Below are 56,456 nucleotides of genomic sequence, written 5' to 3'. Positions count from 1 at the left end.
GGAATGGCGCAACCACGCCGAGCACCGGGCCGCCAAGACGTACGGGCGGGAGCACTGGTACGAGCGGTACTCCCTGCACATCGCCAAGGTCGAGCACAGCCACGGCTTCGAGCGGGGCGGCGAGTGACCGAAGGGACCTGCAACCGACCCCTGACCTGAGGGCAGAAACTGTGCGGGCGTGGCTCGGTGAACACCTCTATGGACTCGAGGCGTTGAGCGGTGACGATCTACACGAGCAGCCCAACGCAGCACGGGATCAGGAACCACGAGACGGCGTTGACGATCTCGCGCACGGTCGGCCGTGGTTTGTCCAGGGTTGCGGTGCAGGCAGTGGTCTCGATGGAAAGCCGCGGGGGTGTCGACGACCGGCAGTCGACCGACCGTCAGAACCTCGCCTGGACGAGGCCGGGATCGAGGACCCGGTCGTCTTCGAAGAGGACCCTGACACCTCCAGCCGCCTCCACCCCCTCCAGCTGCCGATGGTCAGCGAGTTGCTGACGTACGCGCGGCCGGGCGACACCGTGCACATCGACGGCGCGTTCTCCGCCATGGACCTCACCGCCCGCCACCCGCGCACCGGAGAATTGCTTGGGGAGCCCCGGCTACCACTGCATGCTCGGCATCGCCTGCCTCCGCAACCTCACCCTCGCCGGCTCACTGCCTCCCGCAGAACAATGTAGGGAAGTTCGAGCGACGTGGCGGTCAGGAGACGGTGGCGGCAGGTGGGGTCCATCGGCGGGTGCGAGGCATCGCGCTGGAGATGCCGTAGTCCTTCTTGAGCTGCTCGGGAATGGCGTAGTGCATGACGCGTCCGCGCGTGAGAGAGGACAGCTCGAAGACAGTCGTGAGGTGGCCGAGACGGTCCAGGGCCCAGGCCCCGAAGGGGGAGCGGTCCTCGATGGTCTCCAGGACGCCGAGGAGATGGGGCACGGCCTTGACGACGGTGTCCCACGGGGTGTGCGGCACGTTGAGCCAGTCGGCGCAGGTGTCCCCGATGAGGTAGCGGATGAGAGCGGAAACGATCGGGTCGAAGAAGGTGCCGGGCACGATCTCCTCGTAGAGGTCGATGAGCTGCTGGGTCAGATGCGCGCCCTCTTCGGAAGGCCCCATGTGCCGGATCATGTACAGGTCCAGGAAACGGCGGGCCTCGCCGAGGGTCTTGGGGGCCGCGTCCTGGTCGATGCCAAGCATCGCACCGACCACCTGCCACGCGTAGTAGTAGGCTTCCGCCCCTTCCTGCGACATGTGGATGCCGAGGCGGTGCAGGCTGTCCAGCACGAGCAGGGAGAAGAACATCTGCCCGCCGATCATGTCCTCCTGACAGATCGGCACTCCCAGAGCGTCGGTGTCCCAGCGGTTCTCGCGCCCCAGGTGGTGGCGGATGGAGGCGTGCAGGAGGCGGACCTTCTGGACGGCGGGGATGAAGCGGCTGCCGGCTTCAAAGGCGTCGGGCTGCATCAGGTAGACGGTGAACTGGCCCGTCTCCGCCATGCGTTTGGACGGGTACTTGAGCCCGTGGGTGGCCGACAGCAGCTTCGCCACGTGCGGCACGACGTAGCAGGCGGGCATGGAGGCGAAGGACAGCGCGGTGGAGATGTGCACGTTGTTGTCGATGAAGAACAGCCGGGCCTTCTCCATTTCCGACCAGTCCACCCAGGACGGCGGGGTGCCGGTGGCCGCAAGGTACTCGCGCGCCACGTCCGGCAGACCCTCTGGAAGGGGAGCGCCGGCGGTGGAGACGTAGCGCATCAGGGTGTTGAACGTGCCCACCTGGCCGCGTTCGAACAGTGCGGCGACGGTGGCGTCGGCGAGTTCGTCACCGACCTGCCGCAGGGCGTCCATCGATGCCTCGGTGCACGTCATGGCGGGGCTCCTTGTCTTCCACGGGATCATCCATGAGCGGCCGGAGATGGCAGCGGCCGGACATGGCAGCAGGTTGCGCCACCTCGGGTGCAAAGGGTCAGCAGAGACGGTCTGCCGCCGACTGCGCCAGCGCGGTCAGGGCAGCGCCGGCGTGCGTGGGGGCATCCAGCTTGTGAAGCGCGGCGAGCGCCTCCTCGACCCGTGCGCTGATCATTTCCTCGACGCGGTCGGGTGCCTTCAGCCGGCGCATCACTTCACGGACCGCGTTCAGAGCATCCGTGTCCAGACGGCGACGGCCCAGGAAGGCGTGCAGCCTCTCGCGGTCGTCGGCGCCGGCGAGGCGCCAGGTCTCTGCCAGCAGCGCAGTGGGGCGGTGGCCGCGTAGGTCGTCGGCATTGGCCTTGCCGGTGCGTTCCGGGTCTCCGAACAGGCCGAGCAGGTCGTCCCGCAGCTGGAACGCCTCGCCCAGCGGCAGCCCGTACGCGGAGTAGCACTCCCGCAGCCGCGCGCCGGCCCCGGCCAGCGCACCACCGATCAGCAGGGGCTGCTCGACGGTGTATTTGGCGGTCTTGTAGCGGATCACCTTCAGCGACGCCGCGGTGTCCGGACCGGCTCCGGTGCGCAGGATCTCCAGGCACTCGCCCGCGATCAGCTCGCGGGCCATCACCGACCACAGAGGACGGGCGCGGGCGAGGTACGCGGCGGGCAGGCCGCTGGTGGCGAACAACTGCCCGGCCAGTGCCATCAGCAGGTCACCCACCAGCATCGCCAGCGACCTGGCGGCGGCATCGGTGCGCGGACGACGTCGCACGGCGCCGCGCAGGGTGACGTGTGCCGTGGGTCGCCCGTGCCGCAGCGGGCTGTCGTCGATGAGGTCGTCGTGCACGACTGCGGCGGCGTGCACCAGCTCCATGGACGCCGCCGCCCGCACCAGCGCGGCGCTGTCCGGCTGTCCCACCGCGCGCCAGCCCCAGTAGCAAAACGCCGCCCGCAGCCGTTTGCCGTCCGCGGCCGCGGCCTCCAACTCCTCGGCCACCGGGGCAAGGAGCGGATCGATCGCGGCGAACAGATCGGCCTCCTGGGCGACGAAACGGCGCACCACCTCGTCGACACGGATCTTGAACGCGGCCTGCTCCCACCGGTCAGTCATCAGCAGCGGTCTTCCGAGCCAGGGCGTGCCGAGCCAGGACCTCCAGGTGGGCCGGCGGGACGGCCGCGTACCGGTCCAGCACCAGGCGCCCACGCGCCGCGAGGTCGTTCTCGGCCTGCGCTGCCAGCTCAGCAGCGTCCGAGCGACGCAGCAGCCCCCGCACCGTCCCCATGGCCGAACCCAGCGTGCTCACCGCCAGATCGGCCAGCCCGGCCACCAGCAGCACGGCCTGCTCGTCCAAGCCCCCGCGCCGTCCCACTTCTCGCGTCATGCTTTCCCCCCACCCACAGCACATCCCCGCGGCGCCGGTCACAGGCCGTCCGTTCGAGCATCGCGTCCCCCCGGGCGCGAACACGGAAGAACTCACGATCGAGTGATCACATCGATCGGCCGTACGGGCCACCGTTGCTGCAGTCCCGCCCCCATGCCAAGCAAGTACCCCACCAGGTGTCCAAGGACATGGATTCAACGCGTAGCCCCTGTCCCCAGATCTTCGCTGCCCTCTGGGCGCGGGCCGAGGGCGACCAGAAGGGAAGACTTCGCGTGCCGTCCACGGAGCGGGAAGTGGGGCTTCCGTCGTCATCCCGGACAAACCAGACCACTTGGTTCTGGCGAACGTCTCGGAAGAATGCCGCCGCCTGCGAACCACTTTGACTCATGACCAACGTGACTGACGTTCCCCGCCACTCATTTCATTAGGAACTCTAAGCGCCGACATGGTGGAGCTTTGCCGGGAGTGTATGGCCGGATTCGCTATTCGTCGCACGCATCATGGAAGTGCGGTGACCATCGCATCAGGTTCTCCGCAGGACTCGACCTGCGCCGGCCGCGACGGTGGTGGCCAGCAGCCAGCCGGTGCCGATGAGGACGATCCCCACCCACTGCATGGCCCCGGACGGCTCGTACGCCCGCTCCTGGCCGAGGTCGACCAGCGGCAGCAGGAGATCGAGGGTGTAGATGACCGGCTGGAAGCGCGGGTACGGTCCGCCGCCCACGGGATCGGGGGGCCACGTCCCGAAAAGTGCGGAACCGGCGGCCAGCAGGCACAGCAACAGCCATACGGCCCGCAGCGGGCGGTATCCGTAGCCGACCGCTGCGTCCTGCAGCAGGCTCCACAGCCGGGCGGGGGAGGCGAGGGTCGGCCGCAGGCTGCGCTGCTTGGCGACCAGGACGGTCCGGGCGTCGGCGTCCCGGCCGTGGCGTTGGTAGACGCCGGCCAGTTGCTCGTAGGGCTGGGGCTTGAAACCCTCGGGGTCCCGCATCAACCAGGGGAGGCGTTCCGCGGCGGGCAGGGTGGGACGCAGCATGTCGTACACGGTGCCGTCCACTCTGAGGGATGTCGGCCAGTGGGCAGGGCTGTCCCGGATCAGCATCACTTTGGTTCGGCTGAGGGCAACGTGTCCCCTGGGCGACTCCGCGAACTGCAGGGACAGTTGGGCCGCCGTCGTGCCCCGGCAGGCGAGGGCCTCCTCTGCTCCGGCCGCGTCCAGGATCGCTCCTTGGAAGGACAGGTAACTGCGGACGGTGGCATTACTGATGCCGATCCTGCCGTGAGCGGTAAGGCCGCGACCGAAGTGTGCCACCCCGCCCACGTCGATCCCATTGGCGCTCAGGGCGCTCAAGTCGTCCCCGGGTGCCGTCAGTTCGGCCCCGTCCAGCAGGAGCGAGCCGCCGATCCGAGCGTCGCACAGGTCGACGGTGCCGTGCGCGGAGAGGCCGTCCCGGCAGTCGAGGTCGCCGCCTATGTGTGCGCGGGCCGCGGTGAGCGCCGTACCCGCAGGGTGGTTCAGGCGGGCGCCCTTGAGGACGACGCTGCCGCGTATCGAGGTGTCCGCGAGGGTGATCGGTCCGTCGACGACGAGCCCCCGCTCGGCCTGGATATCGCCTCCGACCTGGGCGCAGCCCAGATGAAGGGCGTAGTCGCCCGCGTCCAGGCCCGGGCCCGTGAGGGTCGCGTCGAGGAGCTCCAGGGACGCCCCGATCGAGGCCCCGCAGAGGTTGACCGTTCCAGCGCAGGAGAACCCGCGCCCCATGTACAGGCCGCCGCCGACGGTGAGTTCGGACATCTGGAGATTTCCCCTGGGGGTACTGATCGTCGCTCCCCGGAGTATGAGCAGGTCCTGCACGCGGGCATTGGTCAGGTAGAAGGTGCCTGCGCATTCCAGACCGGTCGCCGACAGGGATTCGTTCACGGCGACGGACCGGGCGTCGATGGCGGCTTCCCCGGGACCGGGGCGGACCTTGGTGCCGTCGAGGGAGAGATGGGTGCCGACGGTCAGCGAGCGCAGGTCCAGTGTCCCGTTCGCCGTGCAGCGGGTGACCTTGAACTCCTGGGCGACCCGCACGCTGTGCGCCCGCAGCCCGGGGAGTCGGCACTCGTCGAGTTCGAGCGCCTCCAACTGTGCGCCGTCCAGGCGCGGCGCCCCGTCGAGCCGGCACCGCCGCAGGCGTACGGCCCCACGTACGACGCCCTCGGACAGGTCCAGCTCCCCGCGTATCCGCACGCCCCGCAGCCGGAGCCGGGCGAGGTGGCCCGAGCGCGGGGGCGGAGTGATCAGCAACAGCTGGCGCACGGCCTCTCCCCGTACCTCCGGCACACCCTCGCACCACTCGCCGCGCCGGTAGGCCTCCCACATCCGGCACTCGCCCTCGTCCCACCCCGTCGGCGGGTCGTCATCGTCCGCCACCCGAGTCCCCCTCATTGCAGTGACGCCGATCGAATACCACGTTGCTGCCCACGCGGGGGAAGAAGTATCCGGGCTCCATATGGAGGACTGGTCGGTCGCCCACCAGGAGCTGGCCCTGGCCCACCGCGGTGCCGGCGACCTGAAGCAGGCCCTGCACTCCGTCGACGTCGCGCGTACCGCCGGCACGGTCGACTCCCCGATGCAGCGGGTGAGGCTGGACACCGCCTACGGGCACCCGGCCCGACAACGCCCCCGTGGTCAGCTTCTGTTCTCTGGCTCGCGCGGGACACCCGCCGCCCGTCGTGGTGACCCGGGACGGCACGGTCGATCTCCTGGATCTGCCGCCCGGCCCGCCGTTGGGCCTGGCCGGCTTGCCGTTCGAGGCGGCTGAGGTCGAGGTGCCCGAACGAAGCCTGCTCGCCCTGTACACGGACGGCCTGATCGAAGCCCGTGACCACGACCTCGAGGCAGGCCTGGCGCAGCTGCGCCACGCACTCGGTCACCCTCCGCTTCCCTGGAGGTCGCCTGCGACACCGTGCTCCAAGCCCTGCTGCGCCCCGGTCGCCCCGGGGCGATGTGGCCCTGCTGCTGGCCCGCACCCGTAGCCTTGGGGACGGCCAGGTGGCCGCCTGGGACCTGGACGCCGACCCGGCGAGCGTGTCCCGGGCCCGTTCGAGCGTCGCCCAGCAGCTGATCGCGTGGGGACTGGAGGACATCGGCCTGACGACCCGCGCGCGCTGATCGCGGTGTCCACCGCTTCCAGCCGGTCCAAGGCCGACCAGGACCCCAGAACCCGGATGCCGCCGTCGCCTGGCTACGGCTGCCGGTACGCCACCCACTGGGTGGCCGACAAGACCCGCTACCGGCTGGCCGCCGACCCCGCCGACCCCGCCGCGCTCACCCGGTGGGGGAGGTCGGGGCGGGCGGAGTAATCCGCGTCGGCGATCGCAGTGGACTCGAGGCCAACAGCCACGACAAGCAGCTCTGCCTCTACTGCGAGACCGGAAACAAGGACAACGTCTACGGCGGGAAAACGGGCTACCGTAACAGCATTTGTAGGGGCCACTACGAGGACTCGAACCAGTACTCCAGCAGTACCACGATGATGACGTCGGTGCGCCGCTCGCCGCACCTCGCGACGGGCGGCCGCGAACAAGCACGGCATGAACGTGCCGAGCCTCGTCGGCCCGATGGCCTGTCAGGGACAAGGGCGACCCGGTGAATCTTGCCGATATGTGCAGACTGGCACCATGATGCCGGTGCAACGCCGCAGCGTTCGCACGGAGGTTTTACCGTTCCGTGGTTGCCGCTCCCACGGGTCCGTCAGATTCTTGGTCACCATGCCGTCGGGCAGCTGGTTCTGCTGGTCACGGGGGGTGCATAGGTCCCTCCGCGCTGAGCGGGGAATGGTCATGCACCTCGAGTTCCGGCACCTGCGTGTCCTGCTCACCGTCGCCGAGGCCGGCAGCATCCGCAAGGCCGCCGCACGACTGCAGCTCTCTCAGCCGGCCACGAGCGCTCAACTGAAGCGGATCGAACACGAGCTGGGCGGCCCGCTCTTCGTCCGCAGCGCCGATGGGGTGACGCCGAACGAGAACGGACAGTACGTCCTGCGCTGCGCCCGTGACCTCGTCGTCGGCTTCGACCGGCTGCGCGAGTACGCGCGCTCGGCGGCCGAGGCGGACAGACAGGCCACCGCCCCGCTGAGGGCGGGCGGAACCGCCGGCCCTCTGGTGTCCCTGCTGCTCTCCGCCCTCTTCGAACTCGTCCCGGAACGCCGGCTCACCATAGATGCCCGCCGCTCCGTGCACACCCTGCTGAAATCGCTGAGCCTGTCGAAATGCGACATCGCGGTCTTCGGTGAGTTCCCGGGCTTCCCCCTTCCGGTCGGCGACTCGGTGACGACGCGCACACTGCTCCGCGAGCCGGTCTTCGTCCTGCTTGCCGAGGACCACCCGTTGGCCCGCCAGGAGATGGTCAGCCTCCATGAGCTGGCGGGCGAGGAGTGGGTCATGCCGGAGGCCGACGAGAGCGGTGTGCACGCCTACCTTCATCTCACCTGCCAGTCAGCGGGATTCACTCCGCGCATCGCCCATGTGACGCCGGACCTGTCCGTGGCGCAGATCCTGGTCGCCGGCCGTCGTGCCGTCTGCGGCGTGTGGCCGACCGCCGATGTCTCCGCCCAGGGCACCGTGCAGCGTCCGCTCGTGGACGTCCCGTTCCACCGGCGGTTGCTGCTGGCCTGGAACACGGCATCGGTGCCACCCGAGCTCGCCGACGCGGCGTGCGAGCGTCTGCTGGCTGCCTATCTCTCGCTGGTGCGGCAGCGGCCGCAGTATCTGACCTGGTGGGAAAAGGGGGGAGAGGGATTCGCCCTCGGCGAGCGCAGGTGACCGGCCGGGCCACGGGTTCCCGTGCCCTATAGCTCCGCAGTTATATCCCAGATGAAGTCACGTCAGGGACATGCCACTTGTTGAACACTTCGCGTCAACGTCCAAGGACGTCGTCACCCCACGACGAGCGAAGGAATCACCCCCTCATGTCCCGTCCTTTTCTTGCCCTTTCCGCGATGGTCGCCGCCGGCGTGATCACCACGGGTGCGATGGCCATACCCGCGCACTCGCAGACCGATGCGGTGCAGCACAGAACCTCCGTCCGCGACACGGCGATATCCCAGGCCAAGGCGAACGTGACCCGGCACGCCGACACCTTCGGGTTCGGCGCGGGCCAGACGCTCCACGTGAAGGACGTCGTGATCGACGCCGACGGCACCCAGCACGTCCGCTTCGAACGGACCTACCGCGGCCTCCCCATCGTCGGCGGCGACTTCGTCGTCCACCAGAAGCCCGACGGCTCGCTCAAGGGATCCACCCGCGCCAAGGCCCACAAGGTGGCGCTCAAGTCCGTCGCTCCAGCCGTCGACGCCAAGGGCAGCGCGGCCAGCGCCCTGAAGCGCTCGCACGGATTGGTGCGCAACGCCAAGTCCACCCCCGAGCTGATCGTGTGGGCCGCGGACGGCACCCCCCGCCTGGCCTGGCGCACCACCGTGCAGGGCCTCGGCGACAAGGGCCAGCCGCACGGCGAGGTCTTCGTCACCGACGCCACCACCGGCGCGGCGATCGAGAACTACGACGCCGAGCGCGAGTCCACCGGCACCGGCCACTCCGAGTACACAGGTGACGTCACCCTCGACACCACCCAGCAGGCCGACGGCACCTACGCCCTGATCGACCCGGTGCGCGGCCACATCACCAAGGACGCCCACAACCTCTCGTCCTCGTCCCTGAAGAGCTCCTCCGGGACCCTGTTCACCGACGCCGACAACATCTGGGGCGACGGCAGGAAGTTCTCCACCGACCGGGCCACCGCCGCCGTCGACGCGCACGCCAACACGGCGAAGACGTTCGACTACTACAAGACGACCTTCGGCCGCAACGGCATCAAGAACGACGGCCGCGGCGCCACCGTCTTCGTCCACGTCGGCACCAACTGGGACAACGCCCAGTGGTCGGACACCTGCTTCTGCATGATGACCGGCGACGGTGACGGCACCACCGACCCCGAGCAGGTCGACCTCGACACCATGGGCCACGAGATGACCCACGGCGTCACCTCGGCCACCGCCAACCTGCGCTACAGCGGGGAGTCCGGCGGCCTGAACGAGGCCACCAGCGACATCCTCGGCACCATGGTCGAGTGGTACGCCAACAACCCGATCGACACCCCCGACTACCTCTTCAGCGACCAGTCCACCCCGCCGTGGCTGCGCCGCTTCGACAAGCCGTCCCTGGACGGCCGCTCCGCCGACTACTGGTCGAAGTCCGTCGGCCGGCTCGACGTGCACAACTCCTCGGGAGTCGGCAACCACTGGTTCTACCTCGCGAGCGAGGGCAGCGGCGCCAAGACCATCAACGGCGTCTCCTACAACAGCCCCACCTACAACGGCTCCACCGTCACCGGCATCGGCAACCAGAAGGCCTCCGCCATCTGGTACCGGGCGCTGACCGTCTACATGACCTCCACCACGGACTACAAGGGCGCCCGTACCGCGACCCTGAACGCGGCGAAGGACCTCTACGGCGCCACCAGCCCCGAGTACGCCACCGTGGCTGCGGCCTGGAGCGCGGTCAACGTCCTCTGACCCCAGGCTCCGTCAAGTTCCGTGCTTGCGTGGAGGGTTGACGATCAGGCCGGTAGGGGCGGATGACAGAGCAGGCACGGGGGTTCGTGATCATTGTGGTGTCGAAGCCAGATGATCACGAGGACGTCCCGTGCCTGCTGTTGCAGCTTCCCCCATCCCTGCCGTGGTGGAGAAGCTGGGGCCGCTGGATGCGGACCGGATCGCTGACCTGGGCCCCTACCTCGAAGCGGTTCCGGATCCGCCCTCACGCCGGGGCCGGTGGTACTCGCTGACGGCGATCTTGCTGATGTGTGCTTGCGCGGCCGTCTGCGGTGCGAAGAGCATCGATGAACTCGCCGAGTTCGGCGAGCGGGCCACGAACTCGCTGCTGGCATCCCTCGGGGTACGCCGTCACCTGCTCGGCTGGCGGCGCAGCCCCAAGCCGGTCACTCTCGGACGCGTCCTTCAGGCACTTGACGGGGACGCCCTGGACCAGGTTGTGGGCGCCTACCTGGCAGACCGGCACCGCATCACCGCGTCCGCGGACATGGCCGAGACCCGATCGCGGCAGATCATCGCCGTGGACGGCAAGGCCCTCACGGGCTCAGCCCGCCTGGCCGCGCCGCGGCGCCACCTGCTCTCGGGGGTCACCTACGACCGCGTCGCCACGATTGCCCAGGTCGAAGTCGGTGCGAAGACCAACGAAGTGCGCCACTTCAAACCCCTGCTGGCACCGCTCGACCTCGCCGACACCGTCGTCACCTTCGATGCCCTCCACTCGGTGAAGGCCAACATCACCTGGTTGGTCGAGACGAAGAAGGCCCACTACATCGCCGTCATCAAGACCAACTAGCCCACCACCTACGCCCAACTCGCCGCCCTGCCCTGGACCTCGATCAAGGTCCAACACACCGCCTCCGCCCACGGCCGCCGCGAGTCCCGCTCGATCAAAACCCGCGCTATCGCCGACAACCTCGGCGGCATCGCTTTCCCCCACGCCCACCTCGCCATCCGGGTCCACCGCCGCCGCAAGTACATCCGAGATGTCACGTTCGCTGAGGACGCCTCGACCATTCACACAGGCACTGCACCCCGCGCCATGGCCACCATCCGGAACCTCGCCATCGGCACCCTGAAGATCCTCGGAGCCGACAACATCGCCAAGGCCACCCGTGCCATTCGCCACGAACCCGTACGAGCACTCGCCATCCTGGGCATCACCAACAACCCAGACACTCACGGAACTTGATCAAGCCCTGTCGGGGCTGGGATGGCACACGGAATGCTGACGAGTCACCATTCGATGCGGACGTGGACAATATTATTGGAGCCGGGGTCGCCACTGACCGTAATCTTGTAGTGGAGGTCAACGGCGGCGGGCACGGCAAACGACAAGCCCACATCATCGGTGCCGTTCGTATCCGTTTCTTGCCTATCAGTGTAGGTTGCGCCTTGGTCATCCTCGGACCATGTGTCGACGCTGATATGTGTTACGTATGCGCTAGAGAATGAGAACGATACAGAGGTCGAGCTTTGATTGACAATCTTACCGTCAACAGGAGTGAAGCTCGACATTTGAAATGACGAAGTAGACATGATCTCCTCGCTAACTCCGGACGGGACCGCCATTTACTCCAGGCACACCGTCTCGGGAACTCCGCAGTACGGGAAGCCAGGGGATTAGGTGCTTATCGCCAACCATGATCATAGTGCTGCGAGTGCCGTGAAGGACGCATCGGCTCTGGCGAGTGGGGTGAACGCTATTCTCCTGTTTCGGGGAGCCAGTGCCCCTCTATTCAGGATCGGCGCAGTTATGACCAGTCAGAGTCGAATATGGAGAATCGGACTCCTGTGATTCCTTCTGGATTTTCACCGGTTCCGCCTGAGCAGGCCCCGCCCCCTTCCGCTGAAAGGAAATAGTGGGCGGCCGTCGGATATGGGTATGGATATCGTCTCGCTCCAAATCCCAATTGATAAGCTGCGTCTCTTGTCCCCCTGGCGCGATCGAGCCGAAAGTCCCATCAGTGAAATTTCCGGTCCCAAAGGGAGCTGCCGTAAGTCGCACTGTGCCGCCCGTGGCGATAGTACGACTTGATTTGTTGAATATCGTTGCAAGGATCGTAGCGCTGGACGCGTTCGAGTCCACTACAGCCGGGTCGATCTCTGTCATTGCGCATCTCCCATCTCGCGTTTCTCAACTGGTACAAACCCATGCCCTTGTTGGCGCGTAGCGTCCGGCCCATCGATCGCCGTCGAGACCTCAAGGCAGTCGCCCATCGGTCATCTCGCCGATCGTGCCGCGATCGGTCAACCGTGGAGAAACTGGCATCCGATCCACGCTTGGATCCGGGTGAGTCCGTTCAGCTTCAGTCCTGTGTCGAACTGCTGTTGCGGGACTGTCACCTGCCAGCTTCCGCCGACGCCTCGTCCCCAGAACGCCAGCGATGTGGGGGCGGTAAGGGGTGGGTCATCGCCGAATCCTTCCCCGGGCGGCAGCAGCGGCGTCGTCTTGGCGTCGCGGGTGCTGACCTTGGGCAGCAACCACTGGGTCGTCACGCTCTTGTCGGGCCGCCGCTGTTGATATGCGCCGTCGTGGCGTATCTCGCAGGAGACCCCATCGGCTGGTGGTCCGGCCCGTGGCCGTCGCTCCTGGTACCCGTTTCGACGCCGGGAGGGCGCGGCGCAGCTATGTTGAGTCAGGTCGACCGGCGCCCCGCCGTCGGCTGGGTCGCACCGTTCAGGAATCGACGTCCGAACGGCATGCCCCTCTCCCTTGTACTCCGTGTTTCCATCGTGGCACCGTTGCGGCAAGCCGCAACCTCAGCCGGACTGAGCGGCCGCACCAGGCCCTGCGTGCTGGGTGCCGGCCCCAGATCGCACCGCGCTGTCCGGCCGGCCGAGTTAACAAGGGCACATCGCGCGCGATGTCCCAGCGGCGAAGCACACCACCACGAAAGCAACGGCTCGGTTTTTTTGCCGAAGTTGCCGCTCCTCAGACGACCACCCGGCCAGCCAGGACGCAGGCTCCAGGCTGTGCCCCGTTCCCCCTGGCGCTCTCGGTGACGTCCGGTCCGTAGCCGTCAACTCGCACACGAATCCCTATGACTCGTGGACTCGCGTACGGGTTCCCATGTCCTGCCCCCAGGGCGGGCGACCGCCGAGGCACGGCAAGGAGTTCCGCTGTGCCAAGCCACAGACGTGGGGCGAGCCGGATGCAGCGACGGTCCAGGTCACCAACCGGTACGGCACCGCCCGCGCGATGGCCTGGGACCGCCTCCACCCCCGCCTGACCACCCGCTCTGCCTGGATCGAGCACAGCGGCGAACTCCCCGTCATCGAGGGCACGTTGATCCGCCTCCAGGTCGAACGCCTGCCCGCCGGAGGAGACCCGCTCCCGCTCTGGCTTTGGTCGTCGGCCACCGGACGGAGCGGCGAGGACGTCGATGTCCGCCGGCAGGTGTTCCTGCGCAGGTTCGACGTCGAGCGCACCTTCCGGCCCATGGAACAGACCCTCGGCTGGACCCGTCCGAAACTCCGCGCACCCGAAGCGGGGGACCGCTGGACGTGGCTGATCATCGCCGCCCACACCCAGCTCCGGCTCACCCGCGAAGCCGCAGCGGACCTCCGTCAGCGCTGGGAGGAGCCGGCCGTGCCCGCACGACTCACCCCGGCCCGAGTCCGCCGAGGGTTCCGGAACCTCCGCCCGCACCTGCACTGCCCGTCCCGTGCACCGAAACCGTCAACACCCGGACCAGGAAGACCACTTGGCTCCAAGAATCGCCGCCTCGCGACCCACTACGACGTCGGGAAAACGACCAGACGCCCTGAGAGCATCATCGAGCGCGACGGCCTCAGAGGTAAAAGACAAGCTCAGCTTGAGTTTTAACCTCTTCCTGCCGCTCGAAGACCTGTATGGGGTGCGTTGCAGTAGGTCACAGGGTGTGCGGCTGGATCGGCCAGCCGCACACAGAGGTGTGCGAACACCGGCGAAGAGAACTCCCGTAGGAGCGGTGTCCCCGACCTTCTTCGCCCGCGAGGCGGTATCTCACCCTCGTGCGATCGGATCGGATGCTGCGGCGGCGGACCGGGAATCATAGCCAGGTGTTTGATTCCACGGACCCACCGCTCTCGGTTGACGATCGCGGCAACGCGTTGGTCGCGTTCGCCCGCGGGACAGAGGCAGCGCCACCGAGTGACGCGCCACTGCCGGCGGCATTGGTCGCCCTGTGGCACGCCGACCGCGTCCTCATGGTCTTCGATCGATTCCGCCAGCGGTGGGAACTGCCGGGCGGACGTATCGAGGAAGGGGAATCTCCTCGTCAGGCGGCCGTACGCGAGTTGCTGGAGGAGAGCGGCCAGGAGCCCAACGGGCCACTGCGGTTCATCGGTTACGCGAGCTTCATACTCGCACCCGGGGAGCGAGCCGAGTACGCGGCACTGTTCGCAGGCCGCACCACCGCGATTCAGCACTTCCGCGCCAATGAGGAGATCGCCGCCATGCACTGGTGGGACCTCCAGGAAGCCTTCCCGGGACGTGTTCAACCCCTCGACGCCTATCTCGCACGCCTCGCGTGCGAGATGGACCCTGGCAATTCCCACAACACACGGCGAGGTTGAAACCCGAGCTTAGTCCTCGTCGCTGGTCTGCAGCTCGACGGGCCGGTCGGTCACGTCCGTCGTCTGAGGCGTGGCCAGCAGCTTGTTCAGCCCAAGGGTCAATTGCACGACGAACACGCTCAGCAGTACGGCCAGGACTATGCGGACCAGGCTGTAGCCGGCGTCGACGTCCGCCGCGGTCTCGTAATCGCCGGGCGTCTGGAGGTCGGAGCTGACCACGAACGAGACGTAGAACGCGGCGAAAACCGACAGGAACCACGCGCCGTAGGTCCAGACGACTCCGCGGCCGCCCGGCAGGGCCCTGAGCCATCCCAGCCCGATGTCGCTGCGTGTCATGGCGTTGGCGTGGCCGGCACGCACCCACCGCTGGTAGGTATACAGAACTGCCATGAAAGCGAAGAAGCGCAACATGTCCGTGGTGTTGATCGTCCGGAGTGCGCTGTGCACAGCCTGCCGGTCAAAGCCACGGTGAGCGGCGGCCAAGGCCCATTGATGGGCCCGCGTACGCTCGGCGAAAAACCGGGCCATTTCGGTGAAGATGGCAACGGTGGCTGCAGCCAGTACCACAAGCAGCGGGCCCGACAGCGAGACCCGCCCGGGGCTCACCTTGGACTGGATCAGCAACGCCGCCTTGTCGTTGCGCCCGCGGCGCTGAGGCGGCTTCGCCGCGTCGTTCTTCTGCTGACAGACCGGACACATTCCTTTGATCCCGTCAAAGGCAACCCCACGCTGCCGACAAATCCGGCACGTCAATAGCATCCCGCGCCCCCTCCATGCTTGATCACGGTTGAATTGAGCGCCGCATCCTATCGGAGGCCTCCACAAAGGCGTCGAGAGCTCCCACCCGGTGAAGATCGAACATGGGCGCAGATCCCGACCCACACGGCTGAGGTATCTGGGCGTGACAGGCCGAGGGCGTCCGGGAAAGTTCGCGTAGGGTCTGTCGATTTCGCGTCGCCCGTCCGACGTAGAGGCGTACCGACCAGACACACAGCCAAGGAGACCCGTCATGGCTCAGTAGGCAATCCTCATCTTCGACAGCTCTGCGGCCGGCGACTACAGCCCGGAGCAGCAGGCGGCGAGTAAGCGACACGCCGACGACCTCGTCGACTCCGGCGCCATGATCGCGGCGTATGCGCTGCACTCCGCCGACACCGCCACCTCGCTGCGCGGTGACGTGGTCACCGACGGGCCCTTCCTCGATTCCAAGGAAGTCATCGCGGGCGTCTGCATCCTCGAGGCTCCCGACCTGGACGCCGCGCTGGAGCTGGCACGTCGTAACCCCGCCGTGCAGTGGGGCCGTGGCGGTGTGGAGGTGCGCCCCGTTGCGGGCGGGATCGCGCCCATCGTCCGATGACGGCTGCGACCAACGCGAGGCAGGCGGTGGCCGACGCGCACCGGCGCGAGTGGGCCTTCGTGCTCGCCGCGACGGTACGCGTCGCCCGCGACCTGGACCTGGCCGAGGAGTGCGTGCAGGAGGCATACGCCGCGGCGGTGTCGGCCTGGGAACGCGATGGGATCCCAGGCATCCCTGCGGCGTGGCTCACCACCGCGGCCAAGCGCCGGGCGATGGACGCGGTCCGGCGGGAGCGGACGTTCCGCTCGAAGCTGCCGCTGCTGGTGGAGCCCGAGGAGGCCGTCGACGAGCTCGCCCTGGACGACGCGCACCGACCTGGCCGACCGCGCGCTGCACCTTGCCCGCACGCTGCGCGACTTGGTGCCCGATGAGCCGGAGGTGCGTGGGCTGCTGGCGCTGCTCCTGGTCACCTACGCCCGGCGCGCGGCCCGAACTGGCGGAGACGGCCGGCTGCTGCGACTTGCCGTGCAGGACCGCTCGTTGTGGGACCGCACCGCGCCGGCCGAGGGGCACGAACTGATCGTGGCCGGGCTGCGTGGCGGCCGTGCGGGGCGCTATCTGCTGCAGGCGGCGATCGCCTCGCTGTACGCCCGGGCGCCGACGTAGGGGGAGACGGACTGGCCGCAGATCGTGGCACTCTACGACAGGCTGGCGACGCTGTGGCCTTCACCGGTTGTCGCGCTGAACCGGACCGTGCCCGTGTCGATGACCCATGGACCGGCCAGCGCACTGGCGCAGGTCGAGGCGCTGGCGCAGGACGGCCGGCCGGCCCGGTACCAGTATCTGCCGGCAATCAAGGCGGACCTGCTGCAACGGCTGGGCCGTACGGACGCGGCGGCGGCCGCCTACCGGCAGCCGCTGGAACTGACCGGCAACGAAGCCGAGCGAACCTTCCTCACCGGGCGTCTCACCGATCAAGAGACCAGCACCAGGTAAGGGAGCCAGGCGACGCCGATCGCGTCGGCGTGACGTGCGGAACTGGGCGAGCGGCGCCGGTCGCGTTCCCGAGCCCGGCAGTTGGTCAACCACCCCCAGGTCGAGCAGAGCCTCCAAGGCCACGAGGAATTCGAGCGGACCGCCGAATCCACCCCGGTCATCCGGCACTTCGAACTGACAGCGGAGTTCCTGGACGTGGTCGGGGCCTGCCACGCCTTCGTGGCCGCCACGAACCGGGTGGTCCCCGGACTGCGCGGACGCGCCCTGTGCACCGACGAACAGGTGGTGCTGGCCGAGAGCATCGCCCGCGTTTGGGCGGCGCTGGGGTGGATCGAGCACGCCGCCGAAACCTGCGACGTCGACATGGGCCAGAAAATGACCCGGCTCCTGCAAGGTGAGTAGCCATGGCGCACGCCTGCAGAATCGGTCGTCCGTCATCGCCTTGAAGGCGACGCCGGGCCGGTGCACCACAGCCCGGTGGCGGCCTGCGCGGTCACGCTTTCGTCGGCCGCCAGTGGCCATGGGCTGTTCCTCTTGCGTGGTCCGGTGGGGACCGTCGGATGCCTGTCCGGCCGGGATAGGCGGGCCGGGCGCGTGGACGGGTTGCGGTCGGGTTCTGCGGTGGGCCTCGGCGGGGCTCCGGTGGGACGATGGGATGGGTGATCCTTCAGCGCGGGAGGCGAATCATGGGGCAGGCACGTGAGGTCATGGACCGGCTCACGGAGGCGGTCACCACGCACGCGGACCCGAAGACCATCGGCGAGCTCTACGCAGCGGATGCGGTCGCGTTCACCCCTGACGGCGGGGAGATCCACGGGCGCGACAACATCGCCGAGTACTGGCGTCAGATGACGGACGCGATCCCGGAGGGGTCGTACGAGTCGGTGCACTCGTACGAGATCGGGAACACGGCGATAGACGAGGGGTTCTTCAGCGGCCGGAACACCGGGCCGATCCAGCTGCCCTCGGGGGACACGCTGCCTCCGACGCAGAAGGAGGTCAGGATCCGCGGGGTGGACCTGGCCACCGTCGACGAGGCCGGGCGGATCGCGGACTACCGGCTCTACTTCGACGAGATGGAGTTCCTGGGGCAGCTGGGGCTGCTGCCCGACGAGCCCTCCTGAGGGCGCCCGATCGGCCCAGCGGCGCCCACATGATCACGGCCATGCCGGCCAGGCAGATCGGTGCGCCGGTCACGTGTCAGCGGTCGGGGTCGGTAGCCGTTGGCGACCATGCCCCACAGGATCGAGCCGGCCATGAAGATGCCGCCGCATGCGGGTGCGGTGGCCCGATGGGCGGTGTCTGCTGTGTGCTCCGCGTGGGGTACAGCGGCAGCCGGCGGTATTCCGGGAGGGGGTGCTCGTTCTTACCACTGGGAACGTGTACTACATCTGCAGAGGGCGCGTCGTACGATCTCTGCTCGGTGCAGACGATGCGGGGCGAAGAGGAGCGGTCGCGTAGGCCCTTCACGGCTAGGGCCCGCTCCCGGCCGCCGCCGACGCGAGCCTGCGGGTGATGGCGTCGGCCCCACTGCACGGTGGGAGCTCCCCGGCATGGTCGACCAGGAGCTCGCCGACCTCATCCGGCCGGGCCAGGACCCCGCACGGGGGTGCGTCCTCGTCGGCGCGTCATGCCCAGGAGTGACGGACGTCCTTCTGGCCGCCTACGGTGCGCCACACTGGAAGGCGGCGGCCGACGCCGTTGCTCAACCCGCTCTCACCGCGGCCAAGTTGCGGCAGATCACTGGTGTACTCGCCTCCCCCTGATCCCGACACCGAGCGCCGCATGCGCGCCCACCATGCCCGCGCCGCCAAGGCCCCGGACGTACGAGCCGGGCCGGGCGGGGAGTTCCGGGGTTGGGCCGGGCGCACCCTGGGTGCGCCCGGCCCGTACCTCCGCCGGCGCCCCGGCGTGGCTCGGGCTGGTGTCGGCCCCGGCGGACAAGGCGTCGGGGAAGCAGGGGGACGGCGCCCAAGACGCACAGCACGCCCTCGGAGAACTCGACGGGCACCGGCCGCACTCCTGGGGGTGCACGACGCCTTCGACGACGGCACTGCCTACCGGGCGGAGCTGTCGGCTCGTGTGTCCGCCACGAAGAGATCACCGATCTTCGCCGGTCCGTCGACGCCCTTGCCCAATGCGTCCAGGTCCTCACCTTGGACAATGAACAGATGCGATCCGAACTCGTGCGCTACGGCACTGTCACCAGTGTCCTCAGCCGCGCGGGAAGAGGTAGGCAATGATCCCGACGATCGTGCCGATCAACCCGGCTACTCCACCCAGTACGCTCCAGACGAAGAGGATGACCTCTCGCTGACTGCCGCCTGGCACACGGTGGTTTGCACTCCTTCGAGCGACGAAGCCCTGCAGTCCTTCCGGCTCGTTCAGCAAGATCGTCCGGGTTAGGTAAGTGTCAACCGGGTATGCGGCGACCAACATGAAGAGGCGAGGTTACCCACACGCTGACCGTGAAGTGTCAGCTTCCGCCATGCGGGCTTGGGACTGGCTCTTGGGGGCGGAAGGTGCGGCGGTAGGTGTCGGGCGGGACGCCGACGCTGCGGTGGAAGTGGCGGCGCAGGGTGGTGGCGGTGCCCATGCCGGTGGCTGTGGCGATGGTGTCGACGGTGGCGTTGGTGGTTTCCAGGAGTTCCTGGGCGTGGCGGATGCGCTGGGTGTGGAGCCACTGCAGTGGGGTGGTGCCGGTGAGGTGTTTGAAGTGACGGGCGAGGTGGCGTGAACTCATGCGGGCCTGGCGGGCCAGGTCCTCCACGGTGAGCGGTTGGTCCAGTCGTTCCAGTGCCCAGGGGAAGAGTCCGCCCAGGGGGTGGTTGCCGGGCTCGGGCAGGGGTGTTGCGATGAACTGGGCCTGGCCGCCGTCGCGGTGGGGTGGGATGACCAGCCGGCGGGCGATCTTGTTGGCGATGGCCGAGCCTTGGTCGAGGCGGACCAGATGCAGGCACAGGTCCATGGCGGCGGCCTTGCCCGCGGAGGTGAGGACGTCGCCGTTGTCGACGTAGAGGACGTCCGGATCCACCGTGGCCGCCGGGTGGCGCCGGGCCAGTTCCCGGGTGTGGGCCCAGTGGGTGGTGGCGCGCTTGCCGTCGAGCAGTCCGGCCGCGCCCAGGACGAAGGCGCCCGTGCACAGCGAGGCCACGCGGGCGCCGGCCTCGTGGGCGGTGCGCACAGCCTGGACCAGGTCGCCGGGCGGTTCACGGTCGGCGTCGGCCCAGCCGGGGACGATCACCGTGTCGGCGTGCGCGAGATGGTCGAGTCCGTGGTCGGGCGCCAGGCGGAAGCGGTCGATGTGCACCGGACCGCTTCCGCAGACGGCGAAGTCGTACCAGGGGTCCACGATGTGGGTCAGGTCAGCGCCGAAGATCTCGATGGCCACGGACAGTTCGTAGTGGAGCATGCCGTCGGTGACGGCCAGCGCGACGGTGGGCATGTCCGAAACTGTACGCGCCCTGTCGTTTCCGACACTCGTACGGGGCGCTGCCACGAGGACAGGATGTGGATGTCAGGCCGCGGCGGATCGACATCGCGGCGGGTGTTCCAGTGCAACGGGGGCAGTCTCATGGGGTCAGGCCAGCTGGTGGCGGTGTTCGGCGCGTACGGTCACACCGGGCGGTTCGTGGTCGCGGAGCTGACCGCGCGCGGATACGTCCCGGTGCCCTCCGGCCGCAACACCCAGGCGCTGCGGGAGCTGGCCGACGAGCTCGGTCTTGAGGCCCGGGTGGCGTCGGCCGAGGATGCGGCGTCGCTGGACCGGGCCCTGGCGGGCGCAGTGGCGGTCATCAACTGCGCGGGCCCCTTCGCGACGACCACCGGTCCCGTGATCGAGGCCGCGCTCCGTGCGAAGATCCCGTACCTGGACGTGGCCGCCGAGCTTGAGGCCAACCTCGACACCTTCGCCCACTACCAGGACCGAGCCCGGGAAGCGGGAGCGGTGATCGTCCCGGCCATGGCCTTCTTCGGCGGCCTCGGCGACCTGCTGGCCACCGCGGCGATGGGCGACTGGACCGCAGCCGACGAGGCCCACATCGCCTACGCGCTCAGCAGCTGGCACCCCACCGCCGGCACCCGCCTGTCCGGTGCCGTCTCCCGCGAGCGCCGCGGCGGCGTCCGCCTGCGCTACAGCGGCGGCCAGTGGGAGCGGCGTACCGACGCCGCGCCCGCCCTTCAGTGGACCTTCCCGGAACCGATGGGAGTCCGGGAGGTGATCGGCGAGTTCACGATGGCGGACGTCGTCACCGTTCCCCAGCACCTGTCCATCCCCGACGTGACCACCTACATGACCGTTGAGGCGGTCCGTGACGTCGCCGCCCCCCACACACCGGCCCCGACCGCCGCCGACCCGAGCGGGCGCTCGGACCAGACCTTCCTCGTCGACGCCGTCGTACGCTCCGGCGGAGTCGAACGCCGGGCCACGGCCGGCGGCCAGGACATCTACGCCGTCACCGCACCCCTCGTCGCCGAGGCCCTCGAACGCGTCCTGACCGGCCGCACCAAGACGCTCGGCGTCGCCTCCGCCGGCGAGATCTTCGACGCACCGGACTTCCTGCACGCACTCGCCCCGTACCTCGCACTCGACCTCCATCCGCAAGGCGCCTGACCGCGACGCTCCACGAAGCAAGACCGTTTCCGGATTCACGGAAGCGGACTCCCACCATGCCTTCTGAGCGCACGCACGTACGCACTCCCGGAGATGCGCCGAGTCTCCGCTTACGATCGCCGAGAACCACATTCCAACTGGCCTTACGTGGGGAATCTTTGATGACCCCCCCCACAGAGTGGAATGACGAGGTGCTCTCCGCGCGAGCGGAGGTGAACCGGTGCTGATCATGAAAAGCCAGCTCTTCGGGGTTGGACCCGCACAGCACCACGCAGACCTGCTCGCCGTTGCCGGGCCGGTAGCTGCGACTGGGGACGGTCGGCAGGGACAGCAGGTCCCGGTCGGTGCATGGCTGGGCGGCGCGCGGTGAGGGCGGCCAGCGCGGTTGCCGCGCCGTAGACCGGTACCTTGCGGTGGTCCCGGAGTGCTTGCCGGACGCGGATGATCTCGATATCCGGCACGAGCACGGAGTGGACGCGGTCTTGCCGGGCGGCGGGCAGGGCCATCTGGGAGGTGCGGCGTGCGCCGAGGGAGTCGGCGGCGATCGAGTCCACGGTGGCGTCGATGACGGAACCGGACTGGAGGGCGGCGTTGCGCGCGCGGCAGTTCTCGGGTTCGACCGCGACGGTACGGGTGCCGTGGTGTTGGGCGCCGGTGGCCACTCCGGCGAACAGGCCGCCGCCGACCGCGACCACCGCGGTGTCCGGGTCGGGGATGTGGTGGCGGATTTCCTCCAGCAGAGTGCCGGTCCCGGCGGCGATGCGCGGGTGGTCGTAGGCACGGCTGGGGGAGACGTACAGGTCAGTTGGTCCGTGCAGCGCCCTGCGGCCACACCACATCTACGGGAAGACCGGCGTCGCGCGCCTCCAGGACGGTGTCCGCGGTGCCTCCCTTGCCTGACGGCGGCTCGCCGTTCCACACGGCGACCAGACGCTCGGCGTGCTGCAGCATGGTGCGGTTGGCGTCCTCGTAGGCGGCCCGGTTCGCCGTCTCGTTGTCGAGGACGAGGACTTTGTCTGCGGCGTCGATGGGCCGGTCGAAGGTGGCGGCGTGGTCGGGCTTGACCTTGTTCTGCCGGTAGTCCTTCGAGGGGATCACCGCGACCAGGCTGCCCCCGAGGTCCAGGACGACTTCAGCGAAAATGGAGTCGCTGCCCTTCGCGATACACGAGACACCCACCAGACTTCCCTCGGCCGCGTAGGGCTTGAGAGCCTCACGTAGCGCGTTGCGCACCAGTGGCACGCTGTCTTCGGTCAGGTCCATGTGCCCGGTGACGGCGAGAGTGGTCAAGAAGGCGCTCCTTCGGACAGCAGATTGCGGATTATTGTGCGTGCTTCGGCGACAGGCTTAAAGGGTGTTGCAGAAGGCTCTGAACAGGCGGCCTAGCTGGGCTGTTGACGCATCTGGTCATGCGGCGAGGGCGGGGTTGTGCATGCGGGCGACGGCCTGGACGGCGTGATGGAGGCCGTCGCCGTGTTGCCGGCAGTCGCGCAGGATCTTGTAGTTCTTCATCCCACCGACGACGTGCTCGACGCGGGCGCGGACCCTGCGGTGCGCGGCGTTGTCCTCTTCCTCGCCCTTCAGCAGCGGCCGTCCGGGCCGTTCGCGGTGCGGGACGATCAGGCGGTGTTGATGTAGGCGACCGTCGCCGAGCACGGTGACGTTTCGCATCCGCGGTCGTGCCCCGCACCGGGCGTGCGGGGGCCACCACCGGGCGCGTGTCCGCGTCGACGATGGCCTGCACGTTCGCCGAGAACCGGTAGGTGCGTGAGGACGTGCCCACCGTGCGGTCGCCGACCGGCATGAGGGTGCCGTTGCGCGTGTGTGTGAAGTGCGCGGCGTGCACGCACACTTGGGAGGTATCGGTTTTCGGAAAGGACAGTGCATTCATGGGCTTGACCCGTCGGCTTCTCATGCTGCTCTTCGCACCCCTGCTCGCCCTGATGGTGGCGCCCGTGCTGGAGACCGGTTCGGCAGTCGCCGCACTGCAGGCGAAGACGATCTCGATCGCCCAGGCCCGCGGCCTGCCGGTCGGGACAGTGGTCACCGTGGCGGGCTCGGTGACGACTCCCTCCGGTGCCTTCGAATCCAGCTTCGGCGACAAGGGATTCGGGCTCCAGGACAGGACCGCCGGTATCTACGTCAGCCTGCACAGCGACGTGCATGCGTACCCGTATCGGCGCGCACGCATCACCGGCACGCTGCGGAACAGCTCCGGACTGCTGACCCTGGTCCCGGCAGATCCTTCCGATGTCGAGCTCGGTCACAAGGACTGGCCGGTGAGGCCGGAGCGGGTCGGCACCGCCGGGGTCGGCGAGGCCACCGAGGGGCAGCTCGTCAAGGTCGTCGGCAGGATCACTCAGGCACCCACGAGCGACCTCCCCTACGGGTACAAGCTGTCCGTCGACGACGGTTCGGGCCCCGTGCCGGTCTTCGTCAATGTGCAGACGGGCATCGACGTCTCCGGCCTGAAGCAGGGGCAGAGGGTGCGGGTGATCGGCTTCAGCAGCCAGTTCGGAACCCACTACGAAATCGATCCGCGGTCGCCGCACGACATCGCGGTGGTCGGGGCCGACTAGGTCCTGTCTGGAGTTCGGATCACGATTCGGTGGATCGTCTGCGTACCGAGGCCCGGTCTTGATAGGTCGTCAGTCACGGCCCGAGGCGATCTCACCGACGAGCAGCGGGCCCTGATCGAGCCTCATCTCCCGATCGCCGCACTCGGGCTCGACCTGCGGGACTTCAACGCGGTGATGTGGCGCTTCCGCACCGGCAGCCCTTGGCGCGACCTGTCGAACGAGTTCGGGCCCTGGCAGAGCACTTACGACCGCTTCCGCATCTGGGTGGGGCAGGGAGCCTTCCAGCAGTTGATGGAGGCGTTGATCGCCGAAGCAGCCGCGCGCGTGAGACCGACATGGGCCTGCTCAGGGTGGATTCCGCGACGTCTCGGGCCCACCAGCACGCCGCCGGGATGATCCTCGATGCGGAGCAGTTGGCAGCCCTGGAGGCGGCCCTGGAGTCTGAAAAGGGGGCGCCCCGATGGAACAGGAGCCGCGAGAGGGACAGTCCGACGCCGACGGCCGCGCTGAACGGCGCCCGGCCCGCCGACGGCACCGCGCCCGCTTGAAGGCTGCTGGACCGGGGCGCTCCCGAGGCGGGTGACCAACAATATCCATCTGGCGGACGACCGGCGCTGCCGCCCGCTGGCGTTCGTCCCCACGCCCGGACAAGCCGGCGACAGCCCGCAGTTCGTCCCGGTCCTGGAGCGAATCAAGGTCCGCGGCCCGGTCGGACGCTCGAAGAGCCGGCCGTACGCGGTGGCCGCCGGCAAGGCGTACTCCTCCCGCCGCAACCGCGGCAACCGCCGCTACCTGCGGACGGGGGATCCGCGGGGTGATCCCGGAGAAGGTGGACCGGGCCGCCAACCGCAGGAAGCGCGGCAAGCGCGGCGGCCGCCCCGTCAGCCAGGACGCGGACTTGTGCACCGAACGCAACACCGTGGAGCGGTGTGTCAACCGCCTGCGGAACTGGCGCGGCATAGCGACCCGCTTCGACAAGACCTCGCAGAGCTACGAGGCCGGGCTCCACCTGTGCGGTGCGATGCTCTGGCTCCGCAGCCATGAGCACGTTCAACCCTGAGGCCGAGAACTACATGGTGGTGGCGAGCAAGGTATAGACAACGGGCTCGCAATCCCTGGCCGGACCGCGCGGTTGCTCGCAGGAGGCTCGCGCCCTCTCATCGGCAGATCCGGTGAACGGCTCGCAGCCTCGGACGATGAATCGGTGCACCCCCGGTCAGGCTGTCAGCGGTATGTCATCAACGTTCTGACCTACCTGAACATCGCTGATTCATCCGGTAGTTACAGATACGACATGGTCGATGTCGAGGCCGCGCGGGCCCTGGATGTACCGGTCGTGGTACGGGGAGGACCACTCACCCCCGGTGAGCGCACATTTCGATCCCTGTGCCGGCGCGATCACGGCCTCGGACTTGAGCACCTCTGCACGGGTTATCTGCATTGCCGTCCAGGGACTGAGTTTCTGCACCGCCGCGAACGACGACTCCCATCACCCCACCCCCTCTTCCACCAGAGCGGCGACCGAACCTCCGCACATGCTGCGGCCTATTCAGTTGATATTTCAACAGGAGTATGAAAGTGCTATCGCGGCAAACGGCGCTGGATACGCGCTCATCGCAGTAACAGTGCACGACGGCGCGACAATCGCGCCGGACCATGACCCACCATCAACGCCCCCCTCGTCGGACACGCTCGCCAACACCAAGCGAATGCGCGAGGCTACGCGGCCCGCCGCAGGGTCCCTGGCGCTCAGCATTATGGACGGTGAGGGAAGCCGTGGATCAGCGCGGATCGCGGCCCAGTGCGCCTCCTCGCCCGCGGCGGCGAGGGTGTCGATCGGCCGGGAGACCGTCCCGCAGCCGCCTCGGACGCCTGACCGAAGCCCATGCCGCCACGGGTTGCCCGGTCGGCTCGGCGGCCCAGCGTTCTGTGGCCGCCGCCGTCGGGCATGCGGCCGAGTTTCTTGACGACCGAGCCACCTGATGGTGCGTCAGTACCATCAGGGCCCGCACCAGCGGTGACGCGTACCGCGGATGGATTCGCCTCTCGGTCAGGAGAGAACTGGTTGCAGGGCGGTAGCCCCTGGAGCCGCTCTCCGATAACGTACCGACTAGACGGTACGAATGGGCGTGCCCCACACGCCGTCGCGTGCTCGATGAACAGCAGCGCTTCATCCGCCACAGGACGGCGACCCCCCATGACGCAGAACGCGGACCGCGACAGCCTGGCCCTCGCACGCCAGACGTGGAGAACCCTTGAGCCCTACCACGGGGCCGTCTACTTCTCGCCCGAATCCACAGGCAAGTACGCCGAGTTGGGCGTGGACGCCAGGGCGGGGTACTTCGCGTCCCGCTCCGCCGCACTCGGCGCCGCTCCGGCGGATCTGGTCATTGCCACGTTCTACAACTTCAATCCCCAACTGGTGCGCCGAGCCATACCCGCGGCATGGGAGGCTGCCACGCCGCAGCAGTTCACCGCCGCCCGGCTCGCCGGGATCGACGCCACGCTCCGCCGCATCCTCGGCGCGGACATCTCCTCACCGGCACTGGCCCGCGCAGCGGACCTGGCCCGTACCGCTGCTGAAGTAGCCATGCGTCAGCCACAAGGCCGCCCGCTCTTCGCCGCGCACGCCGCACTGCCGTGGCCGAGCGCACCCCACCTCGTGCTCTGGCACGCGCAGACCCTGCTGCGGGAGTTCCGTGGCGACGGTCACGTGGCGGCACTCCTGGCTGCCGGACTGAGCGGGCTCGAGGCTCTCGTCACGCACGCTGCCACAGGCGACATCGGCGCAGAGGTGCTGCGCGACTCGCGGGCATGGACGCCTGAGCAGTGGGGGCAGGCCGTACAGAACCTGCGTGAGCGCGGATGGCTCGACGATGGACCCCACCTGACCTTGACCGAGGACGGTATGCGGCGCAGGGCGGAGATCGAGCACACCACCGACAGACTGGCGGCCCTCCCTTACATCACGCTCGGCCCTTCCGCCTGCGCCGAACTTCGTTCACTGGTGAGGCCGTTCAGCCTTGCGGTGGCCAAGGAGCTCCTGCCCTGGGCAGTCGACCGCCTTAGTGAAGACAGCACATGAGAGACAGAGCGAGCCCGGTCGACGCCGGACTCGGTGAAGGCCCGGCAGTCATTGCGGCGGCCGGCAGGGGCAGGTCAATCGCCATCACCAGGCGGCTGTTGGTGTCGATCACGACCTGCAGGTTGGTCGAGTAGCGATAGTTCTTCGTCCACGAACACCGGCAGACGATCCGGCAGGGCTCCGAAGTCCAGCCGTCGTACGGCTTCCTCTCCGACCCTGTCGTACAACTCAGGCCGCTCCTGTACGCGGCTGGACTGACGAAGAACAGATCCACTACCCCTCCGGCTGAGAGAACTCACAACCATCGGAGGTAACGACAGATCCCGCTCACGGTGCTCAGCGCCCCTACGAAGCCGCTCTTTGCTGAGAGTGTCAGGAACTACCGGGAGAAGCCGTGGGCGTGGGCGTGGGCGTGGATGAGGAGATGGGCCGTTGCGGGTGTCGTCGTGGATCTTCCGGGCCTCGTTGGAGATCTCGCGGATCTCGCTGCGGGTGCACCAGGGCATCGGATCGTTCGCCCAGATCCGTTCCTCGTCCATGGCCCCCTGGAGCCGAGGCGTGATCTCTACGGTGATGCCTTGGGCGGACAGGTGTTGGGCCGCGTCCTTGGCCCAGTAGGGCTCCGTAAGTTGTTAGGCGGCCCGGAGGACCGGACGTGGCTGAGTAGGCCCTGCCTTCAGTAGCTCGCGAGGAGTGGCCGTCCGGTTCTCTGGGGCGCCCGGGCTGCTGATTGAGATGTGCGCGCCTTGTGCGGTCGCTGTTTACGGAGCGGACAGCGGGGCGTTCCTCGAGCCAACCGGACTGGGCGGAACGAGGAGCGGGCGAGTGAGTAAGCGGTTTGGCCAAGTCTGGTGTGGGATCGACGCGGGCAAGGGCCATCACTGGGCAGCGGTGGTTGACGACACAGGGGCGACCCTGTGGTCGAAGAAGATCGACAACGATGAATCAGCAATCCTCACGGCACTGGGCGAAATCCTGGACCTGGCGAATGACGTGCGCTGGGCAGCGGATATCTCTGGCACGGCTTCGGCCTTGCTGCTGGCACTGCTCGCCGCTCACGGTCAACGCGCCGTCTACGTGCCGGGTCGTACCGTCAACCGCATGGCTGGCGCCTACCGAGGCGAAGCCAAGACCGACGCCCGCGACGCCTACGTAATTGCTGAAACGGCCCGCCACCGCCAGGACTTCGCGTTCATCGGGGTACCTGCTCAATTGGGCGCCGACCTTGCCCTACTGACCGCGCACCGGTCGCATCTGGTTGCGGACAGGGTGCGGATGATCAATCGGTTGCGTGATGTGCTCAGTGGCATCTTCCCTGCAGTGGAGCGGGCCTTCGATTACTCGGACCACAAGGGTGCTCTCATCCTGCTGACCGGATACCAGATTCCCGCCGACATCCGTCGTCGCGGCCGGGCCAGGTTGACGGCCTGGCTTGCCAAGCGGGGCGTCCGTGGAGCGGCCATGGTCGCTGCCACCGCCGTGGAGGCTGCTCAGGCTCAGTACACCTCGCTGCCCGGCGAGGATGTCGCTGCACAGATCGTCGTTGATCTGGCAGCCCAGATCCTGGCCATGGACAGCCGGCTCAAGCGCGTCGACCGGCAGATTCGGGAGACATTCCGTACACATCCGCAGGCGGAGATCATCGAGTCATTGCCTGGTATGGGCCCGATACTCGGTGCAGAGTTCGTGGTGGCCGCCGGTGACCTGTCGTCCTACGCGGACGCCGGCCACCTGTCCTCCGCGGCTGGGCTGGTACCCGTGCCGAGGGACTCGGGCCGTCGCACCGGCAATCTGCACCGCCCCAAGCGCTACAGTCGGCGCCTGCGAAGGGTGTTCTACCTTTCTGCGCAGACCAGCATCATCCGCGAAGGCCCGAACAGGGACTTCTACTTGAAGAAGCGTGGCGAAGGCTGCAAGCACGTCCAGGCTGTCATCGCACTCGCCCGCCGACGCGCCAGTGTGCTGTGGGCGCTCTTGCGTGACAACCGAACATTCACCCCTGCTCCACCGGTTACCCAGGCGTCTTGACCGGAGTTGTGATAGCCGCCCGCGGCGTGGTTTCTGCGGATTGTGGGCCATAGGTTTCTTCGAGCTGCCCCGGCGGTGATGGGTGCACGGGTCGGTCAGCCCAGGTGGGGCGGAGGTGTAGGGGCGTATTGGGGCGACATGCGGCGTGCGAGGGGTGCGCGGCTGAGGGAAGGTGTGCTCCAAGCGCCCGGGTTATGGTGCAGGAAAACGCTTGCCCTCGTACGGGGATTGGGTGTCAATAGGGCTACGAGCGTAGTTTCTCGCCGCAGCACGCGCCCTTGGCGCGGCCCGGCAGGGGCGGACGTCGAACCGTCGTGGGTGCTGGGCCTGCTGGGCCACTTCTGAGGAATCCCCTGGAGCTCCACCCATGCCGCAGGAACTCTCCTTCGCCATGCCGATCCCGGCTCTCCCTGCCAATCCCGACCGGGCCGGTGCCCGGGAGCGCAACCTGGCCTGGGTACGCAGACAGCATCTGGTCACCGGCGACAAGATGGCCTGGCGCTATGCGTTCTCCCAGGTCGCTGAGCTCTCGGCCTATATCTGCCCGGAAGCCGTCGGAGAAGACTTGGACCTTGCCTTCGACGTCATGGGCTGGTTCTTCCTCTTCGACGACCAGTTCGACGTCCCTGAGGGCACCGTTCCCGCGGCAGCGGTCACGGCGTGCGAGCAGCTCATTGACCTGCTCCACCAGCGGCCAGGAACGGTCCCCTCGCCCGGCGCCGCACCGATCGTGTTGGCCTTCGCCGACTGCTGGCGCCGGGAAACGCGCGGCATGTCCCAGCACTGGCAGCGGCGTGCCGCTGCCAACTGGGTGGCCTATCTGGAGGGCAACTTGACGGAAGAGGCCGACCGCCGGGCCGGAACCCGTCCGGATGCCGAGCAGCGCACGCACAATCATCGGCGCTCGGGAGGAGTACGTCCCTCCATCGACCTCGCTGAGCGCGTCGGCTGCTTCGAGATCCCGCCGCTCGTCTGGTACAGCACGCTCATCGAATCTCTGCGCCTGTGCACGGTGGATTCGGTCATCCTGGTCAACGACTTCTATTCACTCGAAGCCGATGAGGCTCGCGGCGATCCCAACCTGGTGACCTGCCTGATGGCAGAGCATTCCTACAGTCGCGACCAGGCCCTGGACGCAGCGCGTGATCTCCATGATCATATCGTCGACCGGTTTCTCGCCCTCAGCCGCCAAGTGCCGGAATTCTGCGCCGCGCTGGACCTGACCGATGCAGAGTCGGTCGACGTCACACGCTACGTCGAGGTCATGCGCCACTGGATCCGGGGCAACTACGACTGGAGCCGGACGAACGGGCGCTATTCCTCCTCGGCATCAGCCACACACGGACCCACCAACCTCGGCTACCTCCACCCTGAAGCTCAGACGCCGACAACTCCCTGACATCTGTCTGAGCATGAGCGTGTCTTGAGGGCATCTGATCTAGGTAGTTGGTGTTCTGGGATGTTTGTGTGACCGGTGGCGTTGGTGGGTCGTTGCACCGGGCGTGAGTGTTCGCCGTCCGTACCGCAGTGATGTGTCCGATGCCCGCTGGGCCCTGATCGAGCCGGTCTTTACCGCCTGGCGGGCGAGACGGACAGGACCAGGTACGGCGCCCCGAGTGCACGACCTGCGCGAGATCGTCAACGCGATTCCCTACGTCAACCGCACCGGCATCCCGTGGGAGTACCTGCCGCACGACTTCCCGCCGTACAAGACCGTCTACGACTACTACGCCAAGTGGGAAGCAGACGGCACGACCCAGCGGGTCCACGACCTGTTACGTGACAAGGCCCGCCGAGCCCACGGCCGCAGCTCCGAACCAACTGCTGCTGTGGTCGATGCCCAGAGCGTGAAGACCTCGGCAAACGTGGCCGAGACCAGCCAGGGCATCGACGTCGGCAAGAAGATCAAAGGACGCAAACGGCGCCTGATCACAGACACGCTCGGTCTCGTGCTGGCTGTCCTCATCACCGCCGCGAACGTGCACGACACCACCGGCGGCAAGCTCCTGCTCGACGACGTGGCCGCGAACTACCCCAGTGTCTCGAAGGTCTGGGCCGACGGCGGATACCAGAACAGCATCTTCAACCACGGCGCCCGCCTCGGTATCGACGTGGAGGTGGTGCAGCGACCTCGGACGAGGGGGTTCGAACCCCTGCCGAAGCGGTGGGTGATCGAGCGGACCTTCGGCCGGCTGATGCAGCACCGCCGCCCGGCGCGGGACTATGAAGGCCTGCCTCAGAGATCCCGAGCAATGATCGACTGGGCGATGGCTAACAAAATGTCCCGCGAACTGACGGGAGAATCCACGCCAACCTGGCGAATCGAAACGGACATGACGGCCACAACAGCCTGAACATTGATCAGACGCCCTCTAAGTCGAAGGTGGTTGCCAACTTCGACGAGTCGGCGGAAGGTTTGGCTCCTCTACGTGGCGAACCCTTTGGCTCAGAGGTGTGCCCGGCTCTGTAGCAGCAGAGCCGAACAGTTCGTCCAGTGGAAGTACGCAGTCATCGACATCGTCGGCCCGCTCGCGGCGGTACAGGAGGACACTCTCCCTCGGGCGCCGGCCCGAGTGGCCCGAATCCGAATCCGGTGTGCGGGCCGCCCGCGGCGTGCTGGTGCCGGGCCGCCCGCGGATCGGGCGTGGGGGTCAGAAGTTTGGAGATGACGTTCGTCATCCTCCTTCTGATCGTGTCAGCCAAGGTGGAGGGTGGTCAGGGCGGTGGTTCAGTCGGTGACGATCGCGTTCTGCGCGGCCGCGAGCGCGACCTGGCCCTTGCAGACCGCGGTGTGCAGCTTCGTCTCCACAGGATCCTTCTTGTTGTTGACGCCGGAGCCCGAGCGGTGGCTGGGGTCGGCGGGTTCTACCCACAGGTTGCGGTAGTCGTTCGGGTCGCCGCCGAGCTGAAGGCTGACCAGGTGATGGAATTGAGCATCACCCATGCGGCGGGTGTAGCGGTAGGAGGCTGCGTTCAGCCGCTTCTCCTTACGGGCCACGGACTCGGACGGGCGGATGCCGGAGGTGTAGCCGCCCTTGCGGCAGATCGTCGACTTCAGGTTCGCCTGCGTGACGGCTGGGGAGATCGCGCCCGGCGTGCACTTGGGGTCCTCGAGCGGCTCCCCGTGCTGGTATCGGTAGTGGCCTATGTTGGTCGGCGACGACCGGGCGGCATGTCTGCTTCGAGTCGTGGCTGGAGCGGGACCATCTTGTGCTCATGGACGTCGACACCGTGGTATGGATCGCTTCCTAGCCGTTCTGGCTGCTCTCGCACGACGGTTCGCATGAGCGTCACCATGCCCCGGACTTCGTCGTGCGCCGCGCGGACGGTCCGGCCGTGGTCGTCGACGTCCGCGCCGACGAGTGCATCGCGCCGCGCGATGGCGGAGCGTTCGAGGTGACACGCCGGGCCTGCGCCGACCCAGTGCGCCACATCGCCGGGGCGTGCTCTGGGGCGATCCAGCTGATTTCGCTCGCGGCCGAGCCCGGGCCACCGGCCCCACTGGATCAGTAGGCCACCCCACTCCGGACGGAGGTGGCAGCGCCGGGTGGTGGGACGATGAGTTCAACAGCGCGTGGAGATCCGGTAGTTGCGTAAAGGCGTCCTGTGCCGCCAGTGAGGTTCATCCCATACGCTGAGAATGGATATATGTCGGCTGGGAAGGGCGAGTGGGGTGTCGCGACCTAGGAAAATCACGATCATGGTTGCCGCCGTCGTGCTGACCGCATCGACGCCGTTCTTCTGGCTGCTGGACACCCCTGACACCGGTCAACTGGTTGCCGCCTCAGTCCAGGGCGCCACCGGTATCGCCGCCCTGGTGTGGGCGCTGATACAGCCCCCGGCCGCCCCGCGGCAGGCTGGAATCGTGGTGGCCGACACCGGAAAGGCCAAGGCTACAGGTGGAGGCCAGGCGTCCACCGGCGTGCGGCGCCCGCAAGATGCCGGGAGCGGGCCCGTTCGAGCGGAGCGAACCGGCGACGCCACCGCAGACGGGTCCGGTAGCAGCGCAAACACGGGTATCGACTACAGCTGACCGGGCCGGGACGGCCGTAGCGTGCGGGAGGATCTCTATCCAATGGTGAGATGGCCTAAACGTCACCCCGCCGCGGACGGAGACCCCTGCATCGGTCCCGAGACCGCGGCCGCAACATCAGAGCCAGGGGTAGCCGCCACAGACACTGGCGATGCCACCGCCCGCGACGGCGCCACAGCCGTATCCGGCTACGTCGGCCCCGGCCCAGGGACCGCCGGGCAGGCGCAGGTGAGCCATACAGGCGCTGCTACCGCCAGCGAGGGCGGGCTGGCCAATACCGGGTACCTGGCAATCGAGAGCTTCACCCTCGTACAGCAGGCGGCCAGCTCCCCGCCGCGGTCCGGCTACCGGTATCAGGTCGAGTTGATCGCACCGGACGTCCTGCACGGTCGCGACGCCGAGCTGTCGGAACTCGCCGATTTCTGTACCGCCCCGGAGGGACCCGCACTGGCCTGGTGGCAGGCGCCGGCCTGGTCGGGCAAGTCGGCACTGCTGGCTCGTTTCGTGCTGGATCCACCGGCAGGCGTCCGACCGGTGTCGTTCTTCGTCACGGCTCGTTTCGCCGGGCAGAGCGATCACGTCGCCTTCGTCGACGTGCTGCTGGTGCAGTTGGCGGAGATCGCCGGTCAGCCGTTGCCGCACTCGACAGCCGCCACCCGTTACGGCGATCTGCTGCGCTTGCTGCATGCGGCCGCGGAGGTCAGCCGCGAACAGGGGGAGCGTCTGATACTGGTCGTCGACGGCCTCGACGAGGATCGAGGCATCACCTTTGGCCCCGACACGCACAGCATCGCCGCACTGCTACCGCCACGTCTGCCGGCCGGGATGCGAATCATCGTGTCCGGCCGTCCCGCCCCACCGTTGCCCGCCGACGTCCCTGACGGGCATCCCCTGCGTGACCCTGGTGTGGTCCGCGAACTCCAGCCCTCGCAGTATGCGCAGGTCATCCGGCACGAGGCGCTGCGTGAGCTGAGCCGCCTGCTGGACGGCACGCCGGTCGAGCGGGATCTGCTCGGGCTCGTCACCGCGGCCGGAAGCGGGTTGAGCACCACAGACCTGGCCGAGCTCACCGGGCGATCAGTGGCGGAGATCGGTCAGCAGTTGCGGGAGGGAAGCGGGCGTTCGTTCGCCGCGCGGCTCAGCCGGTGGCACGGCGAGACTGTCTATGTGCTCGCGCACGAGGAACTCTCCGAGATTGCACTCGAACGGCTCGGCGAGCCGGGACTTGCCGCCTACCGCGACCGCCTGCACGGCTGGGCGGACAGTTACCGAGAGCGCGGATGGCCGCCAGAGACCCCCGAATACCTGCTGGGTGACTACTTCCGGCTCCTGCAGGAGACCGGCGACGATTCCAGGGCCATCGGATACGCGGCTGACATACGCCGACACGACCGCATCCTGGACATCACCGGCGGGGACATGTTCGCGCTCACCGAGACCGCTACCGCACTCGGCATGGTGGTCGGGCATGAGCGTTCCGACCTCCGTCGTCTCCTCGCACTTGCGATGGAGCGTCAGCGGCTCAACAACCGGAACGTCCACCTCCCGGTCGGCCTGCCGCGCGCATGGGCTGCTTGCGGCCGGGCGGACCGGGCGGACGTGCTGGCCGGTGCCATCACGGATCCGTACCGGCAGATGGAGGCACTCGTTGTGCTGGCCCGGGAGCTGGCTGCCAGCGGGGAGGCCGCCCGGGCCGGCGAAGTCGCCCGGCAGGCCGAGCGTGCGGCCCGGTCCGTCACAGATCTCCATCGGCGGCACGACGCGCTTGCCGAGGCGTGCCTGGCGCTGGTCTGCGCCGGTGATACGGAGCGCGCACAGGGGCTCGCCGAGCTCCTCGACCGGAATACCCGGACCGTCAGCGACGCCTATCTGCAGGTGGGAATGCTCGCGCAGTCCGCCCGCGCATGGGCTGCGGTCGGGGCGACCGTCCGAGCCCACGCCGCCGCCGTACGACTTGAGGGGATCATCGGATCCATCGCTGAGCCCGTGTACCGCGACGACGCGTACAACGAACTGGCACGAGCACGTGCGGTGGCCGGCGATGCCGAGGCCGCGGAGCAACTCGCCCGTGCGCTGGGTCACCTACCGCCACAAGAAGGTTCGCAGCGGTGGTACGCGCAGAACTCCGCGCGGCAGGCGAGCGTGCTGGTCGAGCTGGTGCGCGCACTGACGGCCGCTGGCGATATCGACCGCGCGGAGCTGATCGCGTCTTCCATCACCGCGCCGTCCATCCGTGTGGACATGCTCGGCGAGCTGGTTTCGCGGCGGATCACGGCGTGCGAGCTGGAACCTGCCCAGGGCCTCGTACAGCAGATCGAGCGGGTCGCTCATTCCTACGATGACCCGGCTCTGTACGGAGACGTGCAGGTTCACGCGCTCGGCGAGCTTATGCGGACTTCGACAGCAATCGGGTCTCTGGATCGAGCACTTGATGTCGCCGAGAGGGCCGAACGGGTCGCCCGGAGTATCAGGCAGCCGGGCAGCCGGGCGGCGGCGTTGGCCGAAGTGGCGCATGCGCTGGCCACCGCCGGTGAGGTCGCACGGGCTCAGGAACTCGCGGGCGAAGCCGAACGAATCGTCAGATCGGGCACCGACCCGTACCTGCGCACACTTCTCCACGCTGAGGTGGCACGCGGGTTGGCCAGCACCGGCGAGATCGAGCGGGCCCGCGAGCTCGCCGAGCGAACTGAACATGATGCCGGCGACATCGAGCACCCCTACTTCCGGGAGCGTGTTCTGGCCGAGCTGCTGCCGGCACTCGCCACCGTCGGCCGTCTCAAATCGGCCGAGAATCTTGTCTACTCGGTCGAGGACAGGGACAGGCGGGTACGTATCCTCGCCGAACTCGTACCAGTGCTGGTTCGCACCGGTCGCCCGGATCGGGCAGAGGCACTCGCCCGCAAAGCGGCTCTCCCGCTCGGCCTTGCCCGGTTGCGTTCCGTACTTGTACACACCATGGCCGAGACCGGCGAGATCGCTCACGCGGGCAGTCTGGCCGATGAGATGGAAAGCGCAGCCCGTGGTAACACCGACGGGCACTATGCGGCCCAGGCTCTCGTCGACGTGGCGCGCGCACGAGTCGCGCTCCGTCAGATGAACCAGGTTCGCGTAATCGCCGACGATGCCGTACGGCTCGCCAGCTCCGACCCAGTCATGCGCGCGCGGGTACTTGCCCAGCTGGCCACGACCCTGGCAGCCATCGGCGAGATCGAGCGAGCCCGTGACCTCGCGCATCAGGCCGCGGAGTCAGCTCGGGCGGATACCGGCTATCGTCGGATCCTTCTCCCGCTTGTCGCGAACACGTGGGCAGAGGTTGGCGAGATCGGGCACGCTCGTGCGATGGTCGACGAAGCGGAACGCCTGATCCGTTCGGATGTCAACCCCCACAGGAACGCGGACGGGCTTGTGGATCTCGTGCGAGCGCTGACGGCCGTTGGCGAGCGGGGCCGAGCCCGACGCGTGGCAGACCAAGCCGAGGAGGCCACCCGGTCCCGGCAGCCATGGCCGTGGGCACGACAGGAAGCCCTCCAACGTCTGGTCGCTGTCCTCGAACCTGATGACGCCCGACGCCTGCTGGCCCGTGTGCTCGCGAGCAATGTCTGGGTGGAGGACCGTGTCGTCACTCGGCTCGCCGAGATCGAACCCGGACTCGCGCTGAACGCCGCTGATCTCCTCAATCTCTAGCGCTCCAGCTGATCCTCTCCATAATGTCCTGTTCAGTACGCCTGTTTCGAGCCACGTGAGCTGACGCTGCAACAGAACGGTGGGGGTGCGTTGAGCCCGCTATGGAGCCAGATAGCGAAGCAGGGCTGCGAGCCGCCAAGTTGGAGTCACTGTGTGGCACCAGGACTCCGAACGCGGCAGATGCCTTACGAGTGGGTTGACATCGAAGTTAGTCCGTGCAGACCAGCGTCTTCCTACGGACTGACTTCGATGACAATGGACAACAACACCTGGGGCCACCGGGGCTCAAGTTAGCGGGGCGATGACCGTTCGCTCTCGCGGACCTGGTCACCTGTCGTTTGCATGCAGCTGCGCCCTGAGTGCCCTTGAGCCGCGAGGTCTCAGGTGCAGCTCGCAGTCGGGTGATTACGCCGTAATCACCCGACGCGCTCTTGGGTAGGATCGCTGGGAGCCGCGTCGTTCCGAACGCAGGTGTCCTGCCTCAACGAAGTTAGTCATCTGCATGACGGTGACCTGCGTGGACTGAGCTTGATGAGACGGATCGACTCGGTTCATTGAGACGAAAGGCCGGAGAGGCCCGTGGGGCTCAGAGGGCATCTCAGCGAGGCCTCTATCACGCGCGGCCTCACGATGGGATCAGACGGTGAGGACGAGCATGCCCTGGAGGTGACCGCCGTCGAGCAGTCGGTGCGCGTCGGCGACGCGCTCGAACGGGAACTCCTCCTGCACGTGGACCCGGAGCTTTCCCTGTTCGACGAGGTCGACGAGACCGCGCAGGGCGACCCGGTCGGGGTCGACCGCGATACTTCGGCGGTTGCCGTCACCAGGTGACCGCCAGGGCGGAGCACTCCAAGGGACCGCTCGACGGTGTCGCCGCCAATCGTGTCGAGCACGACGTCGATGTCACGGACCGCGTCGGTGAAGTCGACCGCCGTGTAGTCGATCACTTCATCGGCGCCTACTGACTTCTTCGGGTTGTTGTCGCGTCGTGGGTGAGGCTGAGTCCGGTGCCGGCAAGGCAGCCGTCGATGAGGTCGGGGCGGAGCTGAATGTGGCGAAGCCCCCGGCGGAGGGTGCGTTCGAGGTGGTCATCGTCAATGAAGGCGGTGGTGGCCAGTGGGCCGCGCCGTAACAGTGACCAGACACCCTCGACCGGGTTCAAGTCAGATGCGTAGGAGGGGAGTTGGGCGATGGTGAGCCAGTCGTGGTCGTCCGCGTAGTCGCGCATCCCGGCTGCCGGTGGGTGTTGAGATTGTCCCAGATCAAGACGATGGGGGCCTTGAGCTGGAGGTGCGCGCGCACGACCAGGTCGCGGGTAGTCGCTCCAGGCGAAGGTGTCGCGTCCCTTGCCTTTGTGCTTGCGGTGGCGGCGCGGCCGGTAGATCAGCCGGGAGGGTTCTCCTGGCCGGTAGCAGCACATGGCGGCGATCGACCAGCGGCGCCAGGAGCGGCCCCGCACCCGCACCACGGGTGTCTGCCCGCGTCGGCCCCAGGTGCGGGCGCGCGGCGGGGTCATCGAGAACCCGGCCTCGTCCTCGAAGACGATGTAGGCGCCCAGCGCCGCCGCGGTCATTCCGCCTGCGGCCACACGTTGATGGCGATATCTGAATCTCCCCACCAGATGCTCGGGGCAGCCTCAGAGTTGCTCGGCTTCCTTCCCCAGGCAGTCCGTGCAGGGTGGGCAGGCACATCGTCTCAGTGAGTCGAAGGTGCCCTTGTGGGGCTAGTGTTGCTGGGCACTCGAGTTGGCGCAGCCCACCGGACGGAGTGCATGAGAACGGGGCTTTGTCCGTCCGAAGCCAGCATCAACGGCGTACCGATCGAGAAAGTCGACTTAGAGCCGAGAGTAAGCGTCCCGACTCCGGGAAGGGAGGCGAGCGTCGGCACGGCAGCAGGGGGGTTCTGCAGTATGCGTTATTACGTCTATGTCTCGGACGCCAAGCTCGACCTGCTCCTCGGACAGATTCCTCCCAAGCGGTTGTCCCGGCTCGCGGCCGAGTTCAAGATTGACTTGAAGCTCGTCAGTATGACCGTCCAGACCGCAGCGCCGCCCGAAGCCACCAGGTATCAGCGGTTGGCCGTCGTCGAGCGCGCAATTGAACGGGACGAGGATGTATCAGGGTTGGAGGAGCCCTCTGTCTGGTTCCGCGGGAGGCTCGGGCTCCGATCCATGATCTTCGGCGGCGAGTCGACAGGGCTGCTGTTATTCACCGGTGCGTGGCAGGGCACAGTGATCGCCCTGATCGGGTCGGCACACCACCTCATCGGATCCGGGGTGGCTCCCGAGGCGGTCCCGATCGGCTACTCCGGCTCGATGCTTCCGACCCTCTTCACCCTCCTCGAACGGGACCAGGCGGAATGGGACGACCGCCACCAGGTCCAGGAAGCGAACCCTCCCCTCACTCGGCGTGCCCGTCCTTCCGACCAGGATTCACTGCGGCAGGTCATTGGCTGCGCCGATCAGATCACGGGGCCGAGCCAGGAATGTGAATTCCTCGCTCGGCGCCTCCTGGTGGGGACGACGCAGGATCCCAACGGTCGACCCGTCAGAGTCCTCATCGGCACTCCCCTCTACGTCGCGCTGTCAGGGGAGGACCGGTGAGCCCGAGCAGCAGGCCCACATCCCGTACGGTCTCCGGAGCCGGCTGTCGGAGAATCATCGTCGTGCCGCAGGCCGAGGTCGCACTGATGAGGCTCCATCAGGATATCGACGGCCTCTGCCGGACCCTCGAACGCGCCGACAGACACACCGCGCAATACGCGGTGGAATTCCTTGCCGACATCGGCGGCCCGACAGCGGCGGACGCCCTGCTGAGGTGCCTGCAGGACCCGGCCGAACACCCACTGATCGTCGAGGCCGTCGCCCGGTGCCTTGGACAGTTGGGTGAGCGCCGCGCCGTACCCGACCTCATCGCCGTCCTGCGCCGTGGCGGCTCACCCTGTAAGGCGGCGGTGCGGGCGCTCGGTGACATCGGTGATCCACGCGCAGTACAGCCACTGCTCGACATGCTGGTCCCCTACACACCCCACTGGCGGGAGGTACTGGGTGCTCTCGCCAGCATCGGAGACACCAGCGCAGTCCCGGGCCTCCTCGCAGTGCTGTGGGACCTGCTACCCAGGGCCGACAGTTCCCGAGACGATGGCCTCGGAACCGAGGCGGTGCGCACGCTCGGCCAGTTGGGCTCCCCACGGGCGGCAGCGGCACTGGACTTCCTGATCGGTACGAGCACGATGCCGTCGGAACTGCGCCGGGCCGCTGCCGAGGCCCTGCGCCAGCTCGACCTCACCAGCGCGCCAGGCTACGGCCGCCCCACCTTCGCTGAAGCCGCCTTGGGCGACCCGGACCAGCGGATCTGCGAGGCGATCGCAGAGGTCTTCTCCAGCACCCCGCACGGGTTCCGGCACCTGCGGTGGTTGGTTACAAACGCCGACCCGGCTGTGCGCCGCAGCGTCTGCCTCGGCCTCGGCGCGAAGGGCGACCCCGAAGTCGTGCCCGCCCTGCGGATCCGATTGAGCGAGGACCCTGCCCCCTCCGTGCGGCGCGCGGCGGCCTACGCGATCGCCCGGATCGGTGGCCACGAAGCCATGGCGGCGCTAATAGGAGCACTGACCGACCGCGAGATTCTTGAGGACGTGGCACACGCGCTGGCTGCTGTGCAACCGTCGCCCGCAGCTCGGCTGTTGACCCTGCTCACCGACGGAACGAACCAACAGCAGCGTGGCGCGGCCACGGCACTGGGCCTGCTCGGCGACCGGCGGGCGGCGCCCAAGCTCCTCGACCTGCTCACCAACGCCACGACCCTACCTGTGCAGATCGCCGCCGTGGACGCCCTAGGCCACCTTAGGCACCTGCCCGCCACGGCACCCCTGATCGGACTGCTCACCGCCCCAGACACCCCCGGGCGCCTCCGGGCCCGCGCGGCCTGGGCGCTCGGCCAACTGGGCACCGCCGAATCCGAACCGGCACTGAGGGAAGCACTCGGTGAACCGGTCGAGTCGATCCGGCTACGCGCGGCCGAGGCTCTCGGCAAGCTGCCAGGCTCGCCCCAAGCAGTTGAGTCGCTCACGCAAGCCGCCACCGATCGCAGCCCAGACGTCCAGGCAGCCGCACTGCAAGCCCTCAGGAACCTCGGAGCCACCGTCCGCCCTGCCCTGCGTCTTCTGCTCGCCACCGCCGAGGGCCAGCTCCGCACCGACGTGGTGTCGCTGCTCGCCCAATGCGCAGACATAGCCGACCTCGACACCCTGACGGCCATCGCCGTCGAGGACGACACGGAGGCCGCCCTGCACGCGGTCGACGGCATCGCGCGACTGTGCGACCCACGCACCGTCAACGCCCTATGCCGGATCGTTGAGCGTCCGGATCCGAAAATACTGGGTGACACGCTCATTAGGGGCCTGCGCGGAGCCGCTCTGCGCGGCCTCTCCCGCATCGACGACCCAGCGGCCGCCTGCGCCGTCCTGAAGTACTACATGTCGGACGTCGGCTACCTCTCGCACGACGCAGCTCGTGAAGCGGTCAACACTATTGCTGGCCGAACCGGCTCCGCTCGTTGTGGAAGGCGCGGGCGAGGTCACAGGCCCGGGTGATGTCCGCGCAGGCCAGGCGGACTTGGAGGAGCTGTTCCTCCTGATGATCGGTGAGCGTGGCGCGGGGCCGCATGATCCAGCCGGTGATCTTGCGCGGGCTCGGGATGTCCGCGCGGACGGGCTCGGCGTTCCCGGCTGTTGGACGACTCTCTGTATGAGCACGAAGGGGCAGGTCGGCGACAGTCACGGTGGACATAAGTGCTGATCTTGATGGGCAGTCTGATCTTGCTTCGTGCACGACGACACGGTGTGCACGAGGTGGACGTGCAGGGTGCTCATCGTCGACACCGACGTCGTGCTCGTGGAACGCCAGCTGCGGGCCGGTGAGTTGACGTGCCCGTCGTGCGGTGCCGTGCTCGCGCCGTGGGGACACGGCCAGCCGCGGGAGATTCGTGGTGATCTCGGGTCCCGCCTGTTCGTACGTCCTCGTCGCTCGCGTTGTACGGGTTGCCAGGTCACGCACGTGCTGCTGCCGGAGATGATGTGGCCGCGGCGGATGGATGCGGCCGAGGTGATCGGGGCCGGGCTGGAGATAGCGGCTCTCGGGATGGGGCATCGCCAGGTCGCCGCCCATCTGGGCTTGGCGGAGGACACCGTCCGTGGCTGGATCCGCCGGTTCCGCCGCAGGTCGGAGGACGTCCGCCGGTACTTCACCGTCGCCCCCTGCGGCCTGCGGCCGCAGGGGTTCTTTCACAGCACCACGTCATCAACAACAGTGACGCCGTCATGCTCATCCAGCGCGTCGCGCAACACCGTGAGGCGCGGGGCATGCCTACTCGCCCTTCTCGCGGCCGCGCAGAAGGCGATCGTCACCGACTGGACCACCGCCCTGACCGCCCTCCACCTCAGCTGAGCCGAGCAGGCGTTGATGGCCGCGGCCAACGACCAGGGTGTTTCTTGACCGGGCAGCGTCGGCCGTCGGCACGAAAGCCCCAGCTGGACGGGGGAGCCCAGCCGGGGCTGCTGCAGCAGCGCCCATGCGGAGTCCGTGTAGCGGACCGCGTTCTTCTCGGCCAAGCCGTCCTGCGCCGGGCTCCGTACCCGCGCCACGGCACGCGGGCATGACCGTCCAGGGGCGGGTCAGAAGTTGGAGATGACGTTGGTCAGGATGTTCGAGATGGTCTTGGGGTCGCGGGCGTTAAAGGTGCGGGCGTGGCTGAGTTCGGTGATCTCCTCCAGATACGTCCGGCAGGTCTTGCTGGCGTCGTGGCAGGAGTCGGGATCGGTCTTGGTGTCGGCGTCCTTGCCATAGGCGATGGTGAATACGCGGACCGGTTTGCTGGTGTCGGTCAGTTTCTTGCGGAGCTGGGTGAAGGCGGGCGGCGCGTCGGCGGGCTCGTTGTTGCCGTCGGTGAGCACGACCGCATGTTGACGTCTGGAGTCGCCCGTACAGCTCCTGTAGGTTCGGCCGCTTCGTTAGCAGGAGGTCCTGCTGAGACTGTGGATTCCGCGTCGCGTTAGCAAGCAATGTGCCGATCGGCTGATCTTTAGCAATCGCGTGGCCCGCCGGGAAGCATCGTCGGAGTGGAGCCCGGTCCGGCTGGGGCTGTTCAGTCGGCAGTCTCGATCCGCTCCGGGGCGATGCCCAGGACGAGCTTCTCCAGCGCGTCCTGGGCAGAGCCGAACGTAGCCAGCCAGGTCTCGACTAGGTAGATCTCGCTGTTCTCGTCGATGCCGAGGAGGAATCTGCCCTCATCGAGTTCGCCGAGGGGGAAGATGGCGCGCCCGATGGTGTGACTCCAGTCGGCGAAGCGGTCTTCCTCGCCGATGAGGTTGTCCGGGTCGAAGTTGAAGGGGGTCTTGGCGCAGGTGATCCCTGGGCCGCTGATCTGGACGTCCAGGCCACCGAACTCCGCCACGAAGGTTTCGGCGGCATCGTGCATGCGGACCAGGCCGGTCTTCTCGAGCGTCTCGCGCCAGTGGTCCGTCGAGACGTGCCGTCCCGGCCGCCAGCCTGCTGAGCGCAGTGTCTCGTCGATCACGCCAGTCCCCCGTAGATACGTCGCCGCCGCATCGACCCATGCCTTGTCCACCGGCACGTCTTCTGGCCAGCCGGGCCGCCAGTCCGCCTGCCAGTGGGCGAAGTCGTCACGCAGGAACTGCGAGTCAACTGGCTTGAGTCGCACTTGCTGTCGTTGATCGGCCCACCAGACCTCGAATTCGGCCTCGGTTCCTTTGCCTGGCCAGCGTTCTGCGACCGTCGGCAGAAGCAGAACATCGACGAACCCTCCGACCGGAAGACCGATGTCGACGAAGATCCCGATCGCACCCGGTCTCGGGACTGCCGTCACCGTCCCTCGGAACCTTTGCCCGAACCGCAGGCTGCGACGGATTCGAATCCACTCTTCAGCGCTGACCACCCGGACATCCTGGCATCCCGCTGTTGCGGGTGGCGGCCGGACAGTCGTGGTGGTGGGGCTGGGGGCCAGCGACGTTGAGGATGGGGTCTTCCCCTTCCGGGATGTCGAAGACGAAGACGACGCCAGAGGGGGTGGCCTGGATGGCGCTCTGGTTGCCGAAGGTCAGGGGCGTATATGGCTGCCAGGCGCAACCGACGCGGCCGAGAGCTTCGATCACCTCGGCGTACTTCGGGTGGCTGGTGAACGACCGCTTCTCGACCAGCCCCGCGGGGAGTTCAACGGTGTCTCGCCAGGTCTGGAGGCAGATCAGGATGATCTTCTGGCAGCGGCAGACGCTCAGCTCAAGGTCGCCGTAGGCGAACAGACGCGGCCACGACCGACGCTTCCCGACGACCACTTCAAAGGGCTCGCCGAGCGCGTCGGTGACCGCGCCCCAAGCGGCGCCGTTCGCGACCGGACCCAGCTGCCCCGACCGGGCAAGTTCCGTCAGGACGTCGAGTAGCTCCATGCGGCGGGAGCCTGCCATCTGCGGCGAGGGACTGTCGAACGGCTTTGGACGACCTCAGGCCGCTGCGGGCGCCGCAGTCCGCGGCGGACGTGAAAACCGGTGGGTCAGGGTGCACTGGGGAGGCAGGATTGGGCGGTGGCTGAACTGCTGTGGGACGACGTGAGATGGTTCTTCGACCCCGATGTGATGGGGTCGCTGCCGGACGTGTGGGTGCCCAACGCCTCGGAGAGGGACTGGCAGGCGGTCCTCGACCTCGTGGTGGAGCGGGGCTGGGCGTTTCAGTACCGCGAGGGCTCGACAGCGCTGCCGCTGCCTCCGGCAAGGGCCGTGCTGTCGCGCCCGGCCGACGCCGAGCAGCCTCATCTGGAGGTTCGGCCGGTGCAAGACATGTTGGCGATCTTTCGGTTCTATGCAGCAGAGGAGATCGACTTCGACGTCGACCTGCGGGAGATTCAGGGGCAGGAGCCACTCGATGCCCTGTGCGAATTCCTCGCCGCGATCGGTCGCCGGTTGGGCAAGCCGGTGCTGATGGATACCGAGGGCGGTGACGGGAGTCGTCCCGTCCTCGGGTTCGACGTCGAGGCGGACCGCGTCGTGATGCTGGTCGAGCCGCCGGTCAGGTGACGGAGGATTGCGCTGCGTCCAAGAGGCTGAGCAGGTGCGCTGCTTCGTGGATGAGAGCGGCGCCCGCGAGAGTGGCTGCAAGGGGGCTGGTCCGTTCGATCAGCTGAACGCCTGCGGCCCTTTCCAGGGCATGGAGCTGATGCGTGAGCGTCGCCGGTAGCGTTCCGAGGCTCCTGGCGGCCGAGCAGAGGTTTCGTTGGCCGGGCAGTCGGACCAGGCGTCTGAGGCGCTCGACGCAGTTGCGGACGTTGCTGATGGCCGCCATCGACTCGGACAGGGCCGGTGCGTCCCGCAGGAGCGCGAACGGGTTGCTGGTGGCGCTGTTCGGGCGGATCTCGATGCCCCACTTCTTGGCCAGCAGGTTGAGGCGGTGCTTGTCGAGACCGAACTGTTCGGCGATGTCGGGGATGCTGAGGCGTCGGTGCACGTAGGCGTGCTCGAGTTCCTCGCGGGTGATGCGAAGGCTGAGCGGTTCGGGGCGTGGTGTGGCTGGGATCCCGGCTTCTTCCAGAGCGTTTTGGACGGTTGAGAGGCTGCAGCCGACACTGCGGGCGATCAGGCTCTGGTTGAGAGCTCCGCTGGAATGAGCGGTGCGGAGGAACCCCGGGTCGAGCATCCCGCGACGAGGCCGACGCCGACCAAGGCCGGAGGATGCGGGAGGGGGCGGCGGTTGGGTGGTGCGGGTGGCGTCGCAGTAGAGCCGGCGTGCCCTGCGGTCGTGTTGCTCATGGCGGGTGATTCGAAGGTGCCGTTCAGCCCGAGGTCCATGAAGTGGACGCCGGCGCCGCGGCCGCCGTTGTTCCACGTGCCGCACCAGTCGACGGTGATCTTGGTGTGGGTGATGGCCTTGTGCTGGCAGTCGATCCACTGTCCCCACACGTACTTGCCGTTGTAGGCGACCTCGCCGGCGAGGCTGGCGTAGCCGGTGCCGCAGGACGCGGTGCTCTTGGGACCACCCCAGTACGGCTTCTTGTTCAGTACGCAGAACGTCGCGCGGACGCTCTTGTAGTGCCACTTGCGGGCCGCGGCTGCGGCGGGGACGCCGCGCGGGGCCGCCCCGACTCGATCGGGCCCCTCCTTGACCGTCACCGCGACGGACTTACCCTCGGCCCCATGCAGCGGCCAAGCACGGGCAACGGCTGCTGCGCCGGCCGAACCAGGCTGCCGGGCGGACTGGTCACCGCCGGCCGCCGCACCGGCCACGGGCCCGGACGCGAGGGATCCGCCAAGTGCCAGGACCGTGGCGGCGAGTACTGCTCCCTTGTGAACGCTCATCTTCCTTTGGCTCCTTCTGATTACTCCGGCGATGGTGGGCTGCTGCACCGCTCCAGCCCTCCGCGACGATCGGCAGCGAGCCGAACGCCGGTACCGGGGGCGGTGCGGCGAGCGTGGTGCAGCACCGAGTTCAGCGGCCCGGGAATTGAATGGGCAGCCGCCTTCGCCACCCTGATCATTGGTGGCCATGCAGGTCACGGACATGGCGCCACGTCACTGGCCAAAGAAGGAGCCTGCAACTTGCCCTCTTGTCACGGGCGTGCATAGCGTGCGGCGATCGCGCCGCGTCCAACGGGGGAGGCGGGACGGGAGAGGTAGCAGCCGATGGCCGGACGTCGCGAGAGCCCCTTGGAGCCGAGCGCGGGTCCGGTCGCGCGCTTTGCCGCAGATTTGCGCAAGCTGCGGGCGGAGGCCGACAGTCCGACGTACCGGGTGATGGCAGATCGATCCGGTCAGGGGGCGAGCACCCTGTCACAGGCCGCAGGGGGTGAACGACTGCCGACGTTGCCGGTTGTGCTCGCCTACGTACGCGCCTGCGGCGGCAACGAAGCACAGTGGGAGGCTCGGTGGCGTGAGACGGCCGCGGAGGTGGCGGCCGAACCACGCAGCGACCTTGACGACGTCGAACCGCCGTACCGGGGCCTGGCCCGCTTTGAACCCGCCGACGCCGATCGATTCTTCGGCCGGGACCAGCTCACCGACCGGCTGCTCCACCTCGCGCAATCCCGCCGCTTCACCGCCGTTTTCGGCCCCTCCGGCAGCGGCAAGTCCTCGCTACTGCGCGCCGGCCTCATTCCCCGCCTCCAACAACTCGAATCGGCGGGCCAGCGACCAGCCGCTCTGCGGGTTCTCACTCCTGGTGACCGTCCCCTGCAAACCCATGAGCAGCGCCTGGTGCCCGCAGATGCCGATGGCGACACATGGTTAATCGTGGATCAGTTCGAAGAGCTGTACACCCTCTGCAACGATCCGGCGGAACGCGACCACTTCATCGACCGCCTCCTGGCCGCGATCGCCCCCGACAGCCGACTGCGGGTCATCATCGCCGTGCGGGCCGACTTTCTCGGGCGCTGCGCCGAACACCCCGGACTGACCACCGCACTACAGGACGCCACCGTGCTGGCCGGCCCTATGACACGGGACGAACTGCGCGAGGCCATCGTCAAACCCGCGCAGACGACCGGGCTCATCGTCGAACGCCCCCTGACCGCGCGCCTTCTCAACGAGGTGGACGGCGAACCCGGCGCGCTGCCGCTGATGTCTCACGCCCTGCTCGAAACCTGGCACCGCCGCACAGGCCGCGCCCTCACCCAGGAGGCATACGAGGCGGCCGGCGGTCTCCACGGCGCCATTGCCCGCACCGCCGAAGATGTCCACGCTCATCTGACCGCGTCGCAGGCTGCCCTCGCCCGCCGCATCGTGCTGCGCCTCATCACCCCCGGCGAGGGAACCCCCGACACCCGGCGGCCCACGCCACGGGGGGAACTCGAGTTCGGTGACACCAACGACACCGCCAAGGTCCTCGAGCGCCTTGTCCGCGCCCGCCTGCTCACCCTTGAGCACGACACCGTCGACCTGGCCCACGAAGCCCTGATCACCGCGTGGCCCCGGCTGCAGACATGGATCAACGAAGCACGCGACCGCCTGCGGCTTCACCGTCAACTCACCGAGGCCGCACGGACGTGGGACGACCTCAATCGTGACCCCGGCGCGCTGTATCGCGGCACCCGGCTCACCGCAGCCGAAGAGACCTTCCTCCATACAGACGTCGAGAGCGACCTCACGTCGGTGGAGCACGACTTCCTCACCTGCAGCACCACAGCCCGACTTCGCGAAGAAGAAGCAGCCAGCCGCACTACCCGACGCTTGCGCCATTTCACAGTCACCCTGTCGATCCTGCTCGTGCTCTCCCTCACCGCGGGACTGATCGCATGGCAGCAGTACAGGGCCAGCGAGCAGCGACAGCAACAGGCACTCACCGCACAGAAGATGGCGCTTTCCCGCCAGCTTGCCGCCCAGTCATCCACTCGGCTGGAGAACAACCCCGACTTGGCCGCACTCCTAGCGGTCCAGGCATACCGGACCAGCCCAACAAATGAAGCCACCGCCAGCCTGTTCGCCGCCGCAGCTTTGCCACTCCAGCACCGCCTGACCGGGCACAGGGACATCGTGGAGTCGGTGACGTTCAGTCCGGACGGCCACACCCTCGCCAGCGGCAGCTACGACAAGACAATCCGGCTGTGGGATACGGCAACCGGCAGACTGCGCATCATCCTGACCGCGCACGCTGGTGCGGTGGATTCGGTGGCCTTCAGTCCGGACGGCCACACCCTCGCCAGCGGCAGCGACGACGGGAAGGTCCGGCTGTGGGAAACCGCAACCGGCATGCTGCGCGCCACCCTGACGGGTCGCATCGGCAGGGCGCAGTCGGTGGCGTTCAGCCCAGACGGCCACACCCTCGCCAGCGGCAGCGGCATCGACGACAGCAACAGCGACAGCGACGACGGAAAGGTCCGGCTGTGGGATGTTGCAACCGGCAAGCTGCGCACCACCCTGACCGGACACACGGGCGGGGTGCAGTCGGTGGCATTCAGCCCGGACGGCCGCACCCTCGCCAGCGGGACCGTCCACGGGATCGGGCTGTGGGATGCAGCAACCGGCAAACTGCGCACGACCATTGCCGACCAAATCAATTTGTCAATGTCGTTCAGTCCGAACGGCCATACTCTCGTCAGCAGTAGCCAGAACGAGGCCCGGCTGTGGGACGTTGCAACCGGCAAGCTGCGCACCACCCTGACCGGACACACGGGCGGGGCGGAGTCGGTGGCATTCAGTCCGGACGGCCGCACCCTCGCCAGCGGAAATGACGACGGCAAGGTCCGGCTCTGGGAAACCGCAACCGGAAAGCTGCGAGCCACTCTGAGCGGGCACCGAGACATCGTGGAGTCGGTGGCGTTCAGTCCGGACGGCCGCACCCTCGCCAGTGGCAGCGACGACGACACAATCCGGCTGTGGGACACCGCGACCGGCGCACCGCCCGCCACCCTGCCCGGGCACACCAACGGAGTGGAGTCGGTGGCGTTCAGCCCCAACGGCCGCACTCTCGCCAGCGGCGGGTCTGACGGGGAAGCTCGGCTGTGGGACGTTGCAACCGGCAAGCTGCGCACCACCCTGACCGGGGATACAGCCACGGTGGAGTCGGTGGCGTTCAGCCCCAACGGCCGCACCCTCGCCACCAGCAGCGACTACGGAGCCCTCCTGTGGGAAACCGCAACCGGCAAACTGCGCACCCCCATTGCCGCCGACGTCTTCGTGCATTCGGTGGCGTTCAGCCCGGACGGGCGCACCCTCGCCGGCGGCAGCGGCAGTGACGACGGCAAGGTCCGGCTGTGGGAAACCGCAACCGGAAAGCTGCACACGACCCTGACCGGACACACGGGCGTGCAGTCGGTGGCGTTCAGTCCAAATGGTCGCACTCTCGCCAGCGGCAGCGACGACGGCAAAATCCGGCTGTGGGATGTTGCAACCGGCGGCCTGCGCACCACGCTGACCGGGGATACGGCCACCGTGGAGACGGTGGCGTTCAGCCCCAACGGTCGCACCCTCGCCAGCGGCAGCGACGACGGCAAAATCCGCCTGTGGGACGTCTCGCTTCCGGATCCGCTCTCCGCCATGAAGAAGATCTATCAAGCCGTCCACCGAGCTCTTACTCGGAGTGAGCGCTCCACCTATCTGGCAGGGGCCCCCAGTTCACAACGACGAGAAGAGTGATGATCCCACTCGGTGCACTCAGCGATGCCCTTGGCCTTTTACCTGGCTGATGACACGTCCGTGAATGCCACGGGACTTCGGCGATCCCCTCATCGCAGGGTCCTCTCACAGTGCAAAACTAATATCGCCGATACTGGCTGCTCCGCTGGCCGCCAAGGCCGATCCACATCACCCGACCGCTCTCGCCGACCGCGACCGGGAGCACCTTGCCGTCCGGGGTGAAGTGGTACTTCGTCCCACGCCGCTCACCTTCAGCCCGGTCTCGATCGCCCGGTCCCAGGCGTGCCCCAGGCGAAGGATCTCCCCCTCTCTGCAGCAAACACGCCGACCGCCAGGGGAATACTGCAGCTTCCGAATAACGGCGCTTCGCCAGTGGCATGTCGACACCGTGGACACGGAGATCGCGGGCTCCCCGGCCCGCCCCGCCTACCTCATCGTCCGGCTCCCGGACGGCACCCTCACCCAGACAGCACAGCTGGACAGCAGCCAGCGCACCGCCGTCAGCCGTGCGCTCGCCGCAGGCATCCGGGAGGCGCTGCCCGACGGGGGCCACCGGGTGGTCACGCCGCTGCTCGCCGAGGTCGAGGTGGGCACCACCCGGCACCGCACCGTGCCATGTCTGTGAGCGCGGTGTGTTCGGCGGGGTCGGTGGCCAGGCCCCAGCGGGTTTTGACGGTCACCCAGTCGGTGGCGTAGGTGCAGCGGTAGTCGGCGGCGGGAGGCTGCCAGGTGGCCGGGTCCTGGTCGGCCTTCGAGCGGTTGGAGGTGGCGGAGACCGCGATCAGCGCGCGGGGATCCCCGAGGTCGTTGGCGTAGGCCTCGCGCTCCTTGGCCGTCCAGGCGGAGGCGCCGGAGTCCCAGGCCTCGGCGAGCGGGACCAGGTGGTCGATGTCGAGGGCGCGGGCGGTGGTGAAGTAGGTGTCGTCGTACGGCGAGTACCACTCGCCTCCGGTCAAGGCGCAGTTGGGACCCTGCTCCGGAGCGATCACGGCTTCGGATTTCAGTACTTCCTGACGGGTGTTGCAGCCGTCGCGGTCGGCGTCGATCCAGTGCCGGAACTTGCTGCGTTCGTAGCCGGTGCGGTCCTCATCGTGGACGGGGAGTGCGGTCAGGGCGTCGCGGACGGGCAGGGCGACGGTATCGCGGGGGTCGGCGGCGTGGGCGGTGGTCGGGGGTGAGCAGGGCGGTGAGCGCGAACAGCGCGGCGGCCGCGGTGTGTACGGCGCGGGTGGAACGCACGAGGCTCCCTTTCGAAGATGCCAGACGGTTGTGATCTTCGTATCGAGTACGGTGTCCGGCGCGCCCGGCAAACAGATCAAACATCACCCCGCGTTCGCTGACTCAAGGCAGCCGGACATCCTTCCCCGGCAACTGCCACCCTGCCCGCATCCCTGGTGATGCCCTCAGCTGGGTTCCCGCCGTCCGTACCCCAAGGCCGCAATGTGTGTTACTGGACGAGCTGTCCCCGGAGCCGGGCGGCGCGGGCGCGGGTCTCTTCGTCTGGGTCGTGGGCCGCCCGGTCCTGGAGCGCGCTGAGGGTGTCCGAGTGGGTCGGCCAGCTCATGGCGAGCATGTGGTGGAGCATGCGGCGGGTCTCGGCGTCGGGATCGGCGTATGCACGGGTGACCGCAAGTGCACGGGCTTCGTCGTCAGGGGCGTGGAGCACCCAGCGCGTCAGGGCGGTGAATCTCACGCGCGGGTCCGAGTCGTCTGTGGCGAGTACCAGAAACACGGCACGGACGTCTGGGTCGTCCGGTCGGCGCATGCCGAGCGTCTCCACGGCATGGAGCCGGGTCTGTTTGTCTGGATGATGGGCAGCGGCCTGGAGCAGGAGAGCCACGGCGCGGTCATGCCAGAACCACTTATCGGCGACCACGTAGACCACCACGGACGCCGAATAGGGCGCATCGGCGTCGACCGCGGCACGGACGACGACCTCGCGGACCTCGTCACGGTCGAACCAGCGCCTGGTCAGCAGCCGCAGTGCGGAACGGCGGGCGCCATAAATGTTCTCCGGATACTGAGCCACACGCAGGAGCACGGCGAGAACGTCGTCGCTGTCGGGCCATGCGTCCCCCAGTACGTCGATGAAGGCGGCTCGAGCGTGCTCCTCCGGGTGGTCGGCCATCCGCAGGAGCAGCGCGTGGACGTCCTCGCGGTCGGGCCAGTTGGTCTGCAGCGCCTTGAGCAGCTTTGCGCTGGTGTACGCCGACAGGTTCCCGGCGGTGATGCTGCGCAGCAACAGGTCCCGGACGTCCGGAAAGTCGGGCCAGTGCAGCGCCAGCTGTATCAATGCATCTCCTCGGGCGTCGCCCTCCGCTTCACCCGCAACTGTCATGAGGACGGCGTAGGCGCCGTCCGTGGCGAGGGTCCGGTCGATCAGCCGGATGGCGGTGCATCGGACGCCGTCGTTGGGGTCCGACGCCGCTCGCCGCAGGATGATCTCGTGCGTTTCCTCCTCGTCGCGCCAGCTTCTGCCGAGTTGTCGAAGAGCGACTGTTCGCAGCTCCGGCTCCGGGTCGGTGGAGGCCTTGATGAGCGCTTGGCGGACATACTCGTCGTGCGGCCACTCGTATCCGATGGTGCTCACGGCGCTGAAGCGGTGGGGGCCGACGGCTGCTCGCAGGAGCAGGTCACGCACCTGGGGATCTCCTGTCCAGTAGCGGGTGAGGACATGCGCAGCTGAGTCGAAGTCGTCGCGGGTGGTAGCTTCGGTGATGCGGCGGATGACGAAGTCGCGGACGTCGTCGCGGTCCGAGCAGCGCTCGCCTAGGGCACGCAGGGCGGCCCGACGGACGTATGGATGGTCGTCGTCGAGTGCGCGGCGCATCAGGAATCCCCGCACGTCGTCACGTTCGCCGGCCCCCGCCTCTAGGGCCTCCAACAGGCCGATGCGGTGGAAGTCGTTCGGGTCCTCGGCCGCCGCCCGCTCGATCAGTGCGCACGCGTCCGCGTGGTCGAGCCATGTAGCTCCGAGCAGTAGAAGAGCGGTGTACCGGGTGTCCCCGGCGGGATCTTCAACGGCACTTGTCATGAGACGGTCGCGGACGTCGTCACGCCGTGGCCACAGCTCCGCCAACGCTTCCAGCGCGGTGGAGCGGACATGATCAAGTGGATCGTGCGACGCGGTGTGCACGAGCAGATCGTGGACGACACCGTCGTCCGGGTGCTGTTCTCCCCACAGGTACAGGAAGCAGACGCGATCGATCTCGTAGTAGGAGCGCGTGGCCAGCATCGAGAAGTCCGCTGCCCGCAGACGAAGTGTCCCGACGACGAGCGTCGGCTCCTCGCTGACGGAGAACTGTCCGCTCAGGCCATACCACCGGACGAAACGTCCCTGCCCCGACCAGCTGCGGCCGAACGACGCGAGAGCGGGCATCGCCTCCGCGAGCAGGCGCGGTCCCTTTTTGCCCCGGACGTCGAGGGCGCGGGTGGCGGAGTCGACGGCTGCTCTGCTGTGCGCGGACAGATCGCCGGGATGTCCGACCTCAGCCAGGGCCCTCAGGGCCAGCGCCGCGTGGGACGCGTCGCCTGCCGCCGCTCGGCCTTGCAGTTCCAGCAGGCCATTGATCGCCGTGCGTGCCGTAGGCGTACCGATCTGCCCCATTAGCAGGAGGAGCACCTCGTGCCAGGACGGATCGCAGGCGCGCGGGGCGATGACCTGGGCGACCAGTTCCTCGGGAGTCCACTCCCGGTCGTCCTTGTACCGGTAGGCGATGTCGGCGGCGGCCAGGTACTCCAGGAAGACACGGTGAACGAACCCGTATACCTCGCCCCCATAGTGACTGAGGATGAAGTTGCGCTCGTGGAGTTGGGAGACCATGGCACGGGCCACCGTCCCGGCGTGTACGGCGGAAAGTTCGAACTGCGGCGATCGCAAGTAGTCGCGGAATACCGCGATGAGGGAGTCGCGGGCGATGTGATTGCCCGCGATGCCTTCCTGCCCCTCCTGCATGGTGCGTGCCAGCAGCCTTAGCAGCTCAAGACGTTCGTCCGGTCCGAGTAGATCCGGTACCTCGGAGACCGTGGCGGGCAGGGGCATGTTGAGTTGCTTGGCCGTACGGTCCCACTCCGAGACCAGAACGGTGACCGCGTGTTCGTATAACCGGTGCCGCTTGCTGGGAAGTTGCTGCCGTCGGCCCACGATGGCCAGCACGGTCAGCAGGAGCGGGTTGCCCGCCATCTCGCGCAGTGGCCCCGAGGCCCGGAGGGCCGAGTCGATCCGCTCCACCAACTCTTCGGCCTGCTTGGGGTTGCCAGGACACGCGACCCGATACCAGCAGCGGATGAACTCGCCGATCCGGTCCTCGTCCAGGTCCTGGAGCATGAAATGGGCGAAGCCAGCCGTCTCCAAGGGGACGCGGCGGTAGCCGATGGTGCGAGAGGTCACCACGATGCGAGCCATCGGCCAGCGCGTGGCGAAGGCGGCGATACGTTGCACGGCGTCGTCGCGCACCTTGCGGTCGAAGAGCTCGTCGAGCCCGTCGAAGACCACCAACGCCCGCCCGTTCAGGAGCAGTTCGTTCGCCACAGCGGGTGGTACGGAGAGGGCAAAGTCGTCGTATAGATGGGCCAGGAAGTCCTCGAAGGAGCTGCACTGCCATCGCTCCTCGGCATACTGGCGCAGCTCCACCAGGAGCGGTACGTGGTCCGCCAGCCCATCGAGCGGCCCCTCTTCCCGGCCCTGGGTCAACGCGAGTGCGAGGTACCGCACGAGCGTCGACTTCCCGGCCCCGGGGTCGCCGAGCAGCACCAGGAGGCGGCTTGCCGGTGCGGCCAAGACCTTCAGTACCTCCAGCGCGGGGCGCCGCAGGTACGAGTCTTGGATCCGGGCGATCGCGCTTTCGTCGACCCCGAGCGGCAGCGCGGGCCCGTCGTCGCCTCCCCCGGACTCGGCAAGCCGTCTCAGCAGTTCCCGCGGCAGTTCCACGGACGGCGGGTCGGCGCGGACCGTCGGAGCCACGAACACGTCGCGCAGTCCCACCGTCGGATGCTCCTCCGACAACGGAGTGAGCACTTCCAGATCGAGACGGCCGTATCGCTGGGCGACCCGCCCGGCGTAGCGGGCGACCGCCGCGCCGATCTCCTCCTCCGACGGCGGGGGAGCGGGTGGGGGGTGCTGGGTGACGATCAGAGTCTCAACGATCGTGTTGTCGTCACCGGATATGACATTTCGAGCGCTCGTACCGACGGCGATCGCCCGATCCCCTTCAGCCTGCACTTCCTTGGTCGATTCCGGCACGCCCGCGAGGGGTTCCTGCCCGGTCACGAATCGGCACCGTCTCCCGTGATGATCTGCGCGGCATCGTCTGCGACGGCGACAGCCCGCTCGCCGCTGGCCTGCACGTCGGAATGCTGGACCGCGGGGCGGCTGTCCCCGGTCGGAACGTCCGGCACGGCGCCCGGCAGGCTGACGCGGTCCCCGGTGACGACCAGGCCGGCGCTGCCTCCCACGGCGACCGAGCGCACCCCCTTGGCCGTCACCGCCCGGCTCGGTGCGCCCGCACCGGCTTCCTGGAGCGCGGCGACCGCTTGGGCAAGCTCGTTCTCGAAGGTCGGCGCGCGCTTGATCGCCGCCATGAGCGACAACACGAGGCGCTGGTGGGTGAGGTCGCTCAGTTCCGCAGCTCCGCTACGGGCCTCCTCGACGGCCTCATCAAGCGCGGGATCGGCTCCCAGCATCCTGCCGACCAGGTCGTGGAAGCGATCCATCGCGGTGTCGACCGCGCGGTCGACCTCGGCGTCCGCCCGCGGCGCAGCCCTGCGCACCTTTCGTACGGCCCAGGCGAAGACGTACCCGGCTGCGATCTCGATTCCGGTCATGGCTGCTGTCCCCCCACGCAGTGGTGCGATGCCGGAAACAACGTATCCAGCCGCCCTCAACTTCGCGGGCCGTATAGGTGATTTGGGAGAGGTTCGGTCGCTCAGGCTGCTCTTGGAGGACTTGCCTTGGCGGGAGAAGCGGATTCTGCTGCTGCGCTTCTTCGGCCACATGAGCCAGTCGCAGATCGCGCACGAGGTCGGCATCTCACAGATGCACGTCTCCCGGCTGTTCCGTACCCGGCCGGGTACGGGCAAGCGGTTTTTCGCGGTCGGCCAGCGAGCCGACGGTGTCACCGGACCAGACGTTCGGTGCAGATGGGGGGGGCGGCGATGCCCGCGAAGGTGAGGAAGTGACCGGCCCGGTGCTCATAACGGTGGTGTGGACGGCGGCGCCCGAACGGCCGGGCCGTTGTCCGCTCCATGGTCCAGTGGTGGTGGTGCTGGTGGTCACGCGGGGGGCCGGGAAGGTGTGCGGGGTCGGTGGTTGCTGCGGTTGTTTGTCGGGTGGACGTTCGGTGCGAGTGCTGGGGTGTGGTGGCTGTGTCTGTCTGTGTGTGCGGGTTGACCAGCCAGGGGGCTCGGGCTGTGGCGGCTTGTGTGGGGGGTGTTGTGGGGGGTCTTGGTGGGGTTGTTTTGTTTTTCTGGTCTTCGGGTGGGGTGGTGTAGTGGTGCGGGCTGGCGGGGGGCTGGGTGGTGGTGGGGGGTTCTGTGTTTTTGGTGGTGGGGGGGGTGTGTGTGGTGTGTTGGGGGGTGT

Annotated in this window: 50 protein-coding genes and 9 pseudogenes (1 of these 59 running past the window's edge); 33 read left to right on the top strand and 26 right to left on the bottom strand. The window is 67.9% G+C overall.

Annotation, left to right across the window (positions count from 1 at the left end; translation table 11 throughout):
• Positions 1–127 carry the 3' end of an antibiotic biosynthesis monooxygenase family protein gene (locus ACWC1K_RS29165; RefSeq protein ID WP_450835678.1) on the top strand. 224 nt of this gene lie to the left of the window's left edge, so only the last 127 of its 351 coding nucleotides appear in the window; the start codon falls outside the window, past its left edge; it ends in the stop codon at positions 125–127.
• Positions 128–702: 575 nt separating this feature from the next.
• Here the strand turns inward: ACWC1K_RS29165 and ACWC1K_RS29160 are convergent.
• The 5 genes from ACWC1K_RS29160 to ACWC1K_RS29140 all read right to left on the bottom strand — a co-directional run bounded on the left by ACWC1K_RS29160 (position 703) and on the right by ACWC1K_RS29140 (position 5,700).
• Complete coding sequence (locus ACWC1K_RS29160) at positions 703–1,863, bottom strand: oxygenase MpaB family protein (protein ID WP_450835676.1); 1,161 nt, start codon at positions 1,861–1,863, stop codon at positions 703–705.
• Between the two features lie 97 nt (positions 1,864–1,960).
• Positions 1,961–3,013, bottom strand: coding sequence for a polyprenyl synthetase family protein (locus ACWC1K_RS29155; protein WP_450835674.1), 1,053 nt, complete (start codon positions 3,011–3,013; stop codon positions 1,961–1,963).
• The gene (locus tag ACWC1K_RS29150; RefSeq protein ID WP_450835672.1) at positions 3,006–3,284 is read right to left on the bottom strand and encodes a polyprenyl synthetase; all 279 of its coding nucleotides are present in this window, start codon (positions 3,282–3,284) and stop codon (positions 3,006–3,008) included. Before ACWC1K_RS29150 ends, ACWC1K_RS29155 begins: the two co-directional genes overlap by 8 nt.
• A 106-nt stretch (positions 3,285–3,390) precedes the next feature.
• Positions 3,391–3,672 (bottom strand): DUF2750 domain-containing protein, encoded by a 282-nt coding sequence (locus ACWC1K_RS29145; protein WP_450835670.1) that lies wholly within the window; start codon positions 3,670–3,672, stop codon positions 3,391–3,393.
• Positions 3,673–3,807: 135 nt separating this feature from the next.
• The gene (locus ACWC1K_RS29140; protein WP_450835668.1) at positions 3,808–5,700 is read right to left on the bottom strand and encodes a hypothetical protein; all 1,893 of its coding nucleotides are present in this window, start codon (positions 5,698–5,700) and stop codon (positions 3,808–3,810) included.
• A gap of 254 nt (positions 5,701–5,954) precedes the next feature.
• Between ACWC1K_RS29140 and ACWC1K_RS29135 the strand changes: the two genes are divergently transcribed.
• From ACWC1K_RS29135 to ACWC1K_RS29105, 7 genes are all read left to right on the top strand, one after another.
• Positions 5,955–6,305: a SpoIIE family protein phosphatase gene (locus tag ACWC1K_RS29135; protein WP_450835666.1), complete on the top strand. Its 351-nt coding sequence runs from the start codon at positions 5,955–5,957 to the stop codon at positions 6,303–6,305.
• Entirely contained in the window at positions 6,277–6,441 is a 165-nt protein-coding gene (locus ACWC1K_RS29130; RefSeq protein ID WP_450835810.1) for a hypothetical protein, read from the top strand. The genes ACWC1K_RS29135 and ACWC1K_RS29130 overlap by 29 nt, the downstream gene beginning before the upstream one ends.
• 5 nt (positions 6,442–6,446) lie before the next feature.
• Positions 6,447–6,632, top strand: a complete 186-nt coding sequence (locus ACWC1K_RS29125; protein ID WP_450835664.1) for a hypothetical protein — start codon at positions 6,447–6,449, stop codon at positions 6,630–6,632.
• 480 nt (positions 6,633–7,112) lie between these two features.
• A complete protein-coding gene (locus tag ACWC1K_RS29120) occupies positions 7,113–8,093 on the top strand; it encodes a LysR family transcriptional regulator (RefSeq protein ID WP_450835662.1) in 981 nt (326 codons plus the stop codon).
• A gap of 146 nt (positions 8,094–8,239) precedes the next feature.
• The gene (locus ACWC1K_RS29115; protein WP_450835660.1) at positions 8,240–9,841 is read left to right on the top strand and encodes a M4 family metallopeptidase; all 1,602 of its coding nucleotides are present in this window, start codon (positions 8,240–8,242) and stop codon (positions 9,839–9,841) included.
• Between the two features lie 130 nt (positions 9,842–9,971).
• A complete protein-coding gene (locus tag ACWC1K_RS29110; RefSeq protein WP_450835658.1) occupies positions 9,972–10,673 on the top strand; it encodes an ISAs1 family transposase in 702 nt (233 codons plus the stop codon).
• A 246-nt stretch (positions 10,674–10,919) separates the two neighbouring features.
• Complete coding sequence (locus ACWC1K_RS29105; RefSeq protein WP_450835656.1) at positions 10,920–11,069, top strand: hypothetical protein; 150 nt, start codon at positions 10,920–10,922, stop codon at positions 11,067–11,069.
• A 44-nt stretch (positions 11,070–11,113) separates the two neighbouring features.
• Here ACWC1K_RS29105 and ACWC1K_RS29100 read toward each other — a convergent pair whose 3' ends face one another.
• Both ACWC1K_RS29100 and ACWC1K_RS29095 read right to left on the bottom strand, forming a co-directional pair.
• Positions 11,114–11,416, bottom strand: coding sequence for a hypothetical protein (locus ACWC1K_RS29100; RefSeq protein ID WP_450835654.1), 303 nt, complete (start codon positions 11,414–11,416; stop codon positions 11,114–11,116).
• 711 nt (positions 11,417–12,127) lie between these two features.
• Entirely contained in the window at positions 12,128–12,376 is a 249-nt protein-coding gene (locus tag ACWC1K_RS29095; protein WP_450835652.1) for a hypothetical protein, read from the bottom strand.
• 499 nt (positions 12,377–12,875) lie between these two features.
• Between ACWC1K_RS29095 and ACWC1K_RS29090 the strand changes: the two are divergent.
• A pseudogene (locus ACWC1K_RS29090) lies at positions 12,876–13,706 on the top strand (NF041680 family putative transposase); the annotation flags it as partial.
• 182 nt (positions 13,707–13,888) lie between these two features.
• On the top strand, positions 13,889–14,437 hold the full coding sequence (locus tag ACWC1K_RS29085) for an NUDIX hydrolase (protein WP_450835650.1): 549 nt from the start codon (positions 13,889–13,891) through the stop codon (positions 14,435–14,437).
• 9 nt (positions 14,438–14,446) lie between these two features.
• On the opposite strand, the gene ACWC1K_RS29080 is transcribed toward ACWC1K_RS29085, so the two are convergent.
• Positions 14,447–15,196, bottom strand: a complete 750-nt coding sequence (locus ACWC1K_RS29080; protein ID WP_450835648.1) for a hypothetical protein — start codon at positions 15,194–15,196, stop codon at positions 14,447–14,449.
• A 265-nt stretch (positions 15,197–15,461) separates the two neighbouring features.
• Here ACWC1K_RS29080 and ACWC1K_RS29075 point away from each other — a divergent pair, with 265 nt between their 5' ends.
• From ACWC1K_RS29075 to ACWC1K_RS29050, 6 genes are all read left to right on the top strand, one after another.
• On the top strand, positions 15,462–15,794 hold the full coding sequence (locus ACWC1K_RS29075; RefSeq protein WP_450835806.1) for a YciI family protein: 333 nt from the start codon (positions 15,462–15,464) through the stop codon (positions 15,792–15,794).
• Positions 15,791–16,165: a sigma factor gene (locus ACWC1K_RS29070; RefSeq protein ID WP_450835646.1), complete on the top strand. Its 375-nt coding sequence runs from the start codon at positions 15,791–15,793 to the stop codon at positions 16,163–16,165. Before ACWC1K_RS29075 ends, ACWC1K_RS29070 begins: the two co-directional genes overlap by 4 nt.
• Positions 16,110–16,400, top strand: coding sequence for a DUF6596 domain-containing protein (locus ACWC1K_RS29065; protein ID WP_450835804.1), 291 nt, complete (start codon positions 16,110–16,112; stop codon positions 16,398–16,400). The genes ACWC1K_RS29070 and ACWC1K_RS29065 overlap by 56 nt, the downstream gene beginning before the upstream one ends.
• 24 nt (positions 16,401–16,424) lie before the next feature.
• Positions 16,425–16,730, top strand: coding sequence for a hypothetical protein (locus tag ACWC1K_RS29060; RefSeq protein WP_450835644.1), 306 nt, complete (start codon positions 16,425–16,427; stop codon positions 16,728–16,730).
• Between the two features lie 42 nt (positions 16,731–16,772).
• Positions 16,773–17,132 carry a DUF6192 family protein gene (locus tag ACWC1K_RS29055; RefSeq protein ID WP_450835802.1) on the top strand — a complete coding sequence of 120 codons (360 nt, stop codon included), beginning with the start codon at positions 16,773–16,775 and terminating at the stop codon, positions 17,130–17,132.
• Positions 17,133–17,416: 284 nt separating this feature from the next.
• Positions 17,417–17,854 (top strand): ester cyclase, encoded by a 438-nt coding sequence (locus ACWC1K_RS29050; RefSeq protein ID WP_450835642.1) that lies wholly within the window; start codon positions 17,417–17,419, stop codon positions 17,852–17,854.
• Positions 17,855–17,873: 19 nt separating this feature from the next.
• Here ACWC1K_RS29050 and ACWC1K_RS29045 read toward each other — a convergent pair.
• Positions 17,874–18,006 (bottom strand): annotated as a pseudogene (locus ACWC1K_RS29045) (YnfA family protein); the annotation flags it as partial.
• Between the two features lie 277 nt (positions 18,007–18,283).
• Between ACWC1K_RS29045 and ACWC1K_RS29040 the strand changes: the two are divergent.
• Entirely contained in the window at positions 18,284–18,496 is a 213-nt protein-coding gene (locus ACWC1K_RS29040; protein ID WP_450835641.1) for a hypothetical protein, read from the top strand.
• Between the two features lie 710 nt (positions 18,497–19,206).
• On the opposite strand, the gene ACWC1K_RS29035 is transcribed toward ACWC1K_RS29040, so the two are convergent.
• Positions 19,207–20,175 carry a helix-turn-helix domain-containing protein gene (locus ACWC1K_RS29035; RefSeq protein WP_450835639.1) on the bottom strand — a complete coding sequence of 323 codons (969 nt, stop codon included), beginning with the start codon at positions 20,173–20,175 and terminating at the stop codon, positions 19,207–19,209.
• Between the two features lie 129 nt (positions 20,176–20,304).
• Between ACWC1K_RS29035 and ACWC1K_RS29030 the strand changes: the two genes are divergently transcribed.
• Complete coding sequence (locus ACWC1K_RS29030; protein WP_450835637.1) at positions 20,305–21,342, top strand: saccharopine dehydrogenase family protein; 1,038 nt, start codon at positions 20,305–20,307, stop codon at positions 21,340–21,342.
• A 227-nt stretch (positions 21,343–21,569) separates the two neighbouring features.
• On the opposite strand, the gene ACWC1K_RS29025 is transcribed toward ACWC1K_RS29030, so the two are convergent.
• The 3 genes and pseudogenes from ACWC1K_RS29025 to ACWC1K_RS29015 form a co-directional block, all read right to left on the bottom strand.
• Complete coding sequence (locus ACWC1K_RS29025; protein ID WP_450835636.1) at positions 21,570–22,181, bottom strand: pyridoxal-phosphate dependent enzyme; 612 nt, start codon at positions 22,179–22,181, stop codon at positions 21,570–21,572.
• Positions 22,144–22,632, bottom strand: a complete 489-nt coding sequence (locus tag ACWC1K_RS29020) for a hypothetical protein (protein ID WP_450835634.1) — start codon at positions 22,630–22,632, stop codon at positions 22,144–22,146. Before ACWC1K_RS29020 ends, ACWC1K_RS29025 begins: the two co-directional genes overlap by 38 nt.
• Positions 22,633–22,749: 117 nt before the next feature.
• Positions 22,750–23,158 (bottom strand): annotated as a pseudogene (locus ACWC1K_RS29015) (transposase family protein); the annotation flags it as partial.
• 73 nt (positions 23,159–23,231) lie between these two features.
• On the opposite strand from ACWC1K_RS29015, the gene ACWC1K_RS29010 reads away from it, so the two are divergent.
• Positions 23,232–23,921 carry a hypothetical protein gene (locus ACWC1K_RS29010; RefSeq protein WP_450835632.1) on the top strand — a complete coding sequence of 230 codons (690 nt, stop codon included), beginning with the start codon at positions 23,232–23,234 and terminating at the stop codon, positions 23,919–23,921.
• A 33-nt stretch (positions 23,922–23,954) separates the two neighbouring features.
• A pseudogene (locus ACWC1K_RS29005) lies at positions 23,955–24,981 on the top strand (transposase).
• 809 nt (positions 24,982–25,790) lie between these two features.
• Here the strand turns inward: ACWC1K_RS29005 and ACWC1K_RS29000 are convergent.
• A pseudogene (locus ACWC1K_RS29000) lies at positions 25,791–25,889 on the bottom strand (IS481 family transposase); the annotation flags it as partial.
• A gap of 229 nt (positions 25,890–26,118) precedes the next feature.
• On the opposite strand from ACWC1K_RS29000, the gene ACWC1K_RS28995 reads away from it, so the two are divergent.
• Positions 26,119–27,006 (top strand): SCO6745 family protein, encoded by an 888-nt coding sequence (locus ACWC1K_RS28995; RefSeq protein WP_450835630.1) that lies wholly within the window; start codon positions 26,119–26,121, stop codon positions 27,004–27,006.
• 11 nt (positions 27,007–27,017) lie between these two features.
• Here the strand turns inward: ACWC1K_RS28995 and ACWC1K_RS28990 are convergent.
• Positions 27,018–27,154: pseudogene (locus tag ACWC1K_RS28990) on the bottom strand (IS5/IS1182 family transposase); the annotation flags it as partial.
• Positions 27,155–27,831: 677 nt separating this feature from the next.
• On the opposite strand from ACWC1K_RS28990, the gene ACWC1K_RS28985 reads away from it, so the two are divergent.
• From ACWC1K_RS28985 to ACWC1K_RS28975, 3 genes are all read left to right on the top strand, one after another.
• Positions 27,832–29,034 carry an IS110 family transposase gene (locus ACWC1K_RS28985; RefSeq protein ID WP_450835628.1) on the top strand — a complete coding sequence of 401 codons (1,203 nt, stop codon included), beginning with the start codon at positions 27,832–27,834 and terminating at the stop codon, positions 29,032–29,034.
• 367 nt (positions 29,035–29,401) lie between these two features.
• Complete coding sequence (locus tag ACWC1K_RS28980) at positions 29,402–30,433, top strand: terpene synthase family protein (RefSeq protein WP_450835627.1); 1,032 nt, start codon at positions 29,402–29,404, stop codon at positions 30,431–30,433.
• 103 nt (positions 30,434–30,536) lie between these two features.
• Positions 30,537–31,388 carry an IS5 family transposase gene (locus ACWC1K_RS28975; protein WP_450835626.1) on the top strand — a complete coding sequence of 284 codons (852 nt, stop codon included), beginning with the start codon at positions 30,537–30,539 and terminating at the stop codon, positions 31,386–31,388.
• 374 nt (positions 31,389–31,762) lie between these two features.
• On the opposite strand, the gene ACWC1K_RS28970 is transcribed toward ACWC1K_RS28975, so the two are convergent.
• A complete protein-coding gene (locus ACWC1K_RS28970; RefSeq protein ID WP_450835624.1) occupies positions 31,763–31,978 on the bottom strand; it encodes a hypothetical protein in 216 nt (71 codons plus the stop codon).
• Positions 31,979–32,734: 756 nt separating this feature from the next.
• Here ACWC1K_RS28970 and ACWC1K_RS28965 point away from each other — a divergent pair.
• Both ACWC1K_RS28965 and ACWC1K_RS28960 read left to right on the top strand, forming a co-directional pair.
• Entirely contained in the window at positions 32,735–33,067 is a 333-nt protein-coding gene (locus tag ACWC1K_RS28965; protein WP_450835622.1) for a hypothetical protein, read from the top strand.
• A 228-nt stretch (positions 33,068–33,295) separates the two neighbouring features.
• Positions 33,296–36,751 (top strand): hypothetical protein, encoded by a 3,456-nt coding sequence (locus ACWC1K_RS28960; protein WP_450835620.1) that lies wholly within the window; start codon positions 33,296–33,298, stop codon positions 36,749–36,751.
• A gap of 636 nt (positions 36,752–37,387) precedes the next feature.
• Here ACWC1K_RS28960 and ACWC1K_RS28955 read toward each other — a convergent pair.
• Together ACWC1K_RS28955 and ACWC1K_RS28950 are read right to left on the bottom strand one after the other, a co-directional pair.
• Positions 37,388–37,710: pseudogene (locus tag ACWC1K_RS28955) on the bottom strand (zinc-binding dehydrogenase); the annotation flags it as partial.
• Positions 37,710–38,378 (bottom strand): annotated as a pseudogene (locus ACWC1K_RS28950) (transposase); the annotation flags it as partial. The pseudogenes ACWC1K_RS28955 and ACWC1K_RS28950, both read right to left, overlap by 1 nt.
• Positions 38,379–38,522: 144 nt before the next feature.
• Between ACWC1K_RS28950 and ACWC1K_RS28945 the strand changes: the two are divergent.
• The 3 genes from ACWC1K_RS28945 to ACWC1K_RS28935 all read left to right on the top strand — a co-directional run bounded on the left by ACWC1K_RS28945 (position 38,523) and on the right by ACWC1K_RS28935 (position 42,194).
• Positions 38,523–39,353, top strand: a complete 831-nt coding sequence (locus ACWC1K_RS28945) for a DUF7019 family protein (RefSeq protein WP_450835619.1) — start codon at positions 38,523–38,525, stop codon at positions 39,351–39,353.
• 86 nt (positions 39,354–39,439) lie between these two features.
• Positions 39,440–41,341, top strand: coding sequence for a HEAT repeat domain-containing protein (locus tag ACWC1K_RS28940; protein ID WP_450835617.1), 1,902 nt, complete (start codon positions 39,440–39,442; stop codon positions 41,339–41,341).
• Between the two features lie 271 nt (positions 41,342–41,612).
• Positions 41,613–42,194 carry a DUF6431 domain-containing protein gene (locus ACWC1K_RS28935; protein ID WP_450835615.1) on the top strand — a complete coding sequence of 194 codons (582 nt, stop codon included), beginning with the start codon at positions 41,613–41,615 and terminating at the stop codon, positions 42,192–42,194.
• Positions 42,195–42,421: 227 nt separating this feature from the next.
• Here ACWC1K_RS28935 and ACWC1K_RS28930 read toward each other — a convergent pair whose 3' ends face one another.
• The 3 genes from ACWC1K_RS28930 to ACWC1K_RS28920 form a co-directional block, all read right to left on the bottom strand.
• Positions 42,422–42,700 (bottom strand): hypothetical protein, encoded by a 279-nt coding sequence (locus ACWC1K_RS28930; protein ID WP_450835614.1) that lies wholly within the window; start codon positions 42,698–42,700, stop codon positions 42,422–42,424.
• A gap of 191 nt (positions 42,701–42,891) precedes the next feature.
• Entirely contained in the window at positions 42,892–43,632 is a 741-nt protein-coding gene (locus ACWC1K_RS28925) for an SUKH-3 domain-containing protein (RefSeq protein WP_450835612.1), read from the bottom strand.
• Positions 43,633–43,687: 55 nt separating this feature from the next.
• The gene (locus tag ACWC1K_RS28920) at positions 43,688–44,209 is read right to left on the bottom strand and encodes a hypothetical protein (protein ID WP_450835610.1); all 522 of its coding nucleotides are present in this window, start codon (positions 44,207–44,209) and stop codon (positions 43,688–43,690) included.
• Between the two features lie 135 nt (positions 44,210–44,344).
• On the opposite strand from ACWC1K_RS28920, the gene ACWC1K_RS28915 reads away from it, so the two are divergent.
• On the top strand, positions 44,345–44,833 hold the full coding sequence (locus ACWC1K_RS28915) for a hypothetical protein (protein WP_450835608.1): 489 nt from the start codon (positions 44,345–44,347) through the stop codon (positions 44,831–44,833).
• On the opposite strand, the gene ACWC1K_RS28910 is transcribed toward ACWC1K_RS28915, so the two are convergent.
• Positions 44,826–45,449 (bottom strand): helix-turn-helix domain-containing protein, encoded by a 624-nt coding sequence (locus ACWC1K_RS28910; protein ID WP_450835606.1) that lies wholly within the window; start codon positions 45,447–45,449, stop codon positions 44,826–44,828. The genes ACWC1K_RS28915 and ACWC1K_RS28910 overlap by 8 nt on opposite strands.
• On the bottom strand, positions 45,389–46,108 hold the full coding sequence (locus ACWC1K_RS28905) for a hypothetical protein (RefSeq protein WP_450835604.1): 720 nt from the start codon (positions 46,106–46,108) through the stop codon (positions 45,389–45,391). Before ACWC1K_RS28905 ends, ACWC1K_RS28910 begins: the two co-directional genes overlap by 61 nt.
• A gap of 324 nt (positions 46,109–46,432) precedes the next feature.
• Between ACWC1K_RS28905 and ACWC1K_RS28900 the strand changes: the two genes are divergently transcribed.
• Together ACWC1K_RS28900 and ACWC1K_RS28895 are read left to right on the top strand one after the other, a co-directional pair.
• Positions 46,433–49,879, top strand: coding sequence for an nSTAND1 domain-containing NTPase (locus ACWC1K_RS28900; protein WP_450835602.1), 3,447 nt, complete (start codon positions 46,433–46,435; stop codon positions 49,877–49,879).
• 388 nt (positions 49,880–50,267) lie between these two features.
• Complete coding sequence (locus tag ACWC1K_RS28895) at positions 50,268–50,504, top strand: hypothetical protein (RefSeq protein WP_450835600.1); 237 nt, start codon at positions 50,268–50,270, stop codon at positions 50,502–50,504.
• On the opposite strand, the gene ACWC1K_RS28890 is transcribed toward ACWC1K_RS28895, so the two are convergent.
• From ACWC1K_RS28890 to ACWC1K_RS28880, 3 genes are all read right to left on the bottom strand, one after another.
• Positions 50,440–50,835: an HNH endonuclease family protein gene (locus ACWC1K_RS28890; protein ID WP_450835598.1), complete on the bottom strand. Its 396-nt coding sequence runs from the start codon at positions 50,833–50,835 to the stop codon at positions 50,440–50,442. The two genes, ACWC1K_RS28895 and ACWC1K_RS28890, sit on opposite strands and share 65 nt — an antisense overlap.
• Before the next feature lie 491 nt (positions 50,836–51,326).
• A complete protein-coding gene (locus ACWC1K_RS28885; RefSeq protein ID WP_450835596.1) occupies positions 51,327–55,148 on the bottom strand; it encodes a HEAT repeat domain-containing protein in 3,822 nt (1,273 codons plus the stop codon).
• Entirely contained in the window at positions 55,145–55,702 is a 558-nt protein-coding gene (locus ACWC1K_RS28880) for a hypothetical protein (protein ID WP_450835594.1), read from the bottom strand. Before ACWC1K_RS28880 ends, ACWC1K_RS28885 begins: the two co-directional genes overlap by 4 nt.
• A gap of 97 nt (positions 55,703–55,799) precedes the next feature.
• On the opposite strand from ACWC1K_RS28880, the pseudogene ACWC1K_RS28875 reads away from it, so the two are divergent.
• Positions 55,800–55,931, top strand: a pseudogene (locus ACWC1K_RS28875) (sigma factor-like helix-turn-helix DNA-binding protein); the annotation flags it as partial.
• Positions 55,932–56,456 lie beyond the last annotated feature (525 nt).

This window comes from Streptomyces sp. NPDC001492, from assembly GCF_053597275.1.
Note: the sequence above shows the minus strand (reverse complement) of the source record. Positions and strands in the feature narration are given on the sequence as shown.

Excerpts from the sequence above, each read along its gene's own strand:
- ACWC1K_RS29160 (WP_450835676.1), bottom strand. The coding sequence starts at position 1,863 with ATGACGTGCACCGAGGCATCGATGGACGCCCTGCGGCAGGTCGGTGAC.
- ACWC1K_RS29155 (WP_450835674.1), bottom strand. The coding sequence starts at position 3,013 with ATGACTGACCGGTGGGAGCAGGCCGCGTTCAAGATCCGTGTCGACGAG.
- ACWC1K_RS29150 (WP_450835672.1), bottom strand. The coding sequence starts at position 3,284 with ATGACGCGAGAAGTGGGACGGCGCGGGGGCTTGGACGAGCAGGCCGTG.
- ACWC1K_RS29145 (WP_450835670.1), bottom strand. The coding sequence starts at position 3,672 with ATGAGTCAAAGTGGTTCGCAGGCGGCGGCATTCTTCCGAGACGTTCGC.
- ACWC1K_RS29120 (WP_450835662.1), top strand. The coding sequence starts at position 7,113 with ATGCACCTCGAGTTCCGGCACCTGCGTGTCCTGCTCACCGTCGCCGAG.
- ACWC1K_RS29115 (WP_450835660.1), top strand. The coding sequence starts at position 8,240 with ATGTCCCGTCCTTTTCTTGCCCTTTCCGCGATGGTCGCCGCCGGCGTG.
- ACWC1K_RS29105 (WP_450835656.1), top strand. The coding sequence starts at position 10,920 with ATGGCCACCATCCGGAACCTCGCCATCGGCACCCTGAAGATCCTCGGA.
- ACWC1K_RS29100 (WP_450835654.1), bottom strand. The coding sequence starts at position 11,416 with ATGTCTACTTCGTCATTTCAAATGTCGAGCTTCACTCCTGTTGACGGT.
- ACWC1K_RS29085 (WP_450835650.1), top strand. The coding sequence starts at position 13,889 with ATGCTGCGGCGGCGGACCGGGAATCATAGCCAGGTGTTTGATTCCACG.
- ACWC1K_RS29080 (WP_450835648.1), bottom strand. The coding sequence starts at position 15,196 with ATGCTATTGACGTGCCGGATTTGTCGGCAGCGTGGGGTTGCCTTTGAC.
- ACWC1K_RS29070 (WP_450835646.1), top strand. The coding sequence starts at position 15,791 with ATGACGGCTGCGACCAACGCGAGGCAGGCGGTGGCCGACGCGCACCGG.
- ACWC1K_RS29050 (WP_450835642.1), top strand. The coding sequence starts at position 17,417 with ATGGGGCAGGCACGTGAGGTCATGGACCGGCTCACGGAGGCGGTCACC.
- ACWC1K_RS29040 (WP_450835641.1), top strand. The coding sequence starts at position 18,284 with ATGGTCGACCAGGAGCTCGCCGACCTCATCCGGCCGGGCCAGGACCCC.
- ACWC1K_RS29035 (WP_450835639.1), bottom strand. The coding sequence starts at position 20,175 with ATGCCCACCGTCGCGCTGGCCGTCACCGACGGCATGCTCCACTACGAA.
- ACWC1K_RS29030 (WP_450835637.1), top strand. The coding sequence starts at position 20,305 with ATGGGGTCAGGCCAGCTGGTGGCGGTGTTCGGCGCGTACGGTCACACC.
- ACWC1K_RS29025 (WP_450835636.1), bottom strand. The coding sequence starts at position 22,181 with ATGTGGTGTGGCCGCAGGGCGCTGCACGGACCAACTGACCTGTACGTC.
- ACWC1K_RS29010 (WP_450835632.1), top strand. The coding sequence starts at position 23,232 with ATGGGCTTGACCCGTCGGCTTCTCATGCTGCTCTTCGCACCCCTGCTC.
- ACWC1K_RS28995 (WP_450835630.1), top strand. The coding sequence starts at position 26,119 with ATGACGCAGAACGCGGACCGCGACAGCCTGGCCCTCGCACGCCAGACG.
- ACWC1K_RS28980 (WP_450835627.1), top strand. The coding sequence starts at position 29,402 with ATGCCGCAGGAACTCTCCTTCGCCATGCCGATCCCGGCTCTCCCTGCC.
- ACWC1K_RS28970 (WP_450835624.1), bottom strand. The coding sequence starts at position 31,978 with ATGGGTGATGCTCAATTCCATCACCTGGTCAGCCTTCAGCTCGGCGGC.
- ACWC1K_RS28965 (WP_450835622.1), top strand. The coding sequence starts at position 32,735 with ATGGTTGCCGCCGTCGTGCTGACCGCATCGACGCCGTTCTTCTGGCTG.
- ACWC1K_RS28945 (WP_450835619.1), top strand. The coding sequence starts at position 38,523 with ATGAGAACGGGGCTTTGTCCGTCCGAAGCCAGCATCAACGGCGTACCG.
- ACWC1K_RS28940 (WP_450835617.1), top strand. The coding sequence starts at position 39,440 with ATGAGGCTCCATCAGGATATCGACGGCCTCTGCCGGACCCTCGAACGC.
- ACWC1K_RS28920 (WP_450835610.1), bottom strand. The coding sequence starts at position 44,209 with ATGGAGCTACTCGACGTCCTGACGGAACTTGCCCGGTCGGGGCAGCTG.
- ACWC1K_RS28910 (WP_450835606.1), bottom strand. The coding sequence starts at position 45,449 with ATGCTCGACCCGGGGTTCCTCCGCACCGCTCATTCCAGCGGAGCTCTC.
- ACWC1K_RS28905 (WP_450835604.1), bottom strand. The coding sequence starts at position 46,108 with ATGAGCGTTCACAAGGGAGCAGTACTCGCCGCCACGGTCCTGGCACTT.
- ACWC1K_RS28900 (WP_450835602.1), top strand. The coding sequence starts at position 46,433 with ATGGCCGGACGTCGCGAGAGCCCCTTGGAGCCGAGCGCGGGTCCGGTC.
- ACWC1K_RS28880 (WP_450835594.1), bottom strand. The coding sequence starts at position 55,702 with ATGACCGGAATCGAGATCGCAGCCGGGTACGTCTTCGCCTGGGCCGTA.